Here is a 55,848-nt window from a genome sequence, read left to right as displayed (position 1 = left end):
CCAAGAACCCGGCGGCGATCATCCTCTCCGGCGGCCCCTCCTCGGTGTACGCCGAAGGCGCCCCCCGCATCGACCGCGCCCTGTTCGAGGCCGGAGTCCCGGTCTTCGGCATGTGCTACGGCTTCCAGCTGATGGCCACCACGCTCGGCGGCACCGTCGACAACACCGGCGCCCGCGAGTACGGCCGCACCCCGCTGCACGTCAGCAAGGGCGGTTCCACCCTCTTCGAGGGCACCCCCGTCGAGCAGCCCGTGTGGATGTCCCACGGCGACGCCTGCTCCGCCGCGCCCGAGGGCTTCACGGTCACCGCCTCCACCGACGTGGTCCCGGTCGCCGCCTTCGAGAACGACGAGAAGAAGCTGTACGGCGTCCAGTACCACCCCGAGGTGCTGCACTCCACCCACGGCCAGCAGGTGCTGGAGCACTTCCTGTACCGGGCCGCGGGCATCGAGCCCGACTGGACCACCGGCAACGTCATCGAGGAGCAGGTCGCCGCGATCCGCGCCCAGGTCGGCACCAAGCGCGCCATCTGCGGCCTGTCCGGCGGGGTGGACTCGGCGGTCGCCGCGGCCCTGGTGCAGCGCGCCATCGGCGATCAGCTCACCTGCGTCTACGTCGACCACGGGCTGATGCGCAAGGGCGAGACCGAGCAGGTCGAGAAGGACTTCGTCGCCGCGACCGGGGTGCAGCTCAAGGTCGTCGACGCGTCCGAGCGCTTCCTGGCCGCGCTCGCCGGGGTCAGCGACCCCGAGGAGAAGCGCAAGATCATCGGCCGGGAGTTCATCCGGGTCTTCGAGCAGGCCCAGGCCGAGATCATCGCCGGGGCCCCCAACGACCAGCCGGTCGAGTTCCTGGTCCAGGGCACCCTCTACCCGGACGTGGTGGAGTCCGGCGGCGGCACCGGCACCGCCAACATCAAGTCCCACCACAACGTGGGCGGCCTCCCCGAGGACCTGGAGTTCCAGCTCGTCGAGCCGCTGCGCAAGCTGTTCAAGGACGAGGTCCGGATGGTCGGCGCCGAACTCGGCCTGCCCGAGGAGATCGTCCAGCGCCAGCCGTTCCCCGGCCCCGGCCTCGGCATCCGCATCGTCGGCGAGGTCACCCGCGACCGGCTCGACCTGCTGCGCGAGGCCGACGCCATCGCCCGCGAGGAGCTGACCGCGGCCGGCCTGGACCGCGAGATCTGGCAGTGCCCGGTGGTCCTCCTCGCGGACGTCCGCAGCGTCGGCGTCCAGGGCGACGGCCGCACCTACGGCCACCCGATCGTGCTGCGCCCGGTCTCCTCCGAGGACGCCATGACCGCCGACTGGACGCGGATGCCGTACGAGGTCCTCGCCCGGATCTCCACCCGCATCACCAACGAGGTCGCGGACGTCAACCGGGTCGTCCTCGACGTCACCAGCAAGCCCCCGGGCACCATCGAGTGGGAGTGATCCCCCGGGCGTGCCGACGCTGAACGGTGTGGAACGGCGCGGTGACGGACTCCGGTCCGCCGCCGCGCCGTTCGGCGTCAGCCGTGCAGGAGGACCGGTAGGGCGGTCAGTCGGCTGCCCATCAGTCCGCCCGGGCTCACCTGCCTGAGGTCCTCGAAGGGGACGGCGAGCCGGGCCTTCGGGAAGTCGGTCCGCAACACCGAGGCCACCGCGCGCAGTTCGAGGTGGGCGAGTTGGGCGCCGATGCAGAAGTGCGGGCCGGCCCCGAAGGCCAGGTCCGGTCCCGGGGAGCGGGCCGGGTCGGTGTTGATCCCCTGGACGTCGATGGTCAGGGGTGCGCGCGCGGGCAGTCGGGCGCCGGCCAGCTCGACCTCGGTGGTGGTGAACCGCCAGAGGGTGAAGGGAGCCGGGGGGTGCTGTCGGAGCGTCTCGCGGACCAGGGCGTCGTCGTCCTCCCGGTCGGTCGGGCGCCGGTGCGGGGGTCCGGCGAGGGCGCGGGCCACCAGGAACCCGAGGGCGGCGTCGGTGGTGAGCTGCCCGGCGAAGACCAGGGTGAACAGGTGGTAGTGCACCTGCTCCTCGGTGGTGTGCGCGGGCACCCGCTCGCGCAGTTCGGCGGCGAGTCCCCGGGCGTCCTCGCCGAGCCCGGCGGCGGAGAGTTCGCGGAGTTCCGCGATGGCGCGGCCCTGCGCGCCGGGTTCCTCGCCGAGCATCCGCCGGCAGGCGTCGGCGGCCCGGTCGACCAGGTCGAGGGGGACGCCCAGCAGGTCGAGCAGGACGGTCAGCGGGTAGCGGGTGCTGAAGTCGGCCATCAGGTCGACCTCCGTGCGGTCGGCGGCGAGTGCGCCGAGTAACGTCCGGGCGATCTCGTGGACCCGGTCGGACCGCTCCTGGATGCGTGGGGTGCTGAGGAGCGGGGCGTGGGCCCGTCGCAGCGCGGCGTGGTCGGGGCCTTCGAGGGTGGTGAGGGCCGGTTGCTCGGCGGCGGTCGGTTCGAGCCCGGCGGTCTCCCGGTCCCAGTCGGCCGGCGCGAAGGCGGGGTCCTTGGAGAACCGGGGATCCACGAGCACCTCACGGGCCAGGGACATCTCGGTCACGATCCACGCCCGCCCCCCGGCCGGGGCGTCCACCTGGACCAGGGGGCCGGCGGCGCGCAGGGCGGCGCGGCCCGGGTCGGGTTCGGTCAGCCCGCGGCGGGTCGGGGCGAAGGGGTCGAGGTCGGGCAGGTGGGGTGCGTGCGGCATACGGGGCTCCAGCGGTAAGAATCTTCATGGTGAAGTGACTTTTCGGGGAAGGTATGTTGATGCCTCACGGGCTGTCAACGCCATTGATCACGTGATCCGTTGGCGGCAGGGCGGGTGGGCGGGCGAGCAGAAAGGGAGGGGCTTGATGAGCGCCCCCTCAACACCCCGCGACACCGTGGCCCGGCGCGAGCGGCTGGCGGAGGAACTCCGTTCCTACGGCGCCGGCTTCACCGAACTGGGCCGACGCTTCGCCGCCGAGATCGGCGTCCACTCCACCGACGCCTTCGCCCTGTTGGAGATCACCTCTGCCGAAGCCCAGGGCACCCCGCTCTCCCCGGCCCTGCTCGGCAGCCGCATCCCCCTCACCTCGGGCGCCATGACCGCACTGATCAACCGCCTGGAGCGGGCCGGCTACCTCACCCGCACCCGCGAACACGCCGACCGGCGCGTCGTCACCCTCCGCAGCACCCCCCTGGCCAGGGAGCGCGCCGAAGCCTTCTTCGCCCCGGTCAACGCCCGCCAGGACGCCGTGCTGGCCGCGTACCCGCCCGAACTGCTCCGGCAGTTCGAGACGGTGTTGGGGCAACTCCGCTCCACCATGGACGCCCGGCCCCGACGGCGGGTGGGGCAGGCATGAGCGCAACGGCGGACCGCACCCGGCGGCCACGGAGGACCTGGGCCGCCGCCGCGCTCGCGGTCGTCGTGGTCGCGGGACTGCTGCACGGCTACCGCAACACCAACGTGCTGACCGCCGACCGGCTCTGCGCAGGGCTGGTCCCGGCGGCGGGCGCGGACGCGGTGCTCCCCGGCACGGGGCGACTCGGCGCCGAGCGGAACGGCCCCGACGACGGACCGGTCGACACCGAGTGCACGATCGAGAAGTCCTCGGTCCTCGTCGGTGGGGGGCGGGGCCGCCTGACCGTCCGGATCGTCGAGGAACGCGGGGACTTCGCCTTCCTGGACGGCAGCTGGTCCGATCCCGCACGGGCGTCCTTCCTCTCCGGACCGGTCACCGGCGGGTTCCAGGAGCACGACGGCTGGGTCGCCCTGCCGGAGCGGTGCTGGACCGACCAACCCGTCTTCGTCAGGGCCCACTCCACCGAACCAGTCCCCGACACCGCCGCGTTGAGCGCCCTGCTCACGGACGTCGCCCGCACCGTCGCGCAGGAGGAGGGGTGCGGAACCCTCCCCGAACGCCCCGGCGCTCCCCGGCCGCCCCGCTCGGACCCGCCCCGCCCGGCCGACGAGCGGCGCCTGTGCGACCTGGACGACCTCCCGGTGCGGGGCCTGGTGCCGGCGGGCAGCAAGGTCCTCGACACGGGCCAGTCGGCCCCCGCCGGCCTGTGGTCCTGCACCGTGTTCCTGGACGAGGAGCCGGGCCGTCCCGCGCGTGCCGACGGTTACCTGACCTACGCGGCGGCCCGGGACCCGCTGCTCCTGGCGGCCGTGGCGAAGTCGCCGGGCACGCACCGGCGCACGGCTGCCGACGGCACGGAGTCCGCGGTGGTCGGGCCGTGGCGGACCGTGCTGCCCTGCGGCGACGGCGGCGGCCTGTACCTGGCCATGGAGTCGGGACTCCAGTACATCGAGGCGCGCGAGCGCGTGCCGAGCACCCCTGATCGGGACGTGCTCTTCCGGGCGTTCCAGCGGGCCGCGACCGCGTCCTTCGACTGCGACCGGGGGAGTGCGGGGGAGTAGGGGAGACCCGTAGACCCGGACGGGACGACCCCCGGGCAAGGCGTCGTCCCGTCCCGCCCGGCACCCACGTACCGGACAGGGATGGCCGATACCCGCTCCTGCCGGGAGAGGAGCGCCGGCGTTCCCGGTCAGACCGCAGGTTGAGGCGGGTGGGTCCCCAGGACTGATGTGACGGCCCGGGACGGAACGGCATGCTCGTGAACTCCTGCACACGGCACGCGTGTTGTGTGCATCGATGCAGTTCGACAGGAGTCACGGAACATGCGGTTGAAGCATCTGGCACCCGTCCTGGCCGTGGGGGTCCTCACCGGGCTCTCCCCCGCCCTCACCGCGGGCCCCGCCGCCGCGGCGGGAGGGACACCGGCGGCCCCCTCCCCGGGGCAGGCCCTCGACTGGCGGGCCTGCGACCTCCCCACGAACCCCGACTACCCCACCCCGGCGGGAACGCAGTGCGCCACGGTCACCGTGCCGCTGGACCACCGCAAGCCCGAGGGCAAGAAGATCGCCCTGGAGGTGGCCCGGATACCGGCCGCCAAGCCGACCGAACGCCTCGGCGCCCTCTTCCTCAACCCGGGCGGCCCCGGCGGCGAGGCGGTGCGGACGGCGCCGGTGCTGGACGCGTTCGTCCCGGACGCGGTGAAGGACCGCTACGACCGGATCGCCTTCGACCCCCGGGGCGTGGGCCTCAGCACCCCGCTCGCCTGCGGGCTGACCCCGGAACAACGACCCGGGCTCCACCCGTACTCGAAGACCGGCTTCGACCGGGCCGTCGCCCTCAACCGCGACTTCGCCGCGAAGTGCCGGGCCAAGCACGGGGACGACCTGCTCCAGTTCACCACCCGCAACACCGCCCGGGACGTCGACCTGATCCGTGCAGCCCTGGGCGAGGAGAAGACCCACTACCTCGGCTACTCGTACGGGAGCTACCTCGGCGCGGTCTACACCCAGATGTTCCCGCAGCGCGCCGGACGGATCGTGCTCGACAGCGCCGTCGACCCCAAGGAGGCGTGGCGCGGCCAGTGGCGGGCCTGGGGCCCGGAGACGCACCGGCAGTTCGAGCGCTGGGCGCGCTGGGCCGCCCGACACCCGGACACCCACCGGCTCGGCGACACCCCGGCGAAGGTCCGGGCGTCCTTCTGGAAGCTGGTCGCCGCCGCCGACCGCAGCCCCCTCCGGCTGGAGGGCGGCTCCCTCGACGGGGACGGCCTCCGGGAGGTCCTGTGGTCCAGCTTCGACACCGTGCGGTCCGCCACCGTGGTCGTCGACAACCTGCGGCAGGTGGCCGCGGGCCGGCCCGCCGGGGAGTTCCCGCCCGGCACGCTCCCGATCCTGGACGAGTGGCCCGACCCGGGGGCCTCGGCCGCCTGGTCCGTCCTCTGCAACGACGCCTCCTGGTCGAAGGACCCGGAGTCCTACCGCGCCCAGGCCCGGCGCGACAAGGCCCGCTACCCGCTGTACGGCGACTACGCCTCCAGCATCACGCCCTGCGCCTTCTGGAAGGACCCGGTCGAACCGACGACCCGGGTGGACAACACCGTCGGCGCGCTGATCGTGCAGAACGAGTGGGACGCCCAGACCCCGTTGAAGCAGGCCCGGGGGATGCGCGCGGACCTGAAGGGCTCCCGGATGGTGGTCGTGGCGGGCGGCGAGGACCACGGCGTCTACGGCGCGGGCCGGAGCGCCTGCGCGGACGGGGTCACCACCCGCTACCTCCTCACCGGCAAGCTCCCGGCCGGTGACGTCACCTGCCAGGCCGATCCGGCCCCGCGCGGCACGACCGTCCCGCAGGGGACGGACCCCGTGCTGCCGCTCATGCGCTGACGGGCGTCCGCCGAGCGGTCGACCGCGGGAGCGGGTGTGTCGCGCTGATGCACTACCGGCCGTTGATCGGGGTGCGGGGAATCGAACTGCGGACGCACGGGACGACCCTGTACAACAGTCTGTACCGCGCAGATGACCAAGTGCTGGTGAACGCCCACGTGTGGAGTGTGAACGCGTACGGAGCGCCCGTCCGGTATCTTCGACGGAATGGCGCAGGGGGGATGTTCGACACCTACGCCAACAGCTTCGACGCCGTGTGGGAGACCGCGGGCCTCGTGGAAGGCTGAGCCCATGGCACGGACCGAGTACCACGACGACCCGAACGCGCCGGAGCCCAACAGCATGGTGGTGGCGGCCTCCGCCGTCGTGACCGACGACCGGGGCCGTATCCTCCTCCAGCGCCGCCGGGACAACGGACTGTGGGCGCTGCCGGGCGGCGGGATGGACATGAACGAATCGCTCCCCGGAACGGCGGTCCGGGAGGTCCGGGAGGAGACCGGGCTGGAGGTGGAGATCACGGGTCTCGTCGGTACCTACACCGACCCACGCCACATCATCGCCTACAGCGACGGAGAAGTGCGGCGACAGTTCAACGTGTGCTTCCGGGCGCGTGTCGTCGGCGGGTCGCTGGCCATCTCCGACGAGAGCACCGAGCTTCGGTTCGTGCACCCCGACGAGTTGGACGTGCTGCCCCTGCACCACACCCAACGGCTGCGGCTGACGCACTTCCTGGAGTATCGGCCGAACCCCTACCTGGGGTGACCTTCGCCCCCGGCCCGCCCCCTCCGTAGGGCCTGTCCGGCGGATCTTGCCGGACAGGCCCCTGGTCCCGAGGAGGGCTCAGCGCTTGAGCGTGAAGGTGAAGTCGCCGGAGAGCTTGCCGCTCAGCCGGACTGCCGAAACGAGTTTGCCTTCCGTGATCAGTCTCTCGACCTCGGCCCGCGAGAGACCGCACCCTTCAGCGATCAGTCGCACCGGCCGGACGGGGATCCGCGCCGCGAAGCGGACCGAGACGTCGATCACGTCGCGGTCCAGGTGATCCGATCCACCGGTGTCGAGACGCCAGGCGCCCGCCCAGTCGAGGGCGATGCGGTTCCGGCGCCGCAGGACCGGATCCTGGAGCAACTCGGCTGCCAGGAAAGGGTCGTTGTCATGCATCCGGTCCAGCAGCTCAGGTCGTACGGAGCGCACGTTCATCCGCTCCAGGACTGTGAGCTTCGCCGTGTCCCCGCAAGCGGCGCAGAGCATGAGCAGCCAGGCGTCGAGGAGCTTGTGGTTCGCGTTGACGCGGAATTTGCCGTTCGCCCGGAAGCGGTCGGAGCCGTACGCGGGACAGCGGCGGAGAACGGTCGGCAGGCAGGTGGGAATGACCACCCAGTTGTTGAGCACAGAAGCACACCGGTTCCAGTGAGAAGTCCGCAGCAAAAAGCAGCGCGGCGCACAGGCGCGACGCGCGACAGATCAGCACTCGGGAGGTCTCACAGGGTGTACAACGGCACGTCCTTGCCTAGACAACTTGGCTCGGCAGCACGGTAATGGCGCACAGCGGCGCTGCTCCACTGGATTTCGAGCGCGCCAGTCGGAGCCCCTGCGGCCGGGCGCCGTCCCACTGCCACCGGCCGGTGTGGGCATGCAGATTCAGGGTGAGCACGGGGCACTCCCGCGGCCTCGAAGTGAGATGGGCGGCAGCGTTGCGCTGTCGCCCGTTTGGACACCGCCCGCTCAGACCTTCAGGGTGTCGTACGAGTGCTGGGTGTCGGAGCTGCCCGCTTCCTTCTGCTCCGGTCCGGCTACGCGTGGTCGGCTTGCGGGAGGTCGGCCACGAACGCCTTCCAGCTGGGTGCGGCCACGGTGACGACCGGGCCCGTGGTGCGCTTGCTGTCACGGAACGCCACTTGGCCGTGCTGCGTGCGTACCTCGACGCAGTTGGCCGAATTGTTGCTGTGCGAGGACTTCACCCACCCGCTACCTCCTCACCGGCAAGCTCCCGGCCGGTGACGTCACCTGCCAGGTCGATCCGGCCCCGCGCGGCACGACCGTCCCGCAGGGGACGTTCCCGGTCCCGCCGTTCACGCGCTGACCGCCGGTCGCCGAACGTTCGCAGGCCGCGCAGTCGGCGGCCACCCGGCGGTCGGGCTGCGCGCTCGCGGACCCCGCACGGCTGGTGCTGGGTCCAACCGCGGGTCCCGCCCCGACCGGCGCTGGGGTGGGGCGGGGCCGGATACGCCGAACGATCCACGGTGCCGGCACCGGCTACCGTGAGGAACCCGCCCGGATGCGAAAGGATGCCTCCCATGTTCGCGATGCGCCCGGCCACTCCCGATGATCAGGACGGTATCGCCCGGGTGGTGCGCGCCCGCAGTACGTGGCTGGAGGAGCGCGACATGCCGAGTTGGCGGGAGGCCGCCGGCTCCATCGCCGGCCAGGCTGCTGACCCCCACTTCCCCGTCTGGGTCCTGGTAGAGGACGGGGGCCGCGTCGTGGGGTGCACGTCGCTGTTCGAGCAGACGCCGCCGCTCGGCTGGACCGAGGAGGAGCGGGCCGAAAGCGCCTACTTCCTCGCCACCTCGTGCACCGACCCGACCTATCAGTGGGCGCGCCCCGGCACGCTCATGGCCTGGTGGAGCGTCGACAAGGCCGCCCGGGAGGGCCGGACCTGGGTGCGTCGGGGCTGCGTCTACGAGCGCCTGGTCCGTCATAACCTGGCGCAGGGTTTCCACGTGGTGCGCGCCCTTGAACGGGAGGGCATGGAGCTGCGGCTGATGGCCCGACGAGCGGAGCCCATGCCGCAACTGGCCGACATGTTCGAGGGAACGGCGACGGCCCCCGGTCAGTGAGTCGGACGCCGCCTTCCGAGGGCAGCACGTCCTCTGGAGGCGGTTCCGCACCGGGCCGAGTGGACGCCCGCACCGTCCTGTGCGTTCCCCCGGTCAAGTCAGCATGGTGCGGCAGGCAAGGTGCAGATTCAGCACGTCGTACAAGTCAGCGTCGTACAACTCGGCGTAGACACCGGCGCGGAGACGGTCACGGACAGATGCCAGGCCGTCAGGGTCGACCAGGTCCACATCCATCAGCGGCGAACCCTCGGTCAGCATCTGGTCCACGTACGTGAGCGCCGGCCCGGTCAGCGCTCGCTCCATGACGGGCGCGAACGACTCCCGTAGCCTCGGTTCGGCGACTTCCTCCCCGAGGCCGAGCGCCCGGAGGCGGTCGCGGTGCAGTCGCTTGCGGGACCGCCACGGCCGGGGCAGCCACTCCCCGAATTCGATCAGGCGCGGGTCTGCGAACGGATGGACGGGCCAGACCCCTGCTCGCAGCGCCAGTGGTGCGAACGTGGAGAGGCCGAGCAGCGTCATTTCGTTGATGACACTGGCGGGCGCCAGGCCCTGTTCGGCGTCCGCCAGGGCATCCACCGCAGCGGATCCCAGCCACGGTTGAACGGGCCGTCCGACGCCCACCGGAAGGCTGGTCGCCTCGGTGCTGGTGACGGACACCATTTCATCTCCACCCACGCCGGTGACGACCGTACGGACCCCTGCCCGGGCCAGCGCCACCAGGAGCGCTGTCGTGGCCTCGGCGAATGGCTCTTCGTACGGACTGACCGGTTGGCCACCGGTGCGGCACCCGGCAGCCCCGAGCGGCAGCCAGTCGAGTGCGTCCACGGTGGTGTCCCGCGCGGCGAACGGAAGGCGAGCGCGCATCAGGCCCCGCCGGCGCCGCTGCTGCTGCCCCTCAGCGCCGGGCAGCAGAATGGCGGACGTTCGCACCTGGTCCGGGTGACGCTGTGCCAGGAACGTGGCGATGACGGCCGAGTCCATACCGCCGGACACGTGCGCACTGGTCACGTCCGGATCGTAGACGTGGCCGTCCACGACCTCTTCCAGGAGCTCCTCATACGCATCCAGCACGTGCGCACCGGGCACCAGTTCGCGGGCGCGCCCGTGCTCGGCCTCGTCCGGCATGTGGAAGGACAGTTGCCCACCGGCCCAGACTGCGGTGGCCCGCTCAGTCAGGCGGTGGACGCCGGTGAACGCCGTCTCGGTGCAGTACCGCAGGCGTAGGCCGAGCAGTCGGGCTGCCTCCCGCACACAGATGCCGCCAGCGCGCAGCTGCGTCATGTCCCACGACCCGGTCAGCCTGCCGTCGCCGGCCGCCAGGTATACCGGCGCAACGCCACCGAACCCGGCGGTGAGCGTGGTGCGGCCGGGGATGGTCTCCATGATGATCGTGTCCAGTGGCCAACGCGCCGCGTCGCGGCGAGCCTTGTCGTACTCGGCGGTGGCGAGCCGGCGCGGTCCGGGGACGACGGCCGATCGGCCCGGCCGTCGCTCACGGACCAGGACCAGAGTCCGGGTGCCGTCGGTGAGGGCGTAGTGTTCCACGGCCGGGTGGGCGTAGGGTTCCAGCCAGTCGGAGCCCCTGCGGTACCGGGCGCCGTCCCACTGCCACCGGCCGGTGTGGGCGTGCAGATCCAGGGTGAGCACGGGGCACTCCCGCGGCCTCGAAGTGAGATGGGCGGCAGCGTTGCGCTGTCGCCCGTTTGGACACCGCCCGCTCAGACCTTCAGGGTGTCGTACGAGTGCTGGGTGTCGGAGCTGCCCGCTTCCTTCTTGTACTCGTAGCGGTCGGCCATGCTCGGAACCGAACGGTCGGCCCGCGTCGCGAACAGGCGGTCAGTCCGGTTGGCAGGCAAGGCGGGGACGATGGTCAGAACCTCGTGTTCCGCCTGCGCCTCCAAGATGGGCGCCTCCGCACCATCGGCCTGGTGAGTGCCTCGTGTGGACCTGCCCCAGTGGTTCATTCCGGTAGCTCCTCGCTTGCTTGGTGGAGGCGTGGCTGTTTGCGTCCTCGTGGCTACTGGGAGACAGATACCCGTGATGGCGGTGCTGTATTGCTTCGCTGCGGTTCCACGCACGTGCGCCCCCGGTCCCGGTGTGGGCGGGTGGGGGCGCTGTGCGTGCTCCGGTCCGGCTACGCGTGGTCGGCTTGCGGGAGGTCGGCGACGAACGCCTTCCAGCTGGGTGCGGCCACGGAGACGACCGGGCCCGTGGTGCGCTTGCTGTCGCGGAACGCCACCTGGCCGTGCTGCGTGCGTACCTCGACGCAGTTGGCCTGGTGAGTGCTGTAGGACGACTTGACCCAGCGGCTATCCACCCTGGTAACTCCTTGCTGTGTCGGCGAGGATTCGGCGAGACACGTCCTCATCCTGTGCTGCGGACCAGATGCCCTCAAATGCCGCGGTGTACTGCGTCACTTCGGCCTCCTTGTCGTGATAGTAGCCCCCGGTAAACGTGTCGCCGTAGACGGTTGTCGGCTCTCCGACCCCCCCTGTGGGGGAAGGAAAGCGCATGACGACGAACGCGCCAGCGATTGCTCCCGGGTGTGCCCCCGCCATCAGGGGAATGACCCGGAGCGAGATGTGAGGCAGCCCTGCCATGTAGACCAGGTGCGCGAGTTGCGCGGCCATCACCTGGTCATCGCCAATAGGGCGTCGCAACACCGTCTCGGACAGCGCCGCGCGGAGAACCGGGGGCCGGGTTCCGGTGAGGATCGCCTGTCGCGCCATCCGAAACCGTACCCGGGTTTCGATGTCCTCGGAGGGCGCGTGCGGGAGGACGGTCCGGACGACCGCGCGTACATAGTCGGCAGTCTGGAGTAGTCCCGGCATTACGTCAGACTCATACGTGTCGATACGGCTGGCCGCCGATTCCAGGCCCGCTAGGACATCGAACTCCACAGGTACCGTGTCCCCGAAGGTTTGCCACCACGACGGGGTCTTGGCCTGGCGTGCCAGGTCCATCAGGGCATTCGTCGCGGCTTCGTCCGCCCCGTAGACGCCGCACACCATCTGCACGTCGAGCGCACGCAGCGGGGACCGCCCGGTCTCGATACGCCACATCGTCGTCTCCGACCACTCGAACCGCTTGGCCGCGGCCCGCAGGGTCATACCGGCCTGCTCCCGCAACTGACGGAGGCTCCGACCAAGCTGTCGCCGGGGCACGGTGGATGCGTTTCTGTTGCTCATGAATTCCCCGATCCGCCGAGTCTTGCAGCACAGTTGCAAGGCTCTTGCACCGTGCACGACCAGGCTTTTTATTTTCCACTCAAGGGTTCTTTTCCTTCGGCAGTGTTGCAGCCGCGGAGCCCGGACGGGCAGTTTTGGGTGAAGACAACACCCGCCCAATGGTGGGTAGTTGACTGGTGTCACTCACATGAGGAGAAAAATGCAACACCTGAACCCTCAGCCCCCATCGTCACCTGAGCCGCCGCGTCCGTCGTTGGCCGAGATTCGGTCGGGCGACCGTGGCGCCCCGCCTCCGCCCGGGGGTGACTGGGCGGCGGATCTGGCCGTCGAGTTGTTGTCCGCTGCGGCGAAGCAGGCGCGGATCGAGTTGCCGGGGTTGTCGGTGTTGGAGGACGGGGCGCGGCCTCCGTTGGTGTATCTGGGGTGGTGCAACGGTCGGGCGGCGGAGATCATCGCGGAGGCGTTGACGATCCGGCACCTGGCGAACGTCCGGGCGGGTCAGGGATGAGTGGGAGTCGAGCGCGCCGTGGTCGTCGGCAGCGGTACCGGTACCGGGTGACGGCGGACGGGGCCCTGTGGGGCGGCATCATCGCGTTGATGACCTGGGGGTCCCTGATGGTCGTCGCCGTCCTCGTCGCCACGGAAGGCATGTGAAGGACCCCGCCCCATCCAGCGGGCCGGCCGTAATCGGTGCGCTCGTGTACGACCCCACCAAGGGCACCGCCGGACGCGTCATCGACCGCTACCACCGCCACCACCACCCCGTGGCACTCCTCCAACGTCCCGGCGGACGCCCCTGGGAAGCACGACCCGAAACCCTCCGCCCCGCCACCCCCCACCAAGGGCACTGCTTCGCCGTACTGGAGCGCCGGCACCTGGCCGCCGTGCGCGTCGCCGGTGCGAGGCGCCGCGGCGGCGGCCACTGAGAAGACCGCGTTCGCCGGGATCGTCGATCCCGGCGAACGCGGTCGGGCCGCAGGCGGCGCGGAGCGCTATGCGACCGGTTCGGCCTGCTCGTCGGGGGTGGTGTCGCAGCAACCGCCGGCGGCGGCGTCCGGGGTGGGTGCCTCGCCCATCAGATCGGCGTCGGCCTTGACCACGTACACCTCCCAGGGCTCCCGGCCGGGGCCGGTCACCCAGACCTTGTCCTGGAGCGCGTAGCAGCAGGAGGTGTCGTTCTCCTCGAAGGTGGCGAGGCCGGCTTCCTTGAGGCGGGCCGCCGCCGCGGTGACCTGGTCGGTGGCGGTGACCTCGACGCCGAGGTGGTCGAGGCGGGTGTCCTGGCCGGGCTCGCCCTCGATGAGGACCAGCTTCAGCGGGGGCTCCGCAAGGGCGAAGTTGGCGTAACCGGGGCGTCGCTTCGCGGGTTCGACGCCGAACAGCTTGGCGTAGAAGGCCACCGAGGCGTCGAGGTCGGCGACGTTCAGGGCGAGCTGGACACGGGACATGACAGGTCTCCCATCGGCTTGTATCGAAGTTCATCGATGTAACACCTCCGAGGTTGCCTCTTGGATCGAAGAACGTCAACATAGAAGAATGTCGAATCAAGAGTGGGTGGCGCTCGGCAAGGCCCCGGGCCCCGCCGTGGAGGGGTCCGGGGCGGAAGGGTCCGCCGCGGAAGGTCCCGGCGCGGAGGGTTCCGGGGTGGCGGACTGCTGCCCGGGGCTGCTGTCCGCGCCGCTGGACCCCGAGCAGGCGGAGACCCTGGCGAAGGTGTTCAAGGCGCTCGGGGACCCGGTGCGGCTGCGGCTGCTGTCGATGATCGCCACCCGGGCGGGCGGCGAGGTCTGCGTGTGCGACCTGACCCCCGCGTTCGACCTCTCCCAGCCGACCATCTCCCACCACCTCAAGCTCCTGCGCGAGGCCGGGCTGATCGCCTCCGAGCGGCGCGGCACCTGGGTCTACTACCGACTGCTGCCCCAGACCACCGACCGTCTCGCGGGCATCCTCACCCGCCCCGCCGGCACCCCGCTCCCCGACACCGCGTGCGCCCCCGCCGCCGGGGTCGGGGAGTGAGCGCCCCGGCCCCCGCCACCGACGGAACGGCGGGGCGGTTGTCGTTCCTGGACCGCTACCTCGCCCTGTGGATCCTCACCGCGATGGCCGCCGGGCTCGGCCTCGGCCGGCTGGTGCCCGGCCTCGGCGACGCGCTGGCCTCGGTGACCGTGGCGGGGGTGTCGTTGCCGATCGCGCTCGGGCTGCTGGTGATGATGTATCCCGTCCTGGCCAAGGTGCGTTACGACCGCCTCGACACCGTGACCCGGGACCGGCCCCTCCTGGTGTGGTCGCTGGTGCTGAACTGGGTCGTCGGTCCGGCGCTGATGTTCGCCCTGGCCTGGATCTTCCTCCCGGACCTGCCCGAGTACCGGACCGGCCTGATCGTCGTCGGGCTCGCCCGCTGCATCGCCATGGTCATCATCTGGAACGACCTGGCCCGGGGCGACCGCGAGGCCGCCGCCGTGCTCGTCGCGCTCAACTCCGTCTTCCAGGTGGTGGCGTTCGGGCTGCTGGGCTGGTTCTACCTCGACCTGCTGCCCGGCTGGCTCGGCCTGACCACGACCGGCCTCGACGTCTCCGCGTGGGAGATCGGCTCCAGCGTCCTGGTCTTCCTCGGCGTCCCCCTCGCCGCCGGCTACCTCACCCGCCGCCTCGGCGAGCGGGCCCGCGGACGCGACTGGTACGAGAGCCGCTTCGTGCCCCGGATCGGCCCCCTGGCCCTGTACGGGCTGCTGTTCACCGTCGTGATCCTCTTCGCCCTCCAGGGCGAGGCCATCACCTCCCGGCCCTTCGACGTCGCCCGGATCGCCCTGCCGCTGCTGGTGTACTTCGCCCTCATGTGGGCCGGGTCCATGGCCATCGGCAAGGCCGCCGGGCTCGACTACCCGCGGGCGACCACACTGGCGTTCACCGCGGCCGGCAACAACTTCGAACTCGCCATCGCGGTCGCCATCGCCACCTTCGGCGCCAGCAGCGGCCAGGCGCTCGCCGGGGTGGTCGGCCCCCTCATCGAGGTGCCCGTCCTCATCGCCCTCGTCCACGTCGCCCTCAGGGCCCGCCGCCTGTTCCCCGGCGGCGGCCTCCCCCCGTCCCCCGCCCCGGAGGAACCGTCCCGTGCCTGACCGCCCCGCCCCCGAGCCGTCCGTGCTGTTCGTCTGCGTCCACAACGCCGGACGCTCCCAGATGGCCGCAGCCTTCCTCGCCCACCTCGCCGCGGGCCGCGTCGAGGTCCGTTCCGCAGGCTCCGCGCCCGCCGAACACCTCAACCCGGCCGTCGTCGCCGTCATGGCCGAGAAGGGCATCGACCTGCTCGGCCGCACCCCCGCGCTCCTCACCCCGGACGCCGTCCACGCCTGTGACGTCGTGATCACCATGGGCTGCGGCGACACCTGCCCCGTGTTCCCCGGGAAGACCTACCTCGACTGGCAGGTCGACGACCCCGCCGGCCGCAGCCCCGACGCCGTCCGCCCCATCCGCGACGACATCGAGCGCCGGGTCCGCGCGCTCCTCGCCGACCTCGGCGTCCCCGCGCCCTGATCCCGACCGGTCCGGACCGGCAACGTCCCGCACTCGTCGACGGCCCGCCCCGGTGTGCGGTCACCGCAGGTCACAGCGGTGAGGCCGAGGGGGCGACGAGGGCGGGACCGCCGGGAACCGCCGGCACGGAACCGAAATCCCGGGCGCTGTCTGACGTGATCCGCCGGTATCCGCCCGGATAGGGCACAATTCCCTGTAATCACAAGGAACTTGCGTCCGCCTCCGGTCAACTCCGCATGCGGCAACGTGAGTGCGGGGACTCAGGGGCACGGAGTGGACGCGGTGGCGCTACCGGCGGCGGGACGGGACGACATCCACGAGGGCGGCTGCGCGTGCGGGGACTGCCCGCACGGCGCGCGGGCCGGGCACCGGCGCGCGGTGCGCGCCTTCCTCACCCGGCGGGAGGAACTGGCCGCCGGGCGGGGCGTGCCCGCGGCCGTCGCCCGTTCCGCCGCGGCCACCCGACAGTGGGTGTCCGACGAACTCACCCAGTCCGCCGGGGTGGTGGCCGCCCGGGGCCGGGCCGCGGGCACCTCGTGGCGGGCGTCGCTGTGGCCCGCCACCCTCGCCGTGGTGTGGGGGGTCACCGGGGCGGTGCTCGCGGTGCAGACCTTCACCGCCTTCGGCACCGGGTGGACGACCACCCGCACCGCCGGGCTGGTCGCCACCGTGATCGTCGCCGTGCTGCTCACCGCCGCCGCCCGGGTGCACCGTGCCAACGGCGGGGTGCTCGCCCCGCTGATCGGCGAGGACAACCGGCTCTCCACCTCCCGTGCGGTCGCCGCGCTCTGGGTGCTGTTCGTCGGGTACGCGGTGCTGGTGCTGGCCGGGCAACTCGCCGGCGCCTCCGGGCACGCCGAGCGGGACGCCCTGATCGACGGCCTGGCGCTGTCCCGGGGCGCCGGCACGCTCACCGTGGTCGCCGTGCTGTGCGCGGTGGCCGTGCTGGTCCGCCGGGTGGTCGCGGTACGGGTGTTGGGCCAGCGGCTCCAGAAGGTGCGCGCGCTGCGCCCCCGCGCCGCCGACCTGCTCACCGACGACTCCGGCCGCGGCAGCTTCACCGACGTGCAGTACGTGCTGGTGACCGGGGTCGCCCTGGTGTTCACCGCGGTGCGCCTGGCCCGCCGCCCGGAGCGCTTCCCCGACCTGCCGTGGGGCCTGGCCGTCCTGGTCCTCGTCTCCGCGGTGACGTACCTGGCCGGCAAGTACGCGGAGGGCGGCCGTCCGGTCATCCACTCGGTGGTCCGCGCCCGCGAGGCCGGCGACCTGGACGGCCCCATCCGCGCCGGCGACGACATCGAGGTCCGCGGCGCCGGTTTCGTCCCGCCCGGCGGCCACGAGGCCGAGGCGCTGACGCGGCTGGTAGTCCGCATCGGCGCGGTCCACGTCCACGTGCCCCTCGTCCCCGTCGCCGGCGGCTTCACCAACCCGTCCGACGGCATCCTCACCGTCCCCGTCCCGGCCGAGGTCGAACCCGGCACGGTGGAGGTCCAGGTGGTCACCGCGGCCGGGATAGAGACCAACCGGGCCGTGATCCAGGTGGCGGCGGACTGAGGGCGCCGGGGCCGCCGGTCCGTCCCCGCCCCGAAGGCGAGCAAGGTCTCGGCGGGACCCTCGACGGGCGGGCCGGGGCCGGACCGGTAGCGCCCCGGCGACCCGGAACGCCGCACCGGTGCCGGCGGACCCGTCAGGGGGACCCGCCGCACGTCCTCGCCGACAGCGCGGCTCTCGCCCGCTTCACCACCGCCACGAACGCGGGGCCGAACCTTTCCCGGCATTCACCGGAATCGACTGTGGCTCGTCCACGATCACGGATTCACCGAAGACGCATGCGGTGACCGCTAGATGATTTCGAAGTGTGAAACCTGCGGAGGACGGTTCGGGAAGCTGATGTCGGTCCACCGGTTGATGCGCACCTTGGAGCCGTTCGCGTCGTGGTAGATGATGTCGTTGTTGCCCGTCGAAATGCGATCGACCCACCAGTTGCCGAACGATATCTTGCCCCTGTTGGCGTAGCAGTCCACGCTGGTAGGCCCCCACGCATGGTGCGACCAGACCTTCAGGAAATCCGTCCGATTTCCGCAGGGAACTTCGTTGATGGCGTACGCGTTGCCCGCGGGCATCGCGATCGTGACGGCCGCGGTGGCCGCTATCGTCACGGCCAGGGACCGGGTGATCCTCTTCGTCTTTGCGATCACAACTCTCCTCTATCCAGCGTTCGACGGGAGGGAGCCTTGCGGTCGGATGTATTTTGGCTCGCCAAGGCGGCGAGTCTTCCCGAACGCGTGCACCGCTCCATTGCCTCGGGATTGCCCGACCAAGGTCCCGCACCGCCGCTACGGATGGCAAGGGGATCGTGACTCTCCGGACCGGAACGCGCCCCTAAGCGACTGGATCGAATCCATTTCGAAAAAGGCAGGATGATGTGTTCTTTGGTTGTGGATCTCCGTAGCCGATTCTTGAATTCCTCATCGTCGGCGAGATCCTTCGGTGGAGATCGGCGATGGTCAGGGGAAGGCCGTCGTGCGTCATTCCCCCGGAACGCCCGGTGCGGTGCGGGGCGGTCAGCCGTCGGCGGTCACGGGTCCCGGCGCGGGGCCACCGAGGTACCTGGCGGTGAACTCCGCCAGTCGCTCGCGCATCTCCCCGCGGGTCATGCCCTTCTCTCCGGCGAGGTGTTCGACGAGGTCGGCCCGGGTGGCGGCGAGCAGCGCATGGGCGGCGAAGTCGTGATCGGTCAGCCCGGGGACCCGTTCCAGCGCATCGCGGAGCAGGGCGTGCCAGCGCTCGTACTGGTCCGTCCGGTACGGGCTGCCCGAGCCCGTGTCCTCCAGGGCCAGCGCGAGGCGGCGGTTGTCGAGCTTGAAGCACAGGACGGCGTCGAGCAGGGCCGGCACCCGCTGGGCCGGCGGGGTGGCGGGCCCGAGGGGCGGCGGGCCCTCCTCGATCGCCTTCCGCACCGGTTCGAGCCGGGCTTCGTACAGCGCGCGGAGCAGCCCGCCGCGGTCGCCGAAGGCGCGGAAGACCGTGCCCTTGCCGACGCCCGCGGCGGCGGCGACGTCGGCCATGGTCACCTCCTCGGGGCGGTGGCACCGGGCGAAGAGGCGGTCGGCGGCCGCGAGGGCGGCCGCCCGGTTGCGGACCGCGTCCTTGCGCGGCCTTCGCTCGGACATGCGGCGTCCTCCATTGCGATCCGGACCAGCGGTCCGTATCTTCATCGATACGGACCGCTGGTCCGGATTCTATGGGAGGGGTATCCGCGTGCCCGACGTCACCTCGCCGACGGACCCGTACCGGCACGGCCCGCGCCTGCTGCCGGACGAGGGCGTGCCCGACCCGCCCGCCGTCCCCGACCCGGGCGGGAACCGCGCCGCCGGCGGCGCCCGATGACCGCCGCCGGCACCACGCTGGTCATCGGCGCCACCGGCACCACCGGCAGCCGCACCACTGCGCGCCTGGTCGCCGCCGGGCACCGGGTCAGGGCCGCCAGCCGCCGCGGCACCCCGCTGCCCGGCGCGGAGCCGGTGCGCTTCGACTGGTTCGAGCCCGCCACCTTCGACGGCGCCCTCGCCGGTGCCGACCGCGTCTACGTGGTCCCGCCGGTGGGCGAGCCGGACCCGGCTCCGGTGGTGCTGCCCTTCCTCCGCCGGGCGCGGGCCGCCGGTGTGCGCCGCGCGGTGCTCCTCAGCTCCTCGGCCGTGCCCGAGGGCGGTCCGGCCGTGGGGGTCGTGCACCGGGCCCTGCCCGGCCTGTTCGACGAGTGGGCGGTGCTGCGGCCCTCCTGGTTCATGCAGAACTTCACCGGCAGGCACCCCCACGCGCGGAGCATCCGCGAGGACGGCGTCATCCTGACCGCGACCGGTGGGGGCCGGATCGGCTTCGTCGACGCCGACGACATCGCCGCCGTGGCCGTGCACGCGCTCACCGACGACCGGGTGCCCGACGGCGACCTGGTCCTGACCGGACCGGAGACGCTCGACCACGACGAGGTCGCCGCCGTCGTCACCGAGGTCACCGGCCGTCCGGTGGTCCACCGCCGTCTGTCCCACGACGAACTGCGCGACCGGCTGGCCGCGTGGGTGCCGGTGGAGTTCGCCGCCCTGCTGGCCGGGATGGACCGGGCCATCGAGGGCGGTGCGGAGGACCGCACCACGGACACCGTCCGACGCCTCACCGGTCGCCCGCCGAGGAGCTTCCGGCTGGTCGTGGAACGGGAGTGGGGGCGCGCCCGCTGACCCGTCCCTCGGGTTCCCGTGAACGTCGGGGTGGGGCGCGACCGGGCCCCGGTGGCCGGCCCGATCCGCGCCGCGGGTCCGGACCGCGCACGGGCGGCCCGTCGTCACTTCCGCGCGGCGACCTTCTCGGCCACCAACCCCTCCTCCGGGTCGGCGCGGAAGGTCGCCTGCCAGGCGGTGGGCTCGCAATCGGGGCCGTTGGGCTGGTACTTGGCGAGGCGGGGGATCGCCCGGTCCTTGACGATGACCTCGCCCTCGTCCTCGTCGTCCCGGGAGGTGACCGTCAGGCGCACCGCGACGTGGTCACCGCCGATCTTCTCCGACACCGGAATCGTCAGCAGGGCTTCCGGTTCCTTGGGGTTGCCGGAGGGTTTCTCCTCGCAGCGCTCCCAGACGCACAGCCTGACGGTCGCCGCGTCCCGGTCGCCGAAGTCGGCGGGCCGCCAGGCGAGGGTGACCCCGGACTCCGCGCCGATCTCGGTGCAGGCCCGGTCATCCGGGGTCGAGGAACAGCCGGTCAGCGCCGCCGCCAACGTCACCCACGCCGGTGCGGTTCTCCACGCCCGTGCTCCGTCCATGTGTTGCCCCCTCGGGTCCGAGTCCGTCACGACCACAGCAGTGGAACGGCCTCGGGCTCGCCGGGGGCCGGGAACGCCCCCGCGGCCCGCGCCCCGCCCTCCCCCCGTCCTACCCAGTCCGCCCCGCGGCCACCCGTGCGTCCAGGGAGAGCACCCGCGCGCCGGCCAGCACCAGCGGGGTCCAGGCCAGCAGGTAGACCAGGTCGTTGCCGTAGTAGTAGGGGGTGGTGGACCAACTGACGGTCAGCCACAGGGTCAGCGAGACGAGGGCGCCGCCCAGGGCCGCGGTCCGGGCCAACAGTCCGACCAGGGTGGCCGTGCCCACCGCGATCTCCGCGAAGGCGATGGCGTACCCGACGGAGACCGGGTCGTGGAGGGCGAGGTCCACCAGCCGGGGCACTGCCGAACCGTCCCGGACGTTGCTCATCAGGTCGCCGACGGAGCCCAGGCCCGCCTCCTGGAGGAAGAGCCCGTCGGTCAGCTTGTCGACGCCCGCGTAGAGGAACGTCGCTCCGAGGAAGAGCCGCAGCGGCAACAGCGCGTACCGTCCGGCGAGTTCGCGCCAGTTGCCGGCACGGCGGGGGACGGCGTCCTCCTCGTGGGGCTCCGGCGGGCCGACGTCCTGGTGGGTCGAGCCTCTGGTGCGCGTCGATCGAGCAGCATGCGCGGAGTGGGCCATGGTCGCCGCCTTTCGCCCTCGCCTGGTCCGGGAGACGTGCGCGGGGTCACTCGTGTCCCCACAGGACCATACGGAGCGCGGCGCGGGGTGACTCACTCGCCGGGCGGTGAGTTCTCCGTGTCCCCTGCACCCTGTCGTTCCCGGGCGGCGGGGCGGGTGCGGTGGTTGCTGCGCACCAGCATGGTGACCACCCCGACCAGTGCGGCCAGGCCCAGGCCGGCCACCACCAGCGGGGCCAGCGTCCACCAGGGGAGGTCGCCGTCGTCGGCGGCGTCCACGAGGTAGAGCACGCCCGCCGTCAGCAGGACCAGTCCGGCGATCAGCCGGCCGGGCTGGAACTCATGGCGCGACACGGTCCACCTCCGCCTGTCCGAGACCCACGTCCAGGGTCAGCTTGAAGGTGCCCGGGTCCGCCACGGGCTCCACCGGGTCGAGGGTGACCTCGCGGAACCGGTCCGGCGCGATGTCGATGTCGTTCTTCCGGTCGCCGGGCAGTTGGACGTCCCCCAGCCCCACCGAGACCTTCAGGTCGACCCGGGCCTGCGGCGGGACGATGATCCGCAGCCGGCCCGCGCCGACCTCGACGTTCGAGGTCACCGTACGGCCCGGTGCCGGCACCGCCCGGCGCAGGTCCAGGGTGCCGACCCCGGTGCCGACCAGGTAGTCCGGCTTCACCTCGGCGGCGGACGCCGGGGTCCAGGTGGTGCGCAGCCAGTCGGTGGAGATCGAGTGCGGCAGGGCGGTCGCGGCGGTGAGCAGTCCCGCGGTGAGCAGGGCCAGCACCACCGTGCCGGGGCCGGTGCGGCCGAGGAAGGAGCTGACCGCGATGCCCAGGCCGAAGACGGCGAGCGCGGCGGCCAGTCCGGTCTGGAGGCTCACCGACAGCGCGGAGGAGTCCCAGGTCGTGGCGGTGCCGAAGACGGCGGCGAACACCGCCAGGGAGGTCACCGTCCCGCCGAGCTGCCGCCCGCCGGGGCGCGGCGCGCACCGCGAACGCTCGGCGCCGGCGCGCGCGGTGCGCGCCGCGCCCCCGCCCGGTGCGCCGGCCGGCGGGGCCAGCACCTCCTCCGGCGCCCACAGGTACCCGGTGGTGCTGCCGGGCGCGCCGTCCTTGACCAGGGGGTCCCGCCACCAGGAGCCGCCGGAGTGCGGGGCGGGCGGGGCCGTGGTCTCCGGCGGGGCGTCGGCGGCGGCGTGCGCGGCCAGCGGGTCGGGGTCCTGTGCGCCGCGGTGCCGCGACCAGTACCCGGCACCCGCGAGCAGCAGGGCGAGCACGGCGCCGGAGGTCAACAGGCTGGTGTCGTGCAGCATCGACAGGAACGCCCCGCAGCCGACCAGCGCGAACACCACCGCCGCCAGGGCGGGACCGTCGACCCGGCCGGTCAGCATCCGGCGGGCCTCGTTCTCCTCCTCGCCCTCGAAGGGGACGAACAGCCAGACGAACCCGTAGAAGATGAGCCCGAGCCCGCCCGCCACGCTCAGCACCGCCAGCACGATCCGGAAGACCACCGGGTCCATGTCGACGTGGCGACCGAGCCCCGTGCAGACGCCGCCGATCATCTTCTGCTCGCGGACCCGCCGGAAGCGGTCCGGGGCCCGGCCCGGCGGGTCCGCGGCGGCGGTCCCCGGGCCGTCCGGCGCCCCGCGGCCGGGGGCGGCGTGCTGCTGCTCGCTCATGGCTCCATGGTGACGGGCCCCGCGGTCGGGCGGGGACCGGGGCGACCCTGGTCGGACCCTGAGATCCCCCGGGGAGCCGCCTCCGGGGCCCGGGCACCAGGGGCTTCTGGGGGTCGAACCCTGATGCCCGGCCCGCGCGGGGCGTGTGACGATCGGGGCATGCCCGATGCCGCGACGGTGACCGTCGACGAACCCCGCCCCCTGCGCAAGCTGTACCGCAGCGGAGACGGCCGCTGGCTGGGCGGGGTGGCCCGGGGGCTGGCCGGGCACCTGGGGCTGCCGGTGGTCTGGGTGCGCCTGGTGTTCGTGGGCCTGCTGAGCGCGGACGGCCTCGCGGCGCTGCTGTACGCCGCGTTCTGGTTCTTCGTGCCGCTCGGGGTCGGCGGCATCGACGCCGAACGACCCCCGCCGCTGACCACCGAGACCGCCCCGGACGGACGGCGCCGACTGGTCGCCCGCAAGCCCGACAAGGGCCAGATCTTCGCGCTGCTCGCCCTGCTGCTGGTGGCCATGGTGTTCGTCAGCAGCGTCGACCTCAGCACCACCGCCAAGGCGTACCTGTGGCCCACCCTGCTGGTCGGCGCTGGCGTCGCCCTGGTGTGGCGGCAGGCCGACAACGCCCGTCGCGCCCGCTGGGCGGAGGCGTCCCGCCGGCGCCGCAACCTCGCCCTGGCCCGTTCCGCGGCGGGCGTCCTGCTGGTCGGCACCGGCGTCACCGGGATCTTCGTGCTCCAGGGCTCGGCCGCCCACCTCGGTTCGATCCTCCAGGCGTCGCTGGCCGTCCTCGTCGGCATCGCCCTGCTCGCCGGCCCCTACCTGGTGCGGATGACCCAGGACCTGTCGGAGGAGCGCACCATGCGCATCCGCGCCCAGGAACGCGCCGAGGTCGCCGCGCACGTCCACGACTCGGTGCTGCACACCCTGACCCTGATCCAGCGCAACGCGGAGCACGCCGGCGAGGTCCGCCGGCTGGCCCGCGCCCAGGAACGGGAGCTGCGCGCCTGGCTGTACAAGCCCGACGGCACCGGTCGGGACGAGGAGGAGGCCGAGGGCCCGGGCAACGTCGCCGACGCGGTCCGCCGGCACGCCGCCGAGGTCGAGGACAAGCACGGCGTGCCCATCGAGGTCGTGGTCGTCGGGGACTGCCCGCTGGACGACCGCCTGACCGCGCAGACGCAGGCCGCGCGCGAGGCGATGGTCAACGCCGCCAAGTACGGTGGCCAGGGCGGCGCGGTGCAGGTGTACGCGGAGGTCGAGGCGGACAGCGTCTTCGTGTCGGTCCGCGACCGGGGACCGGGCTTCGACCTCGACGCGGTTCCCGCCGACCGGATGGGCGTACGAGAATCGATCATCGGCCGGATGCAGCGCCACGGCGGCACCGCGCGGCTGCGCGCCGTGCCCGACGGCGGCACCGAGGTCGAACTGACGATGGAGAGGGCGGAGAAGACGCCATGAACGACGCGAGCGGAACGCACGGACAGCCGGCGGGCCAGGGCGGTCGGCCGGACGGCCGCCGGGTGCGGGTGGTCCTCGTCGACGACCACCGGATGTTCCGCACCGGGGTGCAGGCCGAGATCGGCCGGACCGAGGAGACCGGCGTCGAGGTCGTCGGGGAGGCCGCGGACGTGGACCAGGCGGTCGCCGTGATCACGGCCACCCGCCCCGAGGTGGTCCTGCTCGACGTGCACCTGCCCGGCGGCGGCGGGGTCGAGGTACTGCGCCGCAGCGCCCCGCTGATGGCCGACCCCGAGACGCCGGTGCGGTTCCTGGCGCTGTCGGTCTCCGACGCGGCCGAGGACGTCATCGGCGTCATCCGGGGCGGCGCCCGCGGCTACGTCACCAAGACCATCACCGGCACCGACCTGATCGACTCGGTGTTCCGCGTCCAGGAGGGCGACGCGGTGTTCTCGCCGCGGCTCGCCGGCTTCGTCCTCGACGCCTTCGCCTCCACCGACGCGCCCCCGGTGGACGAGGACCTCGACCGACTCACCCAGCGGGAACGCGAGGTGCTGCGGCTGATCGCCCGCGGCTACGCGTACAAGGAGATCGCCAAGCAGCTGTTCATCTCCGTCAAGACGGTCGAGTCGCACGTCTCCGCGGTGCTGCGCAAGCTCCAGCTCTCCAACCGCCACGAGCTCACCCGCTGGGCCACCGCCCGCCGGCTGGTCTGAGCCCGCCCCGCCCGGCCGGGTAAGGGCGACCTGGCCGGGAGCTGCCGGAACGCCGTGATTAGAGTCCGCCCCATGGACGTACTCATCCATCTGCTCGTCGGTCTGCACATCATCGGCATCGCCTCGCTGCTGGGCGGGTTCCTCACCCAGATGAAGGCGATGGGCGAGGGCCGCGCCCGCTACACCCCCGCCATGCTGCACGGCGCCCTCACCATGCTGGTGACCGGAGTCGCCCTGGTCGGCCTGAACGAGGCGGACGGCAACGCCGTCAACAACATCAAGATCGGCGTGAAGCTCGCGCTGCTCGTGGTGATCCTCGGCCTGGTCTACGTCAAGCGCGACGAGGAGAGCATCGACAAGGGACTGTTCGGCCTGGTCGGCGGGCTCACCACGGCCAACGTCTTCATCGCCGTGCTGTGGACGTGAGCCACCCCACCCGGCCGGGCCGCACGGCCAGGCCGAACCGGTCCCGGTCTGTCAGTCGGGCGGCCTAGGCCCTTTCTTTTGGGTCTGGCTGGGTCAGGGAGCGGGGTCTGGTGCCGTGGATCGCAAGGCGGAGGAGGGAGCCCACGCGGAGCGTAGGCGACCGACGACAACGCCGCGAGGCGCGGCACCAGGGCACGCGAGCCCGGCAAGAGCCCGAAAGAGAGGGCCTAGACTCGGGAGGCGATGAGCAGCCTTTTCGACGACAGCTTCCTCGCGGGACTCCAGCACCCGCGCTCCGCAGCGGACGAGGAGCCCCCGCCGCCCGAGGACGGGGGTCCGGACGAGATCCCGGACGACCTCTTCGGCGGGCGCTTCGACGGGCCGGTGCCGCACGACGCCCACTACCGCGACGGCGCGCCGCGCCCGGTGGTGGACCCGGCGGTCCTGTTGGAGGGGCTCAACGAGGAGCAGCGGGCCGCCGTGGTGCACGCCGGCTCGCCGCTGCTGATCGTCGCGGGCGCCGGCTCCGGCAAGACCCGGGTGCTCACCCACCGCATCGCGCACCTCCTCGCCGCCCGCGGGGCGCACCCCGGTCAGATCCTCGCGATCACCTTCACCAACAAGGCCGCCGGCGAGATGAAGGAACGCGTCGAGCAGCTGGTGGGCCCGCGGGCCGCCGCGATGTGGGTCATGACCTTCCACAGCGCCTGCGTGCGCATCCTGCGCCGCGAATCCAAGAAGCTCGGCTTCACCTCGTCGTTCTCCATCTACGACGCCGCCGACTCCAAGCGGCTGATGGCCCTGGTCTGCCGGGACCTGGACCTCGACCCCAAGCGGTACCCGCCCAAGTCGTTCAGCGCCAAGGTCTCCAACCTGAAGAACGAGCTGATCGACGAGGAGGACTACGCGGCCCAGGCGCAGTCGGAGCCCGGCGGCTTCGAACGCGTCCTCGCCCAGGCGTACGCGCTCTACCAGTCGCGGCTGCGGGAGGCCAACGCCCTCGACTTCGACGACCTGATCATGACGACGGTGCACCTGCTGCGCGCCTTCCCGGACGTCGCCGAGCACTACCGCCGCCGCTTCCGGCACGTCCTGGTCGACGAGTACCAGGACACCAACCACGCCCAGTACGCGCTGGTCCGGGAGCTGGTGGGGACGGCCTCCGGCGGCCGGACCGAGGACGAGCCGCCGGCTCCGGACGAGCTGCCGCCCGCCGAACTCTGCGTGGTCGGCGACGCCGACCAGTCGATCTACGCCTTCCGCGGTGCCACCATCCGCAACATCCTCCAGTTCGAGGAGGACTACCCGGACGCCACCACGATCCTGCTGGAGCAGAACTACCGCTCCACGCAGACCATCCTGAGCGCCGCCAACGCCGTCATCGAACGCAACGAGAGCCGCCGTCCCAAGAACCTGTGGACCAAGGCCGGCGCCGGCGCGGCGATCACGGGCTACGTCGCCGACACCGAACACGACGAGGCCCAGTTCGTCGCCGACGAGATCGACCGGCTCACCGACGCCGGCGAGGCCAAGGCCGGCGACGTCGCCGTCTTCTACCGCACCAACGCCCAGTCCCGGGTCTTCGAAGAGGTCTTCATCCGGGTCGGGCTGCCGTACAAGGTGGTCGGCGGGGTCCGCTTCTACGAGCGCAAGGAGGTCCGGGACGTCCTCGCCTACCTGCGGGTGCTGGCCAACCCGGAGGACTCGGTGCCGCTGCGCCGCATCCTGAACGTCCCCAAGCGCGGCATCGGGGACCGGGCCGAGGCGATGGTCGACGCCCTGGCGCAGCGCGAGAAGATCAGCTTCCCGCAGGCCCTGCGCCGGGTGGACGAGGCGTACGGCATGGCCGCCCGGTCCACCAACGCGGTGCGGCGGTTCAACGTGCTGATGGAGGAGCTGCGCACCGTCGTCGAGTCGGGCGCCGGCCCGGCCACCGTGCTGGAGGCGGTCCTCGAACGCACCGGCTACCTCGCGGAGTTGCAGTCCTCGACCGACCCGCAGGACGAGACCCGGATCGAGAACCTCCAGGAACTCGCCGCAGTGGCCCTGGAGTTCGAGCAGGAGCGGAGCGCCGCCGCGGAGGCCGCCGAGGAGGGCCCCGCCGAGGGCGCCCCGGCGGTCGGCGGGACCACCCTCGCGGAGTTCCTGGAGCAGGTCGCCCTGGTCGCCGACTCCGACCAGATCCCCGACGAGGAGGACGGCAACGGCGTCATCACCCTGATGACCCTGCACACCGCCAAGGGCCTGGAGTTCCCGGTGGTGTTCCTCACCGGCATGGAGGACGGCGTCTTCCCGCACCTGCGGGCCCTCGGCCAGACCAAGGAGCTGGAGGAGGAGCGCCGGTTGGCGTACGTGGGCATCACCCGGGCCCGGGAGCGGCTCTACCTCACCCGGTCCACCCTGCGCAGCGCCTGGGGCCAGCCCTCCTACAACCCGCCCTCACGGTTCCTGGAGGAGATCCCCGAGACGCACCTGACCTGGAAGCGCAAGGGCGCGCCGGCGGCCCCCGCCTTCGGCGCGACCTCCGGGATCGCCGCCTCGCTGTCGTCCAGCAGGTCCCGCTCGGCCGGCTCCGGGGCCTCCGGCTTCGCGACCCGCCGCGCGGGGGAGAAGCCGGTGGTGGCGCTCGCGGTCGGGGACCGGGTGACCCACGACCAGTTCGGTCTGGGCACGGTGGTCGGGGTGAAGGGCGCCGGTTCCAACGCCGAAGCCACCGTCGACTTCGGGGACGAGAAGCCCAAGCGGCTGCTGCTGCGGTACGCGCCGGTGGAGAAGCTCTAGGAACGCCGGTGGGGGCGCCTCCGTCACGGAGGTGCCCCCACCGGCGTGTGCTCGGGGTGCTGCGATCAGGTCGGGTCGAGCCCGTGGCTGCGGAACCAGGCCAGCGGGTCCACCGGGGAGCCGCCGCCGGGACGGACCTCGAAGTGCAGGTGCGGGCCGGTGGAGTTGCCGGAGTCCCCGGAGTAGGCGATGACGTCGCCCGCCTTCACCGGACCGTTCACCACGGTGTACCGGGAGAGGTGGCAGTACCAGGTCTCGGTGCCGTCCTTGGCGGTGAGGATGACCATGTTGCCGTAGGCGGGGTTGATCTGCGTCCGGACCGTGCCGTCGGTGGCGGCCTTCACCGGAGTGCCGTAGCCGACCGGGAAGTCGATGCCGGTGTGCAGGGACATCCAGTTGATGCCCGCCTGGCCGTAGTACGCGCTCAGCCCGTTCCGGTCCACCGGCAGGGCGAACTTGGGGCGCAGCCGTTCCTTGCGGGCGGCCTCCTCGGCGGCCCGCTTGCGCTCCGCCTCCTGCCGGACCTTGAAGTCGATGCGCTCCTGGGTGCGGCTGGCCCGGTCGGCGAAGTCGCCGGCGTCGGCGGAGAGACCCGCGATCTGGGTGTCGAGCTTGCTGTTGACGACGGACGGCTTGACCGGGGCGACCTCGGGCGCGGCGACCGTGGTCTCCTTGTCCCCGGAGTCGCTGCCCAGACCGACGGAGGCGGCGGCGATGCCGGCCACCCCCATCACGCAGGCGGAGGGCACCGCGACGGTCAACAACGCGGACCGCTTGGCCGGGGTGCGCCCCGCGGGGGTGCGGCGACGCGAGCGGGACCGGCCGCCGGGGGCGGTCCGCTGCGACAGCACCACGGGGCCCATGTCCAGGGAGTCGACGTCCTCGGCGCCGCGGTCGGCGTCGCCGAACGCGGTGTCGGTGAGGGCGGTGTCGGTGAGGGCGGGGAGGACGCTGGTCGCGTCGTGCTCCAGCAGCGCGGAGGTGTCGAGTCCCGCGCAGATGGTCTCCTGCTGGTCGAAGGAGGCCGGCGCGGGTGCCGGATAGCCCTCCGACCCGGTGGGACCGGGCTGTCCGTAGGGCTCCGAGGTCCCCTGCCCGTCGTAGGCGGGGTACGCGTCGTACAGGGTGGCGTCGGCGGCGCCGGCGGAGTTCCAGGCGGTCGCGTCGTACGCGCCGGAGTCGGTGCCGGTGACGGCGAATTCCTGGGGGGCGAAGGAGCCGGTGTCGTAGGTCGCCCCGGCGAACTGCTGCGTCTGCCACTGGCCGGTGTCGACGGAGGGCACCGCACCGGGCTGCGCCTCCTCGGGGAGTCCGTCGAGCGGATACCCGTGGACCTCCCAACCGCCGCCGGTGGCATAGGAGTCGGTGGCTCCGGTGTCGTACGCCTGCTGCTGCGCCGGATAGGTCTCGTAGCCGCCGAACGCGGCGTGGGCGCCGGTGTCGACGCCGTCCGGATACGTCGCCGGCGCCGCGGCCCAGGTGCCGCCGTCGTAGGCGTCCACGCCGTCCGAGGGGGCGGCGGGTCCGCCGTACAGCGGGTCGGGGTCGTAGCCGGTGGCGAACGAGCCGTTGACGTGGCCCCCCTGGTCTCCGTAGCCCCCGTAACCATGGTGCTGGACGCCCTGGTCGTACGTTCCGAAGGGGAACGCATCCGCTTCCTGCGGTACTTCCGGGGGAGTAGCGATCCCCGCCGAGTGACGGTCGTTCACCAACTTCTCTTTCGCTCGGAAGTCAGGAGCTGGGCTGGGACCTGACGGCGGTGCCGTGCGGGGTGGGCCCAGGGGGGCGGAGCAAGTGCGGCGACTGTACCCGGCGGTATGCGGGCGGGACAATCTTCGTCGGGTTTCCCGTCGGCGTGAAAGGGGCATTCGGTCGCCTTTTGACGGCCCCTCGACGGAGCCTTGGCCGTGCGTTCGATTAACGTTCGATCATCGGGCGTACTTGTGGTAGGGGGGCGGTGGGGGCACGTCCGCGGTCGAACGCGGAGGGCGTGCGGGGGCGTGTCGCGGGGTGGGGGAAGCGCGTCGGGGCGGTCGGGATCAGGGGCGACCGGGGTGGGTCCGGACGGGGAGGGTCTCGTTCCGTCGCCCCTCGGGAGGGGGGAGCGGGGGGAGGTGCGGAGTACGGAGCGGACGCAGATGTTCCGGTTGCCGACGTCGGATGTGATCTCGGTCACGGTCGACCGGTGCGTGTCCGGTGCGGGCGTGGCGGCCCCGACCCCGTCACCGTCGAGCACTTCCCGGACACCGGAGGTGACCGCCCGGCGGCTCGCGGGCGCCCGGCGCCCCGTCCCCGCGCGGGGCGCCGCCGCGGGCTCCTCCCGCGTGTGATTTCCCCCTCGGCCGGCTCCGCGGAGCTGACGGCCGGCCCCGCGCCCGGGATAACGTTCGTTCACCAACCGGGTCCACGGGGCCGGGGGCACCGGCCCGACCGGCGACGGAGCACCCGTCGACGTCCGGGGGCACCGTGGGTGGACGCCCCCCGGCGGTCCGTTCTCGTACGTACTGGGAGGCAGTGATGGGTGTGACAGCCGGGCCGATCCGCGTGGTGGTCGCCAAGCCGGGACTCGACGGCCACGACCGGGGCGCGAAGGTCATCGCGAGGGCGCTGCGGGACGCCGGGATGGAGGTCATCTACACCGGACTGCACCAGACCCCGGAACAGATCGTCGACACCGCGATCCAGGAGGACGCCGACGCGATCGGGCTCTCCGTCCTCTCCGGCGCCCACAACACCCTCTTCGCCCGGGTCCTCGAACTCCTCGCGGAACGCGACGCGCAGGACATCAAGGTCTTCGGCGGCGGCATCATCCCCGAAGCCGACATCGGCCCGCTCAAGGAACGCGGCGTCGCCGAGATCTTCACCCCGGGCGCCACCACCACGGCCATCGTGGAGTGGGTGCGGGAGAACCTCCGCACCCCGTCCGCCCAGGCGTAGCGCCACCCGCGGCCGCCGGCCCCGGACGCACGGGAGGGCCGGCACCGCGCCCGTCGACCCGCCCCCGACCGACTCAGGCGCCGGGGGCGGGCGCCAACTCGGCCAGCATCACCGCCCGCAGCCGCAAGGTCGCCACCAGGCGTCGGAAGGACTCGGCCCAGTAGTCGCCCGCCCCGGGCGCCGCGTCCGCCGATGCGGCGGTGGCCGCCGTGAGCCCCGTCGTCGCCGCGAGCCGTTCCCCCTCCGCCGGATCCAAACAGCGCTCCGCGAGCCCCATCACCCCGCTGAAGCTCCACGGGTAGCCGCCCGCGTCCCGGGCGATGTCCAAGGCGTCGACCACCGCCCGGCCCAACGACCGGGACCAGGGCACCGCACAACCGCCGAGCAACTGGAACGCCTCCGACAGCCCGTGCCCGGCGACGAACCCCGCCACCCAGTCGGCCCGTTCCGCCGCCGGCAGCACGGCCAGCAGCCTCGCCCGGTCGGCCAGCGACACGGCCCCCGGGCCGCCCGCCTCCGGAGCGGTGGGCGCGCCCAGCAGCGCCCGCGCCCAGTCGGCGTCCCGCTGCCGGACCGCCGCCCGGCACCAGGCGGCGTGCAGTTCCTCGCGCCAGCCGTCGGCCACCGCAAGCGCCAGCACCGCCGCCGGGTCCGCCGCGCCCAGCCGGCCGGGCCACCGGTCGAGCGGGGCCGCCGCCACCAACTGGCCCAGCCACCAGGAGCGTTCGCCCCGTCCGGCCGGCGGCCTCGCCAGCACGCCGTCGCGCTCCAGTGCGGGATCGCAGGAGTGCGGCGCCTCCACCACGATCGTGGTCACCCCCTCGCCGCGCTCCGGCGCCACGCAGGCCGCCGCCCGCCGCGCCATCCGCCCGGCCAGCGCGGACCGCGGCAGCCCCGCCAGCAGCTCGGCGGCCGTGGCCCGGACGTTGCGGCTGCGGTCGGTCAGGGCCGCCTCCAGGAACGGCTCGTCGGCCGGCCCCAGCCCGGTGCGCAGCGCGTCGAGGAACACCAGCCGGTCCTCCGCCCGCTCCTGCGCCCAGCCCTCGACGAGCAGGGCGCGCGCCGCGTCCGGGTCCCGGAGCCGCAAGGACTCCAGCAGCGCGGCCCGTTCCGCGAACACCCCCTCCCGCCAGCGCCGCCGCACCGCCTCCGGCCCCTCCCCGGCCACCGGGTCCGTCCCGGCCGCCCCCGCCCGCAGCACGAACCGCCAGTCGGGGTTGAGCCCGGCCAGCCACCGGGCGCGCACCCCCGCGTACCGGAGGACCGCCGGCCGCAGATCGGTACGCGCCCGGGCCGCGTCCAACAGGGCGGGCAGCACCTCGGGCCGCGGCGCGTAGCCGTGCGCGTTCGCCACCGCCAGCCACTCGGGCAGCAACTCCGTCAGCTGGGGCAGCCCGGGCGCGGGCCCCCGGCGGCCGGTGTCACCGGGGCGCGACAACTCCGCCAGCAGGCTCGACAGCCGGTGCGCCGCCGCGGGCGGGGTGGGCGGTCGCGGGTCGACGGGCGCGGGCGGCGGCAACGGTGCCGCGACCGCCGGCGTGAGGCCCGCCCGCCGTCGCACCACCCGGGCGGCCAACGCGTCCAGCAACGCGGCCGGCCCCCCGGGCACCCCCCGCCGGTCGGTGCCCACCAGCGCGGTCACCACCAGCGCGTCCCACTCCCCGTCCGGCGCGGCCCCCACGCCCCCGGTGCCCGCCCCATCGACGGCCGTGTCGCCGCCCGCCCCGGCGGCCCGTCCACCCGCGCGTCCGCGTTCCCCCCGACCCATGCGCCCCCCGCTCCCTCGGTCCGCCGATCCGCCCTCGCCCCGTCCGCGTCACCCCAGGGGCACCACCACCCCGTCCGCGCCCCACACGGCGAGCGGGCGCAGACCCGTGTGCCCCAGCTCCCCGAAGACGGTCACCCCCGTGCCGCCCGCGAAGGCGACCAGCCGCCACGGCGCCGCGCCCCGCGGGAACTCCGGCGCGAACGGCAGCGCCCGACCGGTCGACGGCTCGACCACCTGCCCCCGCCCCTCCCCGGTGAGCACGGGCACCACTCCCGCGAGCGTCACCGCCCGCCCCTCCGTCCAGGGGTCCGCCGCCACCGTCGCCCCGTACCCGGCGAGCGCCGCCGCCACCGACCCGCCCGCCGGGACCCGAGCCCCGGGCGCCCGCCCGCCCGGGGGCGGCGGCGTCACCCCGCGCACCTCCCCCAGGTCCAGCCGCGACCACGCCGCCCCCGGGTGGGGGAGTGCCGTCGCCGCCACCACGCCCCCGACCGGCAGCGACAGTTCGGGCGCCCGCCCCGGTGCCCCGTACGACAGCACCAGCCCCGTCCGGCCGGACACCGCCCCGTGCACCCAGATCCGGCGGACCGTCAACCGGGCGCCCCCGCCCCGGTCGTACGGGTCCTGGTGGTCGTGCTGCGCCAGCACCAGCCACCGGTCCGGCACCGGCTCCCCCCGCGGCACGGGCGGCAGCCCCACCCGGGTGCGCACCGTGGCGGCCAGCGGGGCCGGCAGGGAGTCCCGGCGCAGCCACCCCCCGACCAGCAGGTGCAGCAGCGCGCACTCCTCCACCAACCGGGCCGGTCCCCCCGGCCCGGCCCCCGGCAGTGCGCCCAACCCCCGCACCCGCGCCGCGAGTCCGGGCGCCTGCGCGTCCACCATCCGCGCCGCGGTCTCCTCCCACGCCGCGGCCCCCTCCCGTTCGGCCGCGGCCAGCCCCCCGCGCAGCACGTCGGCGAGCCGCTCCCGCAACTCCCCGGCCCCGGCCGTGACCCGCGCGGCCCGCCGCTCCGCCCGCCGGCGGGCCGCCTCCGGGTCCACCGGGGCGGTGCCCCCGCGGACGGCACCGGCCGGACCTGTGTGTGACGCACGGTCACCTACGGCTGCGTGCGGCCCGTTTCCCGTCCCCCGTGTCCCCGGCATGCCCCGCGCCTCCTCTCCCGTCATGTCACCGACCGTAGGGGGCGCCACTGACAATCCGCCCTGACCTGCACGTTCGCCGAGAGTGGAGGGCATTGTCAGTGGCGTGGTGCACGGTGGACAGCGGATCAGAAAGCTTCGATCTGGAGGGGGACCGCCACATGTCCGTGCCCGTGCCCACACCATCCACTTCCTCACCGTCCGTGTCGCCGACGGCTTCGGCCGCACCGCCGCCGGGAGCACCGTCCGCACCGTCCGCAGGCGTCGGGACCGAGGTGCTCCGGCCGCACGCCGAGGACGCCTTCGCCGCCGAACTCGCCGCGCTCGCCGTCCACGACGACCGTCCCCGCCCGGAGCGCTGGCGGCTCTCGCCGCGGGCCGTCGCCACCTACGTCCTCGGCGGCAGCCTCCCGGACGGCACCGTCATCACCCCCAAGTACGTCGGCCCGCGGCGCGTCGTCGAGGTCGCCGTCACCACCCTCGCCACCGACCGCGCCCTGCTGCTGCTCGGAGTGCCCGGCACCGCGAAGACCTGGCTCTCCGAACACCTCGCGGCGGCCGTCAGCGGGGACTCGACCCTGCTGGTCCAGGGCACCGCGGGCACCCCGGAGGAAGCACTGCGCTACGGCTGGAACTACGCCCGGCTGCTGGCGCACGGGCCCGGCCGCGAGGCGCTCGTCCCCGGCCCCGTGCTGCGGGCCATGGCCGAGGGGCGGCTGGCCCGGGTGGAGGAACTCACCCGCATCCCCGCCGACGTGCAGGACTCCCTCATCACGGTCCTCTCCGAGAAGACCCTGCCGATCCCCGAACTCGGCGAGGAGGTCCAGGCCGTCCGCGGCTTCAACCTCATCGCCACCGCCAACGACCGCGACCGCGGCGTCAACGAACTGTCCGGCGCGCTGCGCCGCCGGTTCAACACGGTGGTGCTGCCGCTGCCGGCGAGCGCCGACGACGAGGTCGAGATCGTCGCCCGCCGGGTCGGACAGCTCGGCGGGGCGCTCGACCTGCCGCCCGCGACGGACGGCGCCCGGGAGATCCGACGGGTGGTCACGGTCTTCCGCGAACTGCGCGAGGGGGTCACCGTCGACGGCCGGACCAGGGTGAAGTCCCCCAGCGGCACGCTCTCCACCGCCGAGGCGATCTCCGTGGTCACCCAGGGACTGGCGCTCGCCGCCCACTTCGGCGACGGCGCGCTGCGCCCCGCCGACCTCGCCGCGGGACTGCGAGGGGCCGTCGTCCGCGACCCGGCCACCGACCGGGTGGTCTGGGAGGAGTACCTGGAGACGGTGGTCCGCGAACGCGAGGGCTGGACGGACCTCTACCGCGCCTGCCGGGAGGTGGGCGCATGACCGGGACGCGCACCCCCGCGGTCGGCCCGCTGCTGCTCGGCGTCCGCCACCACGGCCCCGGCTCGGCGCGCGGCGTGGCCGCCGCCCTGACGGCGGCGGAGCCGCCGGCCGTGCTGATCGAGGGGCCCCCGGAGGCCGACGCCCTGCTGCCGCTCGCCGCCGACCCGGGGATGCGGCCCCCGGTGGCGCTGCTGGCCCGGGTGCCGGACGACCCGGAGGCCACGGCCTGCTGGCCGTTCGCGGAGTTCTCCCCGGAGTGGGTCGCCCTGCGCTGGGCCCTGCGGCGCGGCGTGCCGGTGCGGTTCGTCGACATCCCGGCCGCCCACTCGTTGGCCCGGCCGTCCGCCCCGTCCCGACCCGCGGGGCACCGCGACCCGGTGGCCGAACTCGCCGCGGCGGCCGGCCACTCCGACCCCGAGCAGTGGTGGGAGGACGCGGTCGAACACCCCTCGGCCACGGCCGCCCCCGGCGATCCGCTGGCCCCGTTCGCGGCGCTGGCGGACGCGATGACCGCCCTGCGGGAGGCGGAACCGGCGTCTGCCGGGGCCGGGGGCGACCCCGGCTGGGAGGTGGCCCGCGAGGCCCACATGCGGCTGCGACTGCGGTCGGCCCGCCGGGAGTTCGGTGACGGGGTCGCCGTGGTGTGCGGCGCCTGGCACGTGCCGGCGCTGCGCCGGCCGGTCCCGGTCGCCGCCGACCGGGAGCGGCTGCGCGGGCTGCCGCGGGTGCGGGCGGAGCTGACCTGGGTGCCGTGGACCCACCGCAGGCTGACCCGGGACGACGGGTACGGCGCGGGCATCGGCTCGCCCGGCTGGTACGGGCACCTGTTCCGTAGCCCCGACCGCCCCGTGGAGCGCTGGCTGACCGAGGTCGCCGGGCTGCTGCGGGCCGAGGGGCGGGCCGTCTCCTCCGCCGAGGTGATCGAGGCCGTGCGGCTGGCCGGGGCGCTGGCCGCGCTCCGCGGCCGGCCGCTGCCCGGGCTGCCCGAGACCCTGGACGCGGTGCGGGCCGTGATGTGCGGGGGATCGGACGTGCCGCTGGCCCTGGTGCACGACCGGCTCGTCGTCGGGGACGCCCTGGGGCGGGTGCCCGAGGCGGCGCCCGCCGCACCGCTCCAGCGGGACCTGAACCGGCTCCAGCGCACCCTGCGGCTCGCTCCCGAAGCGGCGGAACGGGAGCGGGAACTCGACCTGCGCAAGCCCCTCGACGCCGAACGCAGCCGACTGCTGCACCGGCTGCGCCTGCTCGACGTGGCCTGGGGCGAGCTGGTGGACGCCCGCCCCGGCACCGGCACCTTCCGGGAGGCGTGGCGACTGCGATGGCGACCGGAACTCGCGGTGCGGGTCGCCGAGGCGGGCGTGTGGGGGAGCACGGTGCGGGAGGCCGCTGCCGCCCGCGCCCGGGCGCGGGCGGTGTCCGCCGAGGGGCTCGCCGAGGTCACCGCGCTGGCCGAGCGCTGTCTGCTGGCCGACCTCGGGGAGGCGCTGACGGCGGTGATGCGAGTGCTCGCCGACCGGGCCGCCCTCGACCCGGACGTCGGCCGGCTGGCCGCCGCACTGCCCGCCCTGGTCCGGGCGGTGCGGTACGGCGACGTCCGGGGCACCGACACGGGCGCGCTGCGCACCGTCGCCGAGGGCCTCGCCGAACGGGTGTGCGTGGGCCTGCCCCCGGCGTGCACGGCGCTGGACGAGGAGGCCGCCGCCGCGATGCGGGTGCACCTGGACGCGGTGCACGGCGCGGTGGGCCTGCTCGCCCGGGCCCCCGCGCCGCCCCCGGCAGCACCGGGCGCACCCGACCCCCGGCCGGGCCCGGGCGCCCCGCCCGCCCCGGCCGGCCGGGCCGGCGGACGGGGTGCGGCCCCCCGGGCCGGTCCGCTCGCCCGCTGGTACGGAGTGCTGCACCTGCTCGCCATCCGGGAGCGGGTGCACGGCACCCTCCGGGGGCGGGCCGCCCGCGTCCTGCTGGACGAGGGCGAACTCGCCGAGGAGGCGGCGGCCCGACTGCTGGGCCTGGCCCTGTCGCCCGGTACCCCGCCGCGGGAGGCCGCCGCCTGGTTGGACGGATTCGTCGGCGGGGGGCCCGGCGGCGGCCTGCTCCTGGTCCACGACCCGCGGGTGCGGGAACTGGTCGACCGCTGGCTGTGCGCGGTTCCCGCGCAGGCGTTCACGGAGGTGCTGCCGCTGCTGCGGCGGACCTTCGCCGCCTACGAGCCGGCCGTCCGCCGCACCCTGGGCGAACTGGTCCGCGGGCGGGCCGGGCCCGGCGGTGCCGGCCCGGCCGCGACCGGCTTCGGCGCGGAACCCGACCCGGTGCGGGCCGCCGCGGTCGACACGGTCCTGACGCTGCTCCTCGGGCCCGGCCCGCCCACCCCCGACCCCCCGGCACCCGGCGAGGAGACCCCCGCATGACCGCACCGGACGTTCCGCCCGCGCCCCTGCCGGACCCGGCCGCGGAGCGGGCCCGACGCTGGCGGCTGGTGCTCGGTGCGCCGGCCGCCCCGGATCCGGCGCCGCCCCTCTCCGCCCGTGACGCCGCACTGGACCGCACCCTCGCCGCCCTCTACGAGCGGCCCGACCCCGCGTCCCCGGGCGCCGACCGCACCGGCGGCCTCGGTGCCTCCGCCCCCTCCGTCACCCGCTGGCTCGGCGACGTCCGCACCCACTTCCCGTCCTCGGTGGTCCAGGTGATGCAGCGGGACGCGATCGACCGGCTCGGGCTCGCCGCGCTGCTGCTGGAGCCGGAGCTCCTGGCGGAGGTCACTCCGGACGTCCACCTGGTGGGCGTCCTGCTGTCACTGCGGCAGGCCCTGCCGGAGCGGACCCGGGAGACGGCGCGCACGGTGGTCCGCACCGTGGTGGCGGAGCTGGAGCGCCGGCTCGCGTCCCGTACCCGCACCGCCGTCCGCGGCGCCCTGGACCGGGGCGCCCGGGTGCGGCGCCCCCGTCACCGGGACATCGACTGGAACCGGACGATCGCCGCCAACCTGGTCCACTACCTGCCGGAGCACCGCACGCTCGTCCCGGAACGGCTGGTCGGCCGGGGGCGGGCGGACCGGGCGGTCGGCAAGGACGTGTTCCTCTGCGTCGACCAGTCCGGTTCGATGGCGGCGTCCGTGGTGTACGCGGCGGTCTTCGGCGCGGTGCTGGCGTCGATCCGGACGCTCACCACCCGACTGGTCGTCTTCGACACCGCGGTGGTGGACCTCACCGAGGCGCTGGACGATCCGGTGGACGTGCTCTTCGGCACCCGGCTCGGCGGCGGCACGGACATCGCCCGGGCCCTCGCCCACTGCCAGCAGCGGATCACCCGGCCGGCCGAAACGGTCCTCGTCTTGATATCCGACCTGTACGAGGGCGGGGTGCGGGGCGAGCTGACGAAACGGGTCGCGGCGCTCCGGGCGTCCGGGGTGCGGTGCCTGGTGCTGCTCGCCCTCTGCGACGAGGGCGCTCCGGCCTACGACCACCGGCAGGCGGCCGAGCTCGCCGCGCTCGGCGTCCCCGCCTTCGCCTGCACGCCCGACGCGTTCCCCGAGGTCATGGCCGCCGCGCTGGAGGGCCGTCCGGTCGTCCCGCCCACCGCCGGGGAGGGCGCCGGCACCCGGTAGGGGCGGGGCGGCCGCCGGCGCCCGCACCCCTCCCGCCCGGCCCCGGGGGGCCGTCGCGGGGGCCCGGACACCAGGGGCGCGCCCCCCGCCCCACGGCCCTCCCACCCGCCTCGTGCGCCCCTGTGACTGTTATCACCGGCTCCGGACCACCCACGGCGAGAAGTCCCCCACCGGACGGGGATAACCTGCGAGACGGACATGCCGCGTGCCCGGCCGACCGTGTGCGCATCCCAAGTGACCGCGGAGTCACGTTGCCCATCGCGGCACGCCCACGCAGACAACGAACCGCGAGATCACGATAGGGACGGACGCGCGTGGACCTGTTCGAGTACCAGGCGAGGGACCTCTTCGCCAAGCACGGTGTACCGGTGCTGGCCGGTGAAGTCATCGACACGCCTGAGGCGGCGCGCGAGGCGACCGAGCGACTGGGCGGCAAGTCGGTCGTCAAGGCGCAGGTGAAGGTCGGCGGTCGTGGCAAGGCGGGCGGCGTCAAGCTGGCCGCGACGCCCGACGAGGCCGTCGCCCGCGCGACGGACATCCTCGGCATGGACATCAAGGGCCACACGGTCCACAAGGTGATGATCGCCGAGACGGCCCCGGAGATCGCCGAGGAGTACTACGTCTCCTACCTCCTGGACCGCACCAACCGGACCTTCCTCGCCATGGCGTCGGTCCAGGGCGGCATGGACATCGAGGAGGTCGCCGCCAAGACCCCCGAGGCCCTCGCCAAGGTGCCCGTGGACGCCAACCAGGGCGTGACCATCGAGAAGGCCCGCGAGATCGTCGCCCAGGCGAAGTTCCCGGCCGAGGTCGCCGAGCAGGTCGCCGAGATCCTGGTCACCCTGTGGGACACCTTCAAGGCCGAGGACGCGCTCCTGGTCGAGGTCAACCCGCTGGCCAAGGTCGCCGACGGCCGGGTCATCGCCCTCGACGGCAAGGTGTCCCTGGACGCCAACGCCGAGTTCCGCCAGCCGGAGCACGCCGCCCTGGAGGACAAGGCCGCGGCCAACCCGCTGGAGGCCGCCGCCAAGGCCAAGAACCTCAACTACGTCAAGCTCGACGGCGAGGTCGGCATCATCGGCAACGGCGCGGGTCTCGTGATGAGCACCCTGGACGTCGTCGCCTACGCCGGCGAGAACCACGGCGGCGTCAAGCCCGCCAACTTCCTCGACATCGGCGGCGGCGCCTCGGCGCAGGTCATGGCCGACGGCCTGGAGATCATCCTGGGCGACGCGGACGTCACGTCCGTGTTCGTCAACGTCTTCGGCGGCATCACCGCCTGCGACGAGGTCGCCAACGGCATCGTCCAGGCCCTCCAGCTGCTCAAGGACAAGGGCGAAGAGGTCACCAAGCCCCTCGTCGTCCGTCTCGACGGCAACAACGCGGAGCTGGGTCGCAAGATCCTGTCCGACGCCAACCACCCGCTGGTGCAGCGCGTGGACACCATGGACGGAGCGGCCGACAAGGCCGCCGAGCTCGCGGCTGCGAAGTAAGGGACGAGGTTTCCACAGCCATGGCTATCTTCCTCACCAAGGACAGCAAGGTCATCGTCCAGGGCATGACCGGGGCGACCGGCATGAAGCACACCCGCCTCATGCTCGGTGACGGCACCAACGTCGTCGGCGGCGTGAACCCGCGCAAGGCGGGCACCACGGTCGACTTCGACGGCACCGAAATCCCCGTCTTCGGCTCGGTCAAGGACGCGATCGACAAGACCGGCGCCGACGTCACCGTCATCTTCGTGCCGGAGAAGTTCACCAAGGACGCGGTCGTCGAGGCGATCGACGCCGAGATCCCGCTCGCCGTGGTGATCACCGAGGGCATCGCCGTGCACGACTCGGCGGCCTTCTGGGCGTACGCGGTCGAGAAGGGCAACAAGACCCGGATCATCGGCCCCAACTGCCCCGGCATCATCACCCCGGGTCAGTCGAACGTCGGCATCATCCCCGGTGACATCACCAAGCCGGGCCGCATCGGCCTGGTGTCGAAGTCCGGCACGCTGACGTACCAGATGATGTACGAGCTGCGCGACATCGGTTTCACCACCGCCGTCGGCATCGGTGGCGACCCGATCATCGGCACCACGCACATCGACGCGCTCGCCGCGTTCCAGGAGGACCCCGAGACCGAGCTGATCGTCATGATCGGCGAGATCGGCGGTGACGCCGAGGAGCGGGCGGCCGACTTCATCAAGGCCAACGTCACCAAGCCGGTCGTCGGCTACGTGGCGGGCTTCACCGCGCCCGAGGGCAAGACCATGGGCCACGCCGGCGCCATCGTCTCCGGCTCCTCCGGCACGGCCCAGGCCAAGAAGGAGGCCCTGGAGGCCGCGGGCGTCAAGGTCGGCAAGACCCCGACCGAGACCGCGGTCCTCGCCCGCGAGCTGCTCAAGTAGTCCGCGCTCCGGTATCGCCGGTGGCCCGCACCCCCTCGGGGTGCGGGCCACCGGCGTCTTCCCCGCGCGGGCTCAGCGGAGCTGCGGATGCACCCGGTGGGGGCCGTGCCCCGGGGCCTCGCGCAGCCGGTCGCGGAGCGCCCGCCGGTCCTCGGTGAGCGGCCCCGGGCCCATCCGCGGCGGCACCCCCCGGACGGTCTCCGGCGGCGCCTCGGGCGGTTCGTAGGCGGTGGGCGCGGTGCGCAGGGTCAGGGCGGTGGCGCCGAGGATCAGCACCGTGAACGCGATCGCGGTCCGGGTCCAGAACCGGGCGCGCCGCTCGCACTCGGCCCGGATGGTGTCCGTGCGCGGCGGCTGGAGCTTCTCGCCGCGGGCCAGCCGCTCCAGGCCCCGCCGCAGCGCCTCGGGCTCGGCGAAGGCGGGCAGCCGCTCGGCGACGCTGCGCCGCGCTCGGGTCAGCCGGCCCGCCGCGGCCGGGGTGCTGGCCTCGGTCTCCGCCGCGGTCTCCGGCAGGTCCAGCCCGACCCCGTCGTACAGCAGCAGCGTGCGCCGGTAGGACGGCGGCAGCGCGAGCAGCGCGTCCAGCAGCGCGTGGTCCTCCGGATGCGCGGGGGGCGGCTCCGGTTGGCGGTGCGCGCGCCGGAACCGGTGCCACGGCGACACGGCGTACTCGTACGCGGCGGCCCGCACCCAGCCCGCCGGGTCCCGGTCCACGGCCACCTCCGGCCACCGCTGCCACGCCTGGTGGAACGCCCGCTCCACCGACTCCTGGGCCAGCGCCCGCCGTCCGGTGAGCAGATAGGTCTGGCGCACCAGCGCCGGGGCGCTGTGCCCGTACAACCGGTCGAACGCCTGGGCGGGGGTGAGTCCGGTGGTCCGGTCGGCGAGGAGCACCGAACCGTCCACGGCGTGCCGACGACCGAAGGGGACGCTCAGGGGGTGGGCGATGGCGTTCACGGATGACGGCCCTCCGGGCGCTGCGTGACCGTGGCGGACCGGGACCGTCCGCGGGGGAGTGGTGGAGTGCTGAGGGGGCTTGCGGGAGTGCCGGTCGCGCCGGTCCGGCGGATGGGCCGGAGGCCGCTGCCGGTCCCGCGGCGGGACCCGGGCCGCCCCCGCGGGAACCTCGGAGGACCCCGGCGGCACCGGAGACGGGGGACCGGCTGTCGGGGGCGAAGCGGGGGCGGGGCCCGGAGCGGCGGCGGAGGCCACGGGGGCCGCCGGATCCGCCGGTCGGGCGACGGGGTCGAGGGGTGCGGCGGGGTCCGGGCCGCCGGCGGGGTCGGTGCGTGCCGCGTGTTCGGTGCGTGCCGCGTGTTCGGCGCGGGCGTGGAGCCCGGCGAGCAGAGCCGCGTACGCCTCGCGCTTGCGGCCGCGCGGAGCGGTGCGCCCGGCCTCCCAGGACCGCACGGTCTCCCGGGTGACCCCCACCCGGTCGGCCACCTGCTCCGGGGTGAGCCCGCCCGCCTCGCGCAGCCGTCGGCGTTCCCCCGGGGACGGCAGCGGGGCGGCGGTGCGCCGGCTCACCGCGGACCCCCCGCACCCGGGCGGGGCGGCCCCGCGGACACCGTTCTCGGGCCCTGCCGTCGAGCGGAAAAGAACATAAAAGTATTTTGAGCGACACATCCGGTAATCGCTCGTTACGCGGAGAAGGCGCGTGTCGTTGGGAGCATGACGGCGTGACCCGGATGCCCCCCGCCCCCGCCCCGCCCGCCCCCGAAGCACCGGCCCCCTCACCCCCCTTCGCCCCGGTGCGGGACCGCCTCCCCGCCCTCGGCGCCTGCCTGGTCTCCGGGGCGATGGCCGCCGTCCTCGGCCTCAGCCTCTGCACCCTGCTCGTCCTGGCCCTGTGGATCAGTTCGCCCTACCCGGACAGCGGCCCCGGCGGCGCCCTGCGCACCGCCGCCGCCCTGTGGCTGCTCGCCCACGGCGCCGACCTGCTGCGCACCGACACCCTCACCGGCCTCGCCACCCCGATCGGCGTCACCCCGCTGCTCCTGGTCGCCCTCCCCGTCTGGCTGGTCCACCGGGCCGCCCGGGACGCCGCCCGGCCCGGCGCGGTGCCCTTGGTCTGGTCGGGGGTGGTCGCCGGCTACCTCGCCGTCGCCCTGGCCGCCGCCGGCTACACCGCGGGCGGCGCCCTGCGCCCCGCCTGGGCCAGCACCTGCGGCTGGGTCCCCGCCCTGGTCGGACTCGCCGCGGCGGCCGGCATCCGCACCGCGTACGGGCGCCCCCGCCGCAGCTGGCCGCCACGGCGCCCCGCCTGGGCGGCCCGCCTCCCGCTGCTGCGCGGCGACGCGCACGGCACCGCGCTCCGCCGGCGCACCCGCTCCGCCGCCGTGGACGGCGCCGTCGGCGCCCTGGCCCTGGTGGGCGGCGGTGCCCTGCTCGTCGGGGTGTCGCTGCTGTGGCACGGGGACGAGGTCCGCGCCGCGTTCCCCGGCCTCACCGAGGGCTGGTCCGGCCAGTTCACGGTGTTGCTGCTGGCCCTGGTGCTGGTGCCGAACGCCGCGGTGTGGGGCGCCGGGTACGCCCTGGGGCCCGGCTTCCACCTCGGTTCGTCCTGGCCGCCGATCGGCCCGTTCACCGCGGGCTCCGCGGATCCCTCGCTCCCGCCCTTCCCGCTCTTCGCGGCGGTGCCCGGCCCGATCGACGGCGCGGGTTGGCTGCGCTGGACGGTGTTGGTGGTGCCGTTGGCCGCGGGCGCCGCGATCGCCTGGTCCGCCACCCGCGCGGGCGACGGCGGATGGCGGTGCGCGGTGCGCACCCTGGAGGGCGCCCTGTGGTGCGGGGCCGCGGTCGGGGTGCTGGCCCTGCTCTCCGGCGGCCCCCTCGGCGTCGCGGACCTCGGCCGGGTCGGTCCCGTGGGGTGGCGGGTGGCGGTCGCCGCCGTCGCCTGGACCGCGCCGGTCGCCTTCCTGCTGGCCCTGCTGCTGGCACTGCTGGGCTGGCTCGGCTTCCTCGGGGCGCTGGGGCGGGCGCGTCGGCCCCGCGGCTAACCGCGCGGACCCAGCCGCCGCACGTACGCGTCGAGCACCTCCCGGGCCCGGTCCCGGTCGAGCTGGCCCAGCAGGGTCTGGACGGTGAGGCCGTCGGCGAGGGCGAGCAGGGTGCGGGCCTCGTGCTCGGCGTCCACCCCGGGGCCGGCCGCCCCGCGGATCAGTTCGGCGAGCAGTCGGTGCACCTGCGGGTAGCCGTCCCGCAGGATCCGGGCCATCGCGGGGGTGACGGCGGCCCGGGCCACGAACGCCAACCAGACCTGGGCGTCCGGGCGTCGCTCGGCGTTCAGCAGGGCGAGGTCGACGGCCACCCGGGCCAGCGCGGCGGGGGAGGGCTCGGCGGCGAGCGCCCGCACCCGGGCCGTGAACTCCTCGCTGACCCGCGTCAGGGCGAGGACGAGCATCTCGTCCTTGGTGCGGAAGGAACGCTGGACCGCCCCCATGGAGAGCCCGGCGCGCCGCGCGACGTCGCGCAGGGTCACGCCCTCCAGTCCGTGTTCGTCGGCCAGGGCGTAGACCGCCTCGACCACCCGGTGCCGCCGCTGGTCGTGGTCCACCTGTCTGGGCACGTTCCGCACCGCCGTCCTGGGTCGAGGTCGAGGCCCGATCCTATTCCGATGCGAGCGCATCGGAATCCCGGATACGATCCGATGCACTTGTATCGGAACCTCGGGAGGCAAGGGCCGTGGAATCGGAACCGTGGAAGTGCACCGCCGTCGAGTTGGCCGCCGCGGTCACCGCGGGCGAGATCGACGCCGAGGAGGTCGTGGAACACCACCTCGACCGGATCGCCGCGGTGAACCCGCTGGTCAACGCGGTCACCCGGACCTTCGTCGAGCAGGCCCGCCGGGACGCGCGGGAGGTCGACCGGCGGCGGTCGGCCGGCCTGCCGCTCGGCCCGCTCGCCGGCGTGCCCTTCACCGTGAAGGAGAACCTCGACGTCCGGGGCGTGCCCACCACGCACGGTCTGGCGCACTTCCGGGAGGCCCGGGCGCGGGCGGACGCCCCTTCGGTGGCCCGGCTGCGCGCGGCCGGCGCCGTCCCGATCGGGCACGCCAACGTGCCCGACCTCACCCTGGGCGGAATGCACCCGCACAGCGAACTCTTCGGCTCGACGCGCAACCCCTGGCACCCCGGCCGCACCCCCGGCGGCAGCAGCGGCGGTGACGGCGCCGCCGTGGCCTCCGGCATGGCGACGCTGGGGCTGGGCAACGACTCGGGCGGCTCGATCCGCATCCCGGCCGCCTTCTGCGGCACGGTCGGACTCAAACCCTCCTACGGCCGCTACCCCGCCGACCACCGCATCGGCCCCGACGATCCCCCGCTCGCCTCCCAGCTCCTCCCGGTGGACGGCCCCTTGGCCCGTACCGTCGCCGATCTCCGGCTGGTCCACGAGGTGCTGGCCGGCCCGGACCCCCGAGACCCCCGGGTGGTGCCCGCGCCGGCGCACGGGCCGGTGCCGGACGGGCCGCTGCGGGTGGCGGTGGTGGCCGACCCGGGGGGCCAGGGGGTGCACCCCGACGTCCGGGCGGCCGTCGGGGCGGCGGCGGACGGGCTCCGGGCGGCCGGACACCGGGTCGAGGAGATCCCGGACGTCCCCCGCCTCGCCGAGACCACGGCGGCGTACGGGCACCTGGTGATGACCGAGTTCGCACTCGCCTGGCCGCGGGTGCGCACGATCCTGCCCGAGGACAGCCGCGCCTACGTCGAGCTGTCGATGGCGCGGACCCCGCCCGTCGAACTCGCCGAGTACCTCCGGCTGACCGGCGTCCGGCTGGGCCTCCAGCGGGACTGGGCCCACCTGCTGCGCCGGTACGACCTGGTCCTCGGGCCGGTCTTCACCGAACCACCGGTCGAACCCGGCCTGGAGTCCCGGGACGCGGACGGGCACCAGCGGGTCACCCGCGCGATGCGGCTGTGCACGGCGACCAGCTTCGTCGGGCTCCCCGCGGTGGCCGTGCCCGGCGGGCTCGCGGACGGACTGCCGCAGGGCGTGCAGCTGATCGGCCCGATGTACCGGGAGGACCTCTGCCTGATCGGGGCGGAGGCCGTCGAACGGCACGTCGGCCCGCTCACCCCGGTCGAGCCCCTCCCGGTGGCGGGGCCCGTCGAGGGCTGACCGGCCGCCCCGCCCGGACGGCGGACGGCGCCCCGCACCGGGGGGTGCGGGGCGCCGTCGGTGGTGCCGGAGCGGGGTTCAGTCCTTGGTGCTCAGCAGCGGACGCAGTTCCTTGGGTAGCAGGTCCTCGCAGGAGTCCTGCTGCGGAACGGTCAGCGCGTCCCGTACGCACACGTAGTAGTCCCGGTACACCAACTGGGCGGTGAACGTGGCCGCGACCATCGCCAGCGCCAGCCCGCCGGTCACCAGCCCGCTGATCGCCGCGGTGCTCATCGACCGCACCGCCACCGAGGAGCCGCCCTCGGCGGCGCCCCGGGAGCCCTTGGCGCCGGCGCGTTCGCCGTCCCCGGCCTCCGCGCCGGACCGGTCCCGCCGGGGGCCGCCGCGCACCGCGCTGACGCCCCAGTACACCGCGAGCGCACCGAGCATCAGCGCCACGTAGGGCCAGCTGAACAGGGCGAAGAAGAACGCCCACATGCCGGTGAGCAGGGCGAACCGGGCCCGGCGCTGCGCCGGGTCGGAGGGGTCCCAGCGCATGTTCGGCGGCTGTCCCTCGGGGCCCGAGCCCTGCCCGGGCCGGTCCCCGAACCGCCCGGACGTCCGTCCGGGCTGCCGGTCGCTCCACTGGCCGCCCCACGGGCCCCGCCCGCCGCCCTCGTCGCCGTCCTGGCCCGAGCCGCCCGAGCCCTCCGAGCGGCGGGGCCGCCAGGGCCGGTCCGGGGCGCCCGCGGGCGGCGGCGCGAAGGGGTTGTCCCGGTCCGAGCCGGACCGGTCCCGCCCGCCGGAGTCACCGGAACCGTCGCCCTCGCCGCCGTGCGACGGGGACGCCCCCGGCTGCTCGGTCTGGCCGCGGTCCCGCAGCAGGAGGGCGCCGTGGACGGACCCGGGCGCGGGCCACGGGTGCTGCGGCAGGGGGCGGAGGCTCGGGTGCGGCATCGGGTGTGCGACTTCCCCTCGGTGGAGCGCGGTGGATCTCGCGGGGTCCGCGCCGATCCGGCTGGGCGGCCCGGCCGGGACGGCGCGGACCGCGGTGGACCCCAGTGATGGTACGGGCCCGCCCCCGGTGCGCGACCGTACGGCCCCTCCTGCGGAGCGTGCCGTCGGCCCGGGCACACCCGGGGAACGAACGGTGCCCACCCGGTGTTCCGCCCCGGTCCGCCGGGCGGGAGCGCCCGGGAGGCCGCCGGGCCCGTCCCCGGGGGCGACCGGGCGACCGGCGCCGGTATCGTTGCTGCCGGTCGGCCGCTTCGTAGGGTTCCCCGTATCCGGACCCGCCGCACCCTCGTGCGAACGTCCAAGGCGCCGTGCGCGGGGCGGGACGGCGGCGGACCACGGCACACCTCGCCGACCGTCGAACGCCCCCGTGAGAAAGGGCCCCCACCGTGGCCGCCAAGCGCCTGGTCGTGCTGGTCTCCGGATCAGGAACGAACCTTCAGGCCCTCCTCGACGCCATCGCCGCCGCGGGACCCGAGCACTACGGTGCCGAGGTCGTCGCCGTGGGCGCCGACCGGCCGGGGACCGTCGGCCTGGAGCGCGCCGAACGCGCGGGGCTGCCCACCTTCGTCCGGCAGGTCAAGGACTACCCCACCCGCGATGCCTGGGACCGTGCGCTGGCCGAGGCCACCGCCGCCCACGCGCCCGACCTGGTCGTCTCGGCCGGGTTCATGAAGATCGTGGGCAAGGAGTTCCTGGCCCGTTACGGCGGGCGCACCGTCAACACGCACCCCGCACTGCTGCCCAGTTTCCCCGGGGCCCACGGCGTGCGCGACGCCCTCGCGTACGGCGCCAAGGTCACCGGGTGCACCGTCCACTTCGTCGACGACGGCGTCGACACCGGCCCGGTCATCGCCCAGGGCGTGGTCGAGATCCGGGACGAGGACGACGAAACCGCGCTCCACGAGCGCATCAAGGAAGTCGAACGCAAGCTGCTCGTCGAGGTCGTCGGCCGGCTGGCCCGGGACGGCTACTCGATCGAGGGACGAAAGGTGAAGATCCCGTGACCGCCGAAGGTACGCAGAGCCCCGCCGGGGCGCAGGTGGCCATCCGCCGGGCGCTGATCAGCGTCTACGACAAGACCGGGCTGGAAGACCTCGCGCGCGGCCTGCACGCCGAGGGCGTCGAGCTGGTCTCCACCGGCTCCACCGCGGCGCGGATCGCCGCCGCCGGGGTCCCGGTCACCAAGGTCGAGGACCTGACCGGTTTCCCCGAGTGCCTGGACGGCCGGGTCAAGACCCTGCACCCCCGGGTGCACGCCGGCATCCTCGCCGACCTCCGCCTCGACGCCCACCGCGCCCAGCTCGCGGAGCTGGGCGTCGAGCCGTTCCAGCTCGTGGTGGTGAACCTCTACCCGTTCCGGGAGACCGTCGCCTCCGGCGCCAGCGCCGACGAGTGCGTGGAGCAGATCGACATCGGCGGCCCCTCCATGGTCCGCGCCGCCGCCAAGAACCACCCCTCCGTCGCCGTGGTCACCAGCCCCGCCCGCTACGGGGACGTGCTCGCCGCGGTGCGCGGCGGCGGCTTCGACCTGACCGCCCGCAAGCGGCTCGCCGCCGAGGCGTTCCAGCACACCGCCGCCTACGACGTGGCCGTCGCCTCCTGGTTCGCCTCGGAGTACGCGCCCGTCGACGACTCCGCGTTCCCCGACTTCCTCGGCGCCACCTTCGAGCGCCGCAGCAGCCTGCGCTACGGCGAGAACCCGCACCAGCCGGCCGCCCTCTACGTCGACGGCAGCGGTGGGCTCGCGGAGGCCGAGCAGTTGCACGGCAAGGAGATGTCGTACAACAACTACACGGACACCGACGCCGCGCGCCGGGCCGCGTACGACCACGACGAGCCGTGCGTGGCGATCATCAAGCACGCCAACCCGTGCGGCGTCGCGATCGGCCCCAACGTCGCCGAGGCGCACCGCAAGGCGCACGCCTGCGACCCGGTCTCCGCGTTCGGCGGGGTCATCGCCGTCAACCGGCCGGTGACGGAGGAGATGGCGAAGCAGGTCGCCGAGGTCTTCACCGAGGTCATCGTCGCCCCCGACTACGAGGACGGCGCCCTGGAGGTGCTGACCCGCAAGAAGAACGTCCGGGTGCTGCGCGCCCGCCAGGCGCCCGCCGCCACCGTCGAGGTCAAGCAGATCGACGGCGGCCGGCTGCTCCAGGTCGCCGACCGGCTCCAGGCCGACGGCGACGACCCGGCGTCCTGGACCCTGGCCACCGGCGAGGCGCTGTCCCCGGGCGAGCTGGCCGAGCTCGCCTTCGCCTGGCGTGCCTGCCGGGCCGTCAAGTCCAACGCGATCCTGCTGGCCAAGGACGGCGCCTCGGTCGGCGTCGGCATGGGCCAGGTGAACCGGGTGGACTCGGCGAAGCTCGCCGTGGAGCGCGCCGGCGCCGAGCGGGCCCGGGGCTCCTTCGCCGCCTCGGACGCGTTCTTCCCGTTCCCGGACGGGCTGGAGATCCTGCTGGCGGCCGGGGTGCGGGCGGTGGTCCAGCCCGGTGGCTCGGTCCGTGACGAGCTGGTCGTGGAGGCCGCCAAGAAGGCCGGCGTCACCATGTACCTCACCGGCACCCGGCACTTCTTCCACTGATCGCGCGCCGCGCGAGGGGCCGGGCACCTGGCGGGGGACGCCGTCGGTCAATTCCGGGCCCTGATGCTTCGCCCCGTCGCCATGCGACGGGGCGAAGTGCTGCCAGGGGGCCGGTGCGGGCGCGGGGTGGGGGTGGTGCTGCGGACGGGGTTGATCGCGGCGCCGGTGAGCTGGTGCTGGAGGCTGGTCCTCCCGAGTCCGCGGTAACGGGATCTGCGACGAGGTCGGCTCCCCGGACCACAACAGGGTCCGGGGAGCCGACGTCACGCGAGGACCGGAATGCGCCAACGGCGTCCCGCCGATGTCCCGGGTGCGGAGGTGGCGCGAGGAGAGGGTATTGGCGCGGCGGAGCTTCCCCCGTAGCTTGTGCGGACCGCCGTGGCAGGCGCGGTGGTCCAAGGGGAGGGATCGCGTGAACTCGCTTGTGTCAAAGGCTCGTTGGTTAGGTTCCCTGGTGATCGCGGGGGTGCTGCTGGTAGCCGGTGCGGGCACGGCCGGTGCGCGGACGGAGGGCGGGGGCGCCGGGCCGGTGCGGGGCGTCCCGCAGGTCGTGCAGATGGGGGCGGGAGGCCAGTCGGTGGCGGTCAGCCCGGACGGCCGCAGGGCGTACGTCTCGACCATGTCGCGCGGCAGGGGCTCGGGCCTGGCGGTGATCGACACGCAGAGCGGGGCCGTCACGGCGGACCTGCTGCTGAGCGGGGGGTACCGGGCGGCCGCCGCCGATGTGGCCGTGAGCCCGGACGGCTCGCGGGTGTACGTGCTCTACGGGGTCGGCCACGGCTCGCCGGTGTCCCTGCTGGGCGTGGTCGACACCGCGACCAACACCCTGGTCGCCAGCGTCGCGCCGCCGGCCCAGACCACCCCGGAGGGGTATCTGGAGGGCAACCTCAGCGAGCTGACCGTCAGCGCGGACGGCTCGCGGGTGTACGTGACGCAGTTCGGCCCGACGGCCCCGCAACGTCCGACCGCGGAGGGCACCCGGGTGTTGCAGTTCGACACCGGCCAGCAGGCGTTCACCGGCGCGGTGACGCTGTCCGGGTACTACACCGGGTCCGTCGTCGTGCGGCCGGGTGGCGGGGACGTGTACGTGGCCGGCGGCGGGGGCCTGACGCACCTGGACACCAGCGGTCCCAGCCCCGTCGTGGAGAACACCAACGGCGCCGTCGGCGGCCCCTTCGCCGGTCTGGCCCTGTCCCCGGACGACACGCGGCTCTTCGGCGTGAACCGCGCGGGCCGGGGCTTCACCGTCGACCTCGCCACCGACGCCGTCACCGCGAGCTACGACATCACCCCGAACCGGTGGCTGTGGACCTTGTCGGTGAACGCGGCCGGCACCCGGTTGTACACGCTCTCCCAGGACGCCTCGCTCCTGGCGATCGACACCGCGACCAACGCCGTCGTCCCCGGCGAGGGCGTCCCGGGGCTGAACGCCGCGGACGTGGCGCTGGGCCCGGACGGGCACACCTTCTACGCCGTGTCCGGTCCCGACCTGCGGATCATCGGCTTCTGACCGTGCTCGGGCCGCGCGGGCCCCGCTCCTCATCGGGACACTCCGCGCGGCCCGCGCCGAGCGGCGAACCGCCCCCCGGAGGGACCGCTACACGATTCGCGCCGGGGGCGGGGGCACCGTCAGCGGCGCGGCCGGTCGAACCAGGCCGACGCCTGCGGGGTGACCATCGACACCAGGACGGTGCCCGACATCACCACCCACAGCACCCCCGCGAAGGTCGCCGTGCCCCCCTCGCCGCCGACGATGTTGCCGACGCCGAGGAGGACCAGCAGGCAGGCGTGCACGATGGTGGTGACGCGGATGCCGGTCCCGCCGCTGCCGATCTTGACGCCCAGGAAGATGGAGAGCGCGCCCAGTCCCAGGGACACCGCGGCGACCAGGAAGCCGAGCCCGGCGAACCAGTCGGTCTCCTCGCCGCTGCCCGTGCCGTTGGAGACGTCCTGGAGGGCGCCCACCAGGAGGCCGAAGACCAGCCCGCCCAGGATGAAGAAGGCGCTGAGGACGAAGAGGAACACCCGCCCGGTCATGATCAGCCCCGGCATGCTCATGGGTGCCGCGCCGTGCGGGTACAGCGGCGGGGCCTGCGGGTACCCGTAGCCGGGCGGCCCGTAGCCGTGCTGACCGGGCACCGGCTGGCCGTAGCCGGGCGGGGCGGCCTGGGCGGCCGACGGGTGGGCGTGGTGGCCCGGCGGCGGTGGCTGCTGGCCCCACCCGGGGGGCTGGCCGTTCCCGGGCTGCCCGGGTTGTTGCCCGTAGGGGGCGTTCGGGGCGCCGAAACTCATGGCGGGTGCTTCCTCCGTGACGTCGGGGCGTGCGGAACGGGGCGGACCGGCCCGGAGGAAGCGCTGACAGATGCGGCCCGTACCCCCCGACACTGCCCGCGGAACTGTGCGGCCCATGCTGATCGAGCCGCTCCCCGTTTGTCCACCCCGTTCCCCTGCGTGGCCCGTCGCCCGGACGCCGGCGGCCGGGCGGCGGGCCACCGGCCGGACCGGATTGGAACCCCGCGCCGGCCATCCGCGAAGATGGGGGGCATGACCGCCCAGATTCTCGATGGCAAGGCCACCGCAGCAGCGATCAAGTCCGAACTGGCCGTCCGCGTGGCGGCCCTCAAGGAGCGGGGCGTCACGCCCGGGCTCGGCACCGTCCTGGTCGGCGACGACCCGGGCAGCCAGAAGTACGTGGCCGGCAAGCACCGCGACTGCGCGCAGGTCGGCATCGCCTCCATCCAGCGCGAACTGCCCGCCACCGCCTCCCAGGAGGAGATCGAGGCGGTCGTCCGCGAACTGAACGACGACCCCTCCTGCACCGGCTACATCGTCCAGCTCCCGCTGCCGAAGGGCATCGACGAGAACCGGGTCCTGGAACTCATGGACCCCGCCAAGGACGCGGACGGCCTCCACCCGACCAACCTGGGCCGCCTGGTCCTCAACGAGCCGGGCCCGCTGCCCTGCACCCCGTACGGCATCGTCCGGCTGCTGCGCCAGCACGGCGTGGAGATCAACGGGGCCGAGGTCGTCGTGGTCGGCCGCGGCGTCACCATCGGCCGCCCGATGCCGCTGCTGCTCACCCGCCGCTCCGAGAACGCCACGGTCACCCAGTGCCACACCGGCACCCGGGACCTCGCCGCCCACCTGCGGCGGGCCGACATCGTGGTGGCCGCGGCGGGCGTGCCGCACCTGATCAAGCCGGAGGACGTGAAGCCGGGCGCCGCCGTCCTGGACGTGGGCGTCTCGCGGGACGAGAACGGCAAGATCGTCGGCGATGTGCACCCCGGGGTCGCCGAGGTCGCGGGCTGGCTGTCGCCGAACCCGGGCGGGGTCGGCCCGATGACCCGTGCGCAGCTGCTCGTCAACGTCGTCGAGGCGGCCGAACGGAACGCGAACGGTGTCGGCTGACGCTGCGGGCACCGCCTCCACCCCGAACGGCCCGACCCCCGGGCCGAGGGTCGTGAAGGTCCGCAACCGCCGCTTCTCCTTCACCCGGGACACCGCCCGGCCCGAGGGCGGCGGCCGGGCGGCCCCCGGCGACGCCCCCGCCCCGGCCCGTCAGTGGCCCCTGATCGCGGTGCTCGCCACGGTCGGCGCGGGGCTGGCGCTGACCGGGCTGGACCTCTTCCGGCTCGGGACGGCGCTGATCGGCATCGGGCTGCTCGGCGGGGCGGTGCTGCGCTGGGCGCTGCCCTCGGTGGGGATGCTGGCGGTCCGCTCCCGCTTCACCGACCTGATCACCTACGGGGTGCTGGGCGGATCGATCCTCCTGCTGGCGCTGATGGCCCAGCCGAAGCCGCTGTTGGAGATCCCGTTCCTCGACGACGTGCTGCACTACACGGTCAAGAGGTGACGGGGACGCCCGGCGCGACTCGTTCGCTCGGGCGTTCGGCCGCATCGGCGGCCGTTCGAGTGCGGCCCGACGGCCCGCGCCCCCTCCCGGGGCGCGGGCCGCTGTCGTCCCCGGGTGCACCGAACGTGATCCGCGTCGCACCGGACGGGATCGGCGCGCGCGCCACGCGGTACGGTGCCCCGACGAACCGCCGAGCACGGCACCGGATTCGCCGTCCGGACCGGTGCCGAAGCCGCTGAAACCGAACGCCAGGTTCCGTATCGCGGACGGCCCCGACGGTGGGACACTGGCGCGCAGGCACCGGACCCTTCGGCGTGCGAACGGCGCGCGCGGGGTGGTTCGAACGCCTCCGTGCGCCCCCGGGTGGGGAACTGGTCTCCCCGGCCCGGGCATCCCTGTGGGTAAACCGGTCCGGTAGGGAGCACGGGTGCGTGGTTCACGTGTACACAGAGTGATGTAGACGGCGTACCGGTTCGTTCGGGGGGATAGGGGACACGATGCCTCGTTGGAAGGACTTGCCGGAGGAACTCGACCCGCAGGTCAAGGAGTTCACCGGGCAGCTCCGCAGGCTGGTCGACCGCAGCGGGCTCGGCATCGCCGCGCTCGCCGACCGCACGGGCTACAGCAAGACGTCGTGGGAGCGCTACCTGAACGGTCGGCTGCTCGCCCCGAAGGGCGCCATCGTCGCCCTCGCCGAGGTCACCGGCACCAACCCCGTCCACCTGACGACCCTGTGGGAACTGGCGGAGCGGGCCTGGAGCCGCTCCGAGATGCGCCATGACATGACCATGGAAGCCATCCGGATCTCCCAGGCGCGGGCCGCGCTCGGCGAGACCGGCGGCCCCGAGGCCGGCGGCCGGGCCGCCGCACGCAAGGCCGCCGGCTCGCGCCCCGGCCCCACCGCCCCGCCGGGACGCCCCGGCGGAGCACCCGCCGGCCGGGGCGGCGCCCACGCGGCCCGCGGCCCCCAGCACTCCACCCCGCCCGGGGGCACCCCCGGTGCCGACGTCACCTTCCAGAGCGTCCGCTACCAGGGCCCGCTCGGCGGCGCCGTCCCCAACGGCCCCGCCGCCCGCCGTCCCGCCCACGCCGCCCCTCCCGGCACGCCCCCGCCCGGTCGCCCCGCCGGCGGACCCCCGCCCGGCCCCGGCCGCCCCGGCGGCCCGGCTGCCGGCAAGCGGAGGGCCACCCTCTTCGCCGCCGGCGCGGTCGGCGCGGTCCTCCTGATCGCGGGGGCGTTCCACCTCACCGGCGGCTTCGGAGCCGGCGAGGAGGCGGAGGCCAAGCCGACCCCGTCCGCCCCGGCCAGCAAGAAGCCGCTGCCCGCCGGGGTGGAGTGCAGCGGCACCGACTGCACGGGCAAGGACCCGGAGACCATGGGCTGCGGCGGCGAGTACGCGCGCACCGCCACCACCGTCCGGGTCGGCGCCGCCACCGTCGAGGTCCGCTACAGCAAGACCTGCGAGGCCGCCTGGGCGCGGATCACCCAGGCGTCCGGCGGCGACACCCTGGAGATCGCCGCCCCCGGCGCCAAGAAGCAGACCGGCGAGGTGGGCGCCGCGCCCGACAGCGACGCCTACACGCCGATGGTGGCGGTCAAGACCGCCGACGAGGCCGAGGCGTGCGCCGTCGTCGCGGCCACCAAGGGCTGCACGGAGTAGCCCCCGGCGGGGCGCCCCGCAGGCTGCGACCGCACGAGCCCGACCGGGCCCGTGCGGTCGACGCTTTCCGGCCGAATCGACCGCGCCCCCCCCCCCCCCCCCCCCCCCCCCCCCCCCCAGAGGGAAGAGGGGGGGGGGGGGAAA

53 protein-coding genes and 1 pseudogene (1 of these 54 only partly in view) are annotated in these 55,848 nt (G+C 74.2%); 33 read left to right on the top strand and 21 right to left on the bottom strand.

Going from position 1 to position 55,848, the window contains the following annotated elements:
• On the top strand, window positions 1-1,433 hold the 3' portion of the coding sequence (gene guaA / locus ABT092_RS23680; protein ID WP_351247050.1) for a glutamine-hydrolyzing GMP synthase. Its footprint begins 154 nt before the window's first position; only the last 1,433 of its 1,587 coding nucleotides appear in the window; its start codon lies beyond the left edge, outside the window; the stop codon is at window positions 1,431-1,433.
• 77 nt (window positions 1,434-1,510) lie between these two features.
• Here guaA and ABT092_RS23675 read toward each other — a convergent pair whose 3' ends face one another.
• Window positions 1,511-2,677 carry a cytochrome P450 family protein gene (locus ABT092_RS23675; protein ID WP_351247048.1) on the bottom strand — a complete coding sequence of 389 codons (1,167 nt, stop codon included), beginning with the start codon at window positions 2,675-2,677 and terminating at the stop codon, window positions 1,511-1,513.
• Window positions 2,678-2,822: 145 nt separating this feature from the next.
• Here ABT092_RS23675 and ABT092_RS23670 point away from each other — a divergent pair, with 145 nt between their 5' ends.
• The 5 genes and pseudogenes from ABT092_RS23670 (at window position 2,823) to ABT092_RS23650 (ending at window position 6,958) form a co-directional block, all read left to right on the top strand.
• Entirely contained in the window at window positions 2,823-3,314 is a 492-nt protein-coding gene (locus tag ABT092_RS23670; protein WP_351247046.1) for a MarR family winged helix-turn-helix transcriptional regulator, read from the top strand.
• A complete protein-coding gene (locus tag ABT092_RS23665; protein WP_351247044.1) occupies window positions 3,311-4,375 on the top strand; it encodes a hypothetical protein in 1,065 nt (354 codons plus the stop codon). Before ABT092_RS23670 ends, ABT092_RS23665 begins: the two co-directional genes overlap by 4 nt.
• A 261-nt stretch (window positions 4,376-4,636) precedes the next feature.
• Window positions 4,637-6,196 carry an alpha/beta hydrolase gene (locus tag ABT092_RS23660; RefSeq protein ID WP_351247042.1) on the top strand — a complete coding sequence of 520 codons (1,560 nt, stop codon included), beginning with the start codon at window positions 4,637-4,639 and terminating at the stop codon, window positions 6,194-6,196.
• Between the two features lie 38 nt (window positions 6,197-6,234).
• Window positions 6,235-6,483: pseudogene (locus ABT092_RS23655) on the top strand (transcriptional regulator); the annotation flags it as partial.
• A 4-nt stretch (window positions 6,484-6,487) separates the two neighbouring features.
• Window positions 6,488-6,958 (top strand): NUDIX domain-containing protein, encoded by a 471-nt coding sequence (locus tag ABT092_RS23650; RefSeq protein WP_351247040.1) that lies wholly within the window; start codon window positions 6,488-6,490, stop codon window positions 6,956-6,958.
• A 78-nt stretch (window positions 6,959-7,036) separates the two neighbouring features.
• Here the strand turns inward: ABT092_RS23650 and ABT092_RS23645 are convergent, their stop codons facing one another.
• Both ABT092_RS23645 and ABT092_RS23640 read right to left on the bottom strand, forming a co-directional pair.
• Entirely contained in the window at window positions 7,037-7,585 is a 549-nt protein-coding gene (locus ABT092_RS23645) for a DUF1062 domain-containing protein (protein ID WP_351247038.1), read from the bottom strand.
• Between the two features lie 401 nt (window positions 7,586-7,986).
• Window positions 7,987-8,154: a DUF397 domain-containing protein gene (locus ABT092_RS23640; protein ID WP_351247036.1), complete on the bottom strand. Its 168-nt coding sequence runs from the start codon at window positions 8,152-8,154 to the stop codon at window positions 7,987-7,989.
• A gap of 336 nt (window positions 8,155-8,490) precedes the next feature.
• Between ABT092_RS23640 and ABT092_RS23635 the strand changes: the two genes are divergently transcribed.
• Entirely contained in the window at window positions 8,491-9,033 is a 543-nt protein-coding gene (locus ABT092_RS23635) for a GNAT family N-acetyltransferase (RefSeq protein WP_351247035.1), read from the top strand.
• A 93-nt stretch (window positions 9,034-9,126) separates the two neighbouring features.
• On the opposite strand, the gene ABT092_RS23630 is transcribed toward ABT092_RS23635, so the two are convergent.
• The 4 genes from ABT092_RS23630 to ABT092_RS23615 all read right to left on the bottom strand — a co-directional run bounded on the left by ABT092_RS23630 (window position 9,127) and on the right by ABT092_RS23615 (window position 12,221).
• Window positions 9,127-10,680, bottom strand: coding sequence for an asparagine synthase-related protein (locus tag ABT092_RS23630; protein WP_351247033.1), 1,554 nt, complete (start codon window positions 10,678-10,680; stop codon window positions 9,127-9,129).
• Window positions 10,681-10,751: 71 nt separating this feature from the next.
• Window positions 10,752-10,889, bottom strand: a complete 138-nt coding sequence (locus tag ABT092_RS23625; RefSeq protein ID WP_351247031.1) for a hypothetical protein — start codon at window positions 10,887-10,889, stop codon at window positions 10,752-10,754.
• Between the two features lie 278 nt (window positions 10,890-11,167).
• Entirely contained in the window at window positions 11,168-11,350 is a 183-nt protein-coding gene (locus ABT092_RS23620; protein WP_351247029.1) for a DUF397 domain-containing protein, read from the bottom strand.
• Window positions 11,343-12,221 (bottom strand): helix-turn-helix domain-containing protein, encoded by an 879-nt coding sequence (locus tag ABT092_RS23615; protein ID WP_351247027.1) that lies wholly within the window; start codon window positions 12,219-12,221, stop codon window positions 11,343-11,345. Before ABT092_RS23615 ends, ABT092_RS23620 begins: the two co-directional genes overlap by 8 nt.
• A 253-nt stretch (window positions 12,222-12,474) precedes the next feature.
• On the opposite strand from ABT092_RS23615, the gene ABT092_RS23610 reads away from it, so the two are divergent.
• Window positions 12,475-12,729 carry a hypothetical protein gene (locus ABT092_RS23610; protein ID WP_351247025.1) on the top strand — a complete coding sequence of 85 codons (255 nt, stop codon included), beginning with the start codon at window positions 12,475-12,477 and terminating at the stop codon, window positions 12,727-12,729.
• Between the two features lie 190 nt (window positions 12,730-12,919).
• Entirely contained in the window at window positions 12,920-13,147 is a 228-nt protein-coding gene (locus tag ABT092_RS23605) for a hypothetical protein (RefSeq protein WP_351247023.1), read from the top strand.
• Between the two features lie 66 nt (window positions 13,148-13,213).
• On the opposite strand, the gene ABT092_RS23600 is transcribed toward ABT092_RS23605, so the two are convergent.
• On the bottom strand, window positions 13,214-13,669 hold the full coding sequence (locus ABT092_RS23600; protein ID WP_351247021.1) for an ArsI/CadI family heavy metal resistance metalloenzyme: 456 nt from the start codon (window positions 13,667-13,669) through the stop codon (window positions 13,214-13,216).
• Window positions 13,670-13,757: 88 nt separating this feature from the next.
• Here ABT092_RS23600 and ABT092_RS23595 point away from each other — a divergent pair, with 88 nt between their 5' ends.
• From ABT092_RS23595 to ABT092_RS23580, 4 genes are all read left to right on the top strand, one after another.
• Window positions 13,758-14,237 (top strand): ArsR/SmtB family transcription factor, encoded by a 480-nt coding sequence (locus ABT092_RS23595; RefSeq protein WP_351247019.1) that lies wholly within the window; start codon window positions 13,758-13,760, stop codon window positions 14,235-14,237.
• Window positions 14,234-15,340, top strand: a complete 1,107-nt coding sequence (gene arsB / locus ABT092_RS23590) for an ACR3 family arsenite efflux transporter (protein ID WP_351247017.1) — start codon at window positions 14,234-14,236, stop codon at window positions 15,338-15,340. The genes ABT092_RS23595 and arsB overlap by 4 nt, the downstream gene beginning before the upstream one ends.
• Window positions 15,333-15,755 carry an arsenate reductase ArsC gene (locus ABT092_RS23585; RefSeq protein ID WP_351247015.1) on the top strand — a complete coding sequence of 141 codons (423 nt, stop codon included), beginning with the start codon at window positions 15,333-15,335 and terminating at the stop codon, window positions 15,753-15,755. Before arsB ends, ABT092_RS23585 begins: the two co-directional genes overlap by 8 nt.
• A 273-nt stretch (window positions 15,756-16,028) precedes the next feature.
• Window positions 16,029-17,309, top strand: coding sequence for a hypothetical protein (locus tag ABT092_RS23580; RefSeq protein ID WP_502968492.1), 1,281 nt, complete (start codon window positions 16,029-16,031; stop codon window positions 17,307-17,309).
• Window positions 17,310-17,596: 287 nt separating this feature from the next.
• On the opposite strand, the gene ABT092_RS23575 is transcribed toward ABT092_RS23580, so the two are convergent.
• Window positions 17,597-17,953 carry a beta/gamma crystallin domain-containing protein gene (locus ABT092_RS23575; protein ID WP_351247013.1) on the bottom strand — a complete coding sequence of 119 codons (357 nt, stop codon included), beginning with the start codon at window positions 17,951-17,953 and terminating at the stop codon, window positions 17,597-17,599.
• Window positions 17,954-18,319: 366 nt separating this feature from the next.
• Window positions 18,320-18,928: a TetR family transcriptional regulator gene (locus tag ABT092_RS23570; protein ID WP_351247011.1), complete on the bottom strand. Its 609-nt coding sequence runs from the start codon at window positions 18,926-18,928 to the stop codon at window positions 18,320-18,322.
• Window positions 18,929-19,016: 88 nt separating this feature from the next.
• Here ABT092_RS23570 and ABT092_RS23565 point away from each other — a divergent pair, with 88 nt between their 5' ends.
• Window positions 19,017-19,145, top strand: a complete 129-nt coding sequence (locus ABT092_RS23565) for a hypothetical protein (protein WP_351247009.1) — start codon at window positions 19,017-19,019, stop codon at window positions 19,143-19,145.
• The gene (locus ABT092_RS23560) at window positions 19,142-19,990 is read left to right on the top strand and encodes an NAD(P)H-binding protein (protein ID WP_351247007.1); all 849 of its coding nucleotides are present in this window, start codon (window positions 19,142-19,144) and stop codon (window positions 19,988-19,990) included. The genes ABT092_RS23565 and ABT092_RS23560 overlap by 4 nt, the downstream gene beginning before the upstream one ends.
• Window positions 19,991-20,094: 104 nt before the next feature.
• Here ABT092_RS23560 and ABT092_RS23555 read toward each other — a convergent pair whose 3' ends face one another.
• The 4 genes from ABT092_RS23555 to ABT092_RS23540 form a co-directional block, all read right to left on the bottom strand.
• Window positions 20,095-20,568, bottom strand: a complete 474-nt coding sequence (locus ABT092_RS23555; protein ID WP_351247005.1) for a hypothetical protein — start codon at window positions 20,566-20,568, stop codon at window positions 20,095-20,097.
• 109 nt (window positions 20,569-20,677) lie between these two features.
• Window positions 20,678-21,247, bottom strand: coding sequence for a DoxX family protein (locus tag ABT092_RS23550; protein ID WP_351247003.1), 570 nt, complete (start codon window positions 21,245-21,247; stop codon window positions 20,678-20,680).
• Between the two features lie 92 nt (window positions 21,248-21,339).
• Window positions 21,340-21,600 carry a hypothetical protein gene (locus tag ABT092_RS23545; RefSeq protein ID WP_351247001.1) on the bottom strand — a complete coding sequence of 87 codons (261 nt, stop codon included), beginning with the start codon at window positions 21,598-21,600 and terminating at the stop codon, window positions 21,340-21,342.
• Complete coding sequence (locus ABT092_RS23540; protein ID WP_351246999.1) at window positions 21,587-22,924, bottom strand: PspC domain-containing protein; 1,338 nt, start codon at window positions 22,922-22,924, stop codon at window positions 21,587-21,589. Before ABT092_RS23540 ends, ABT092_RS23545 begins: the two co-directional genes overlap by 14 nt.
• A 159-nt stretch (window positions 22,925-23,083) precedes the next feature.
• On the opposite strand from ABT092_RS23540, the gene ABT092_RS23535 reads away from it, so the two are divergent.
• From ABT092_RS23535 to pcrA, 4 genes are all read left to right on the top strand, one after another.
• On the top strand, window positions 23,084-24,379 hold the full coding sequence (locus ABT092_RS23535; protein ID WP_351246997.1) for a PspC domain-containing protein: 1,296 nt from the start codon (window positions 23,084-23,086) through the stop codon (window positions 24,377-24,379).
• Window positions 24,376-25,095, top strand: coding sequence for a LuxR C-terminal-related transcriptional regulator (locus ABT092_RS23530; RefSeq protein WP_351246995.1), 720 nt, complete (start codon window positions 24,376-24,378; stop codon window positions 25,093-25,095). The genes ABT092_RS23535 and ABT092_RS23530 overlap by 4 nt, the downstream gene beginning before the upstream one ends.
• A 72-nt stretch (window positions 25,096-25,167) precedes the next feature.
• Window positions 25,168-25,521, top strand: a complete 354-nt coding sequence (locus ABT092_RS23525) for a hypothetical protein (protein WP_351246993.1) — start codon at window positions 25,168-25,170, stop codon at window positions 25,519-25,521.
• A 243-nt stretch (window positions 25,522-25,764) separates the two neighbouring features.
• Window positions 25,765-28,302 carry a DNA helicase PcrA gene (gene pcrA, locus ABT092_RS23520; protein ID WP_351246991.1) on the top strand — a complete coding sequence of 846 codons (2,538 nt, stop codon included), beginning with the start codon at window positions 25,765-25,767 and terminating at the stop codon, window positions 28,300-28,302.
• Window positions 28,303-28,367: 65 nt separating this feature from the next.
• Here pcrA and ABT092_RS23515 read toward each other — a convergent pair whose 3' ends face one another.
• The gene (locus ABT092_RS23515; protein WP_351246989.1) at window positions 28,368-30,011 is read right to left on the bottom strand and encodes a M23 family metallopeptidase; all 1,644 of its coding nucleotides are present in this window, start codon (window positions 30,009-30,011) and stop codon (window positions 28,368-28,370) included.
• 808 nt (window positions 30,012-30,819) lie between these two features.
• On the opposite strand from ABT092_RS23515, the gene icmB reads away from it, so the two are divergent.
• A complete protein-coding gene (gene icmB / locus ABT092_RS23510; RefSeq protein WP_351246987.1) occupies window positions 30,820-31,239 on the top strand; it encodes a coenzyme B12-dependent isobutyryl CoA mutase small subunit in 420 nt (139 codons plus the stop codon).
• 73 nt (window positions 31,240-31,312) lie between these two features.
• Here the strand turns inward: icmB and ABT092_RS23505 are convergent, their stop codons facing one another.
• Window positions 31,313-33,007 (bottom strand): DUF5691 domain-containing protein, encoded by a 1,695-nt coding sequence (locus tag ABT092_RS23505; protein ID WP_351246985.1) that lies wholly within the window; start codon window positions 33,005-33,007, stop codon window positions 31,313-31,315.
• Between the two features lie 48 nt (window positions 33,008-33,055).
• The gene (locus ABT092_RS23500; protein ID WP_502968491.1) at window positions 33,056-34,048 is read right to left on the bottom strand and encodes an SWIM zinc finger family protein; all 993 of its coding nucleotides are present in this window, start codon (window positions 34,046-34,048) and stop codon (window positions 33,056-33,058) included.
• Between the two features lie 260 nt (window positions 34,049-34,308).
• Between ABT092_RS23500 and ABT092_RS23495 the strand changes: the two genes are divergently transcribed.
• The 5 genes from ABT092_RS23495 to sucD all read left to right on the top strand — a co-directional run bounded on the left by ABT092_RS23495 (window position 34,309) and on the right by sucD (window position 41,495).
• Complete coding sequence (locus ABT092_RS23495; protein ID WP_351246981.1) at window positions 34,309-35,496, top strand: ATP-binding protein; 1,188 nt, start codon at window positions 34,309-34,311, stop codon at window positions 35,494-35,496.
• Entirely contained in the window at window positions 35,493-37,904 is a 2,412-nt protein-coding gene (locus tag ABT092_RS23490; protein WP_351246979.1) for a DUF5682 family protein, read from the top strand. The genes ABT092_RS23495 and ABT092_RS23490 overlap by 4 nt, the downstream gene beginning before the upstream one ends.
• On the top strand, window positions 37,901-39,100 hold the full coding sequence (locus ABT092_RS23485) for a VWA domain-containing protein (RefSeq protein ID WP_351246977.1): 1,200 nt from the start codon (window positions 37,901-37,903) through the stop codon (window positions 39,098-39,100). The genes ABT092_RS23490 and ABT092_RS23485 overlap by 4 nt, the downstream gene beginning before the upstream one ends.
• A gap of 314 nt (window positions 39,101-39,414) precedes the next feature.
• A complete protein-coding gene (gene sucC / locus ABT092_RS23480) occupies window positions 39,415-40,593 on the top strand; it encodes an ADP-forming succinate--CoA ligase subunit beta (protein ID WP_351246975.1) in 1,179 nt (392 codons plus the stop codon).
• A 20-nt stretch (window positions 40,594-40,613) separates the two neighbouring features.
• Complete coding sequence (sucD, locus tag ABT092_RS23475) at window positions 40,614-41,495, top strand: succinate--CoA ligase subunit alpha (protein WP_351246973.1); 882 nt, start codon at window positions 40,614-40,616, stop codon at window positions 41,493-41,495.
• Window positions 41,496-41,567: 72 nt separating this feature from the next.
• On the opposite strand, the gene ABT092_RS23470 is transcribed toward sucD, so the two are convergent.
• Window positions 41,568-43,022, bottom strand: coding sequence for a sigma factor-like helix-turn-helix DNA-binding protein (locus tag ABT092_RS23470; protein WP_351246971.1), 1,455 nt, complete (start codon window positions 43,020-43,022; stop codon window positions 41,568-41,570).
• Between the two features lie 161 nt (window positions 43,023-43,183).
• On the opposite strand from ABT092_RS23470, the gene ABT092_RS23465 reads away from it, so the two are divergent.
• Complete coding sequence (locus tag ABT092_RS23465) at window positions 43,184-44,494, top strand: cell division protein PerM (protein WP_351247060.1); 1,311 nt, start codon at window positions 43,184-43,186, stop codon at window positions 44,492-44,494.
• On the opposite strand, the gene ABT092_RS23460 is transcribed toward ABT092_RS23465, so the two are convergent.
• Window positions 44,491-45,063 carry a TetR/AcrR family transcriptional regulator gene (locus ABT092_RS23460; RefSeq protein WP_351246969.1) on the bottom strand — a complete coding sequence of 191 codons (573 nt, stop codon included), beginning with the start codon at window positions 45,061-45,063 and terminating at the stop codon, window positions 44,491-44,493. The genes ABT092_RS23465 and ABT092_RS23460 overlap by 4 nt on opposite strands.
• A gap of 116 nt (window positions 45,064-45,179) precedes the next feature.
• Here ABT092_RS23460 and ABT092_RS23455 point away from each other — a divergent pair, with 116 nt between their 5' ends.
• Complete coding sequence (locus ABT092_RS23455; protein ID WP_351246967.1) at window positions 45,180-46,613, top strand: amidase; 1,434 nt, start codon at window positions 45,180-45,182, stop codon at window positions 46,611-46,613.
• Window positions 46,614-46,691: 78 nt separating this feature from the next.
• On the opposite strand, the gene ABT092_RS23450 is transcribed toward ABT092_RS23455, so the two are convergent.
• Complete coding sequence (locus tag ABT092_RS23450; protein WP_351246965.1) at window positions 46,692-47,549, bottom strand: hypothetical protein; 858 nt, start codon at window positions 47,547-47,549, stop codon at window positions 46,692-46,694.
• 446 nt (window positions 47,550-47,995) lie between these two features.
• Between ABT092_RS23450 and purN the strand changes: the two genes are divergently transcribed.
• The 3 genes from purN to ABT092_RS23435 all read left to right on the top strand — a co-directional run bounded on the left by purN (window position 47,996) and on the right by ABT092_RS23435 (window position 51,700).
• The gene (gene purN, locus ABT092_RS23445) at window positions 47,996-48,613 is read left to right on the top strand and encodes a phosphoribosylglycinamide formyltransferase (protein ID WP_351246963.1); all 618 of its coding nucleotides are present in this window, start codon (window positions 47,996-47,998) and stop codon (window positions 48,611-48,613) included.
• Window positions 48,610-50,190, top strand: a complete 1,581-nt coding sequence (gene purH / locus ABT092_RS23440; protein WP_351246961.1) for a bifunctional phosphoribosylaminoimidazolecarboxamide formyltransferase/IMP cyclohydrolase — start codon at window positions 48,610-48,612, stop codon at window positions 50,188-50,190. The genes purN and purH overlap by 4 nt, the downstream gene beginning before the upstream one ends.
• A gap of 454 nt (window positions 50,191-50,644) precedes the next feature.
• Window positions 50,645-51,700: a YncE family protein gene (locus tag ABT092_RS23435; RefSeq protein ID WP_351246959.1), complete on the top strand. Its 1,056-nt coding sequence runs from the start codon at window positions 50,645-50,647 to the stop codon at window positions 51,698-51,700.
• Between the two features lie 119 nt (window positions 51,701-51,819).
• On the opposite strand, the gene ABT092_RS23430 is transcribed toward ABT092_RS23435, so the two are convergent.
• Complete coding sequence (locus ABT092_RS23430) at window positions 51,820-52,482, bottom strand: hypothetical protein (protein WP_351246957.1); 663 nt, start codon at window positions 52,480-52,482, stop codon at window positions 51,820-51,822.
• A gap of 252 nt (window positions 52,483-52,734) precedes the next feature.
• Here ABT092_RS23430 and ABT092_RS23425 point away from each other — a divergent pair, with 252 nt between their 5' ends.
• The 3 genes from ABT092_RS23425 (at window position 52,735) to ABT092_RS23415 (ending at window position 55,704) form a co-directional block, all read left to right on the top strand.
• Complete coding sequence (locus ABT092_RS23425) at window positions 52,735-53,598, top strand: bifunctional methylenetetrahydrofolate dehydrogenase/methenyltetrahydrofolate cyclohydrolase (RefSeq protein ID WP_351246955.1); 864 nt, start codon at window positions 52,735-52,737, stop codon at window positions 53,596-53,598.
• On the top strand, window positions 53,588-54,043 hold the full coding sequence (locus ABT092_RS23420) for a DUF3017 domain-containing protein (RefSeq protein WP_451362928.1): 456 nt from the start codon (window positions 53,588-53,590) through the stop codon (window positions 54,041-54,043). The genes ABT092_RS23425 and ABT092_RS23420 overlap by 11 nt, the downstream gene beginning before the upstream one ends.
• Window positions 54,044-54,540: 497 nt before the next feature.
• On the top strand, window positions 54,541-55,704 hold the full coding sequence (locus tag ABT092_RS23415; RefSeq protein ID WP_351246951.1) for an XRE family transcriptional regulator: 1,164 nt from the start codon (window positions 54,541-54,543) through the stop codon (window positions 55,702-55,704).
• Window positions 55,705-55,848: the final 144 nt, after the last annotated feature.

This window comes from Streptomyces sp. NPDC002490 (genome assembly GCF_040296045.1).
Taxonomy (GTDB): domain Bacteria; phylum Actinomycetota; class Actinomycetes; order Streptomycetales; family Streptomycetaceae; genus Streptomyces.
Note: the sequence above shows the minus strand (reverse complement) of the source record. Positions and strands in the feature narration are given on the sequence as shown.

What these genes read in the sequence shown, in the direction of transcription:
- ABT092_RS23675 (WP_351247048.1), bottom strand. Translation starts at nt 2,677, where the DNA reads ATGCCGCACGCACCCCACCTGCCCGACCTCGACCCCTTCGCCCCGACC.
- ABT092_RS23670 (WP_351247046.1), top strand. Translation starts at nt 2,823, where the DNA reads ATGAGCGCCCCCTCAACACCCCGCGACACCGTGGCCCGGCGCGAGCGG.
- ABT092_RS23665 (WP_351247044.1), top strand. Translation starts at nt 3,311, where the DNA reads ATGAGCGCAACGGCGGACCGCACCCGGCGGCCACGGAGGACCTGGGCC.
- ABT092_RS23660 (WP_351247042.1), top strand. Translation starts at nt 4,637, where the DNA reads ATGCGGTTGAAGCATCTGGCACCCGTCCTGGCCGTGGGGGTCCTCACC.
- ABT092_RS23650 (WP_351247040.1), top strand. Translation starts at nt 6,488, where the DNA reads ATGGCACGGACCGAGTACCACGACGACCCGAACGCGCCGGAGCCCAAC.
- ABT092_RS23635 (WP_351247035.1), top strand. Translation starts at nt 8,491, where the DNA reads ATGTTCGCGATGCGCCCGGCCACTCCCGATGATCAGGACGGTATCGCC.
- ABT092_RS23615 (WP_351247027.1), bottom strand. Translation starts at nt 12,221, where the DNA reads ATGAGCAACAGAAACGCATCCACCGTGCCCCGGCGACAGCTTGGTCGG.
- ABT092_RS23600 (WP_351247021.1), bottom strand. Translation starts at nt 13,669, where the DNA reads ATGTCCCGTGTCCAGCTCGCCCTGAACGTCGCCGACCTCGACGCCTCG.
- ABT092_RS23595 (WP_351247019.1), top strand. Translation starts at nt 13,758, where the DNA reads ATGTCGAATCAAGAGTGGGTGGCGCTCGGCAAGGCCCCGGGCCCCGCC.
- ABT092_RS23570 (WP_351247011.1), bottom strand. Translation starts at nt 18,928, where the DNA reads ATGTCCGAGCGAAGGCCGCGCAAGGACGCGGTCCGCAACCGGGCGGCC.
- ABT092_RS23560 (WP_351247007.1), top strand. Translation starts at nt 19,142, where the DNA reads ATGACCGCCGCCGGCACCACGCTGGTCATCGGCGCCACCGGCACCACC.
- ABT092_RS23555 (WP_351247005.1), bottom strand. Translation starts at nt 20,568, where the DNA reads ATGGACGGAGCACGGGCGTGGAGAACCGCACCGGCGTGGGTGACGTTG.
- ABT092_RS23550 (WP_351247003.1), bottom strand. Translation starts at nt 21,247, where the DNA reads ATGGCCCACTCCGCGCATGCTGCTCGATCGACGCGCACCAGAGGCTCG.
- ABT092_RS23540 (WP_351246999.1), bottom strand. Translation starts at nt 22,924, where the DNA reads ATGAGCGAGCAGCAGCACGCCGCCCCCGGCCGCGGGGCGCCGGACGGC.
- ABT092_RS23535 (WP_351246997.1), top strand. Translation starts at nt 23,084, where the DNA reads ATGCCCGATGCCGCGACGGTGACCGTCGACGAACCCCGCCCCCTGCGC.
- ABT092_RS23530 (WP_351246995.1), top strand. Translation starts at nt 24,376, where the DNA reads ATGAACGACGCGAGCGGAACGCACGGACAGCCGGCGGGCCAGGGCGGT.
- ABT092_RS23525 (WP_351246993.1), top strand. Translation starts at nt 25,168, where the DNA reads ATGGACGTACTCATCCATCTGCTCGTCGGTCTGCACATCATCGGCATC.
- pcrA (WP_351246991.1), top strand. Translation starts at nt 25,765, where the DNA reads ATGAGCAGCCTTTTCGACGACAGCTTCCTCGCGGGACTCCAGCACCCG.
- icmB (WP_351246987.1), top strand. Translation starts at nt 30,820, where the DNA reads ATGGGTGTGACAGCCGGGCCGATCCGCGTGGTGGTCGCCAAGCCGGGA.
- ABT092_RS23505 (WP_351246985.1), bottom strand. Translation starts at nt 33,007, where the DNA reads ATGGGTCGGGGGGAACGCGGACGCGCGGGTGGACGGGCCGCCGGGGCG.
- ABT092_RS23495 (WP_351246981.1), top strand. Translation starts at nt 34,309, where the DNA reads ATGTCCGTGCCCGTGCCCACACCATCCACTTCCTCACCGTCCGTGTCG.
- ABT092_RS23490 (WP_351246979.1), top strand. Translation starts at nt 35,493, where the DNA reads ATGACCGGGACGCGCACCCCCGCGGTCGGCCCGCTGCTGCTCGGCGTC.
- ABT092_RS23485 (WP_351246977.1), top strand. Translation starts at nt 37,901, where the DNA reads ATGACCGCACCGGACGTTCCGCCCGCGCCCCTGCCGGACCCGGCCGCG.
- sucD (WP_351246973.1), top strand. Translation starts at nt 40,614, where the DNA reads ATGGCTATCTTCCTCACCAAGGACAGCAAGGTCATCGTCCAGGGCATG.
- ABT092_RS23465 (WP_351247060.1), top strand. Translation starts at nt 43,184, where the DNA reads ATGCCCCCCGCCCCCGCCCCGCCCGCCCCCGAAGCACCGGCCCCCTCA.
- ABT092_RS23450 (WP_351246965.1), bottom strand. Translation starts at nt 47,549, where the DNA reads ATGCCGCACCCGAGCCTCCGCCCCCTGCCGCAGCACCCGTGGCCCGCG.
- ABT092_RS23430 (WP_351246957.1), bottom strand. Translation starts at nt 52,482, where the DNA reads ATGAGTTTCGGCGCCCCGAACGCCCCCTACGGGCAACAACCCGGGCAG.
- ABT092_RS23425 (WP_351246955.1), top strand. Translation starts at nt 52,735, where the DNA reads ATGACCGCCCAGATTCTCGATGGCAAGGCCACCGCAGCAGCGATCAAG.
- ABT092_RS23415 (WP_351246951.1), top strand. Translation starts at nt 54,541, where the DNA reads ATGCCTCGTTGGAAGGACTTGCCGGAGGAACTCGACCCGCAGGTCAAG.